Here is a 55274-nt window from a genome sequence, read left to right as displayed (position 1 = left end):
GGCGACGACGGTGGCGAGCACGGCCACGGTCAGCCAGGTGGAGAGGGTGGTGTCGACGGGCACGCCGAGGCCGACCAGCCAGGAGGCGATGTTGGCGCAGGTGGCGACGCAGATCCACCCGAGGTAGAGCCCGAACGTCGCCGACACCCAGACGTCCGCGCCGAGGCCCTGCCGGGGCAGACCGGCGGTGCGGCGCAGCACGAGGCCGAGCGAGAGGACGATGCCGATCATCACGAGCACCGACACGGCGATCCAGCCGGCGAAGACGACGAGGAGCCACAACCCGTTGAGCGCGATGGCGGCGGCGGCGGGCAGCCTCGTCACCCGTGCCCAGCGCGAGTCGGCGACGGCCGGGAGCCACTGCCACACGACATACCCGGCGAGACCGAGGTAGATCACCGACCAGATGGAGAAGGCCGGGCCCTGCGGTGCGATGAGGGTGGCGCTGTCGGAGAAGAGCCCACCGCCCTGGTTCTCCACACCGCCGCCGCCGACCAGGCCGAGGCCGATGAGGGTGCCGCCGACCCACAGGAGGGCGGCCAGGGTCACGACGATCTGCTGGGTGCGGGTGCTCACCGGTCGGCCTTCCTGCGGAGCAGGGCGGTGGCCACGGCGGCAGCAGCGGCGCTGGCCACCGTGCCCCAGGCGAGGTCGAGCCCGACGACGTCGGCCGGGAAGCCCTCGATGACGGCCAGGCTGGTGAGGTCGTAGGCGGCATAGGCCACCAGACCCAGCGCCCCGCCCTGGAGGGCGGCGCGGGCGATGCTGCCCGAGGCCACCCCCGGGGCGGTCGCGAAGTGGGTGAGCCCCACGGTGTAGATGCCGTAGAAGGCGGCCGCCGCGGGCACGTTGATCGGGTCGGCCATGAGCGAGCCGAAGCTGTCGGCGTACTCCTCCTTGGCCAGGACCCCGAGCCAGAGGGCGTCCAGCGCGCCGAAGGCCACGCCGGTGGCCGCCAGGGAGGCGAGCCACCGGCCGGGGCTCAGCCGCGCCTCGCGACGGCCGTCGCTCATGGCAGCTCGACGACGGTCGGGCCGGGGTCCTCCTGGTCACCCTTGCCGGTGACCATCTTGAGCGTGTCGACGGCGGTGCCGACGAGGGAGGAGCCGCCCCAGTACATGACGGTGTCGCCGTTGACCTTGAGCACGACGTTGTCGGGGTTCTCCGGGCCGCCCTCCATGAAGGCGTCGGCGCCCTTGGACCACAGCTGCTCGACGAGCGCGCGGTCCTCGATGATGCTGGCCGTCCCCGCGAGGGACACCCACGCCTTCATCGAGGAGTAGGCGACATTGACGTTGGGGTGGGCGCGCACGTCGCTCACCACGGCGCTGCTGCCCCGCACGAGGAAGAGCACGTCGCCGTCCTCCTCGTGGACCTGGGTCGACAGCGGCCGGCTGGTCAGCCGTCCGTCGCCGGAGCTGGAGTCGACCGTCGTGAGCATGGCGATGTCCATCCCGGACATGACCTTGTGGGCCTCCGCCACGGCCTCGGGGTCGGAGGTGACGGTCACCGGGTCGGCGGGGCTGGAGTCATGGTGCTCAGTCATGGTCGTCTGCCTTTCGGGAAGTGCCTTGTTCAAGGTTTTGCACAAGGTTTGTTCAGTCTAGGACAGCCGGGCTCCCTCATCCCGCGGAGGCGTCCCTCAGCTCGCCGCGGACCACGCTCTGACCGCCGTGGGCGGGGTCGCCGTCGAGCGCCTCGCGGGAGATGTCGACGACGGCGTAGTCCGCGAGGTCGACCCCGGCCGGGAGGCTGAACTCCGCGCTGGTGCCGGAGATCACCCCGACGGTGACCATGCCGCTGAGGTCGGGCCGCAGCAGCCAGACCTCGAGGTAGCCCTCCCCGGCGTCGGGCAGCTCGGCGACCTCGACCCGCAGCCGCTGCTCGCCGTCGACCGCGACGACCTGGGCCGTGCCCTCGACCGGCTCACCCGCGTCGGGGAGCTCGGCGAGGGTGCCGTCGGCCACGACGACCTCGCTGGCGCCCGGGCCGGCGCCGAGCACCTGGGTGCCGAGCCACGCCACGAGCGCGCCGACCGCCGCGGCGGCGAGCAGCGGCCAGCGGGCCGGGCGGCGCCCACCGTCGGCGCCACGCCGGCCCGCGAGGTCATCACGTCGTGGGGTGCCCACGGCACCCTGGGCGGGCTCGTCCTCGGTCAGCTCGGCACGCACTGCCTCCCAGACGCCGGGCGGAGGGCCGGCGGAGACGTCGCCGGCCCGACGCAGGAGACCCTCGACGCGATCGGCCGGGGGGTCGCCCGCGGGCCGGTCGGCATACCGGTCAGGGTTCATCGCGCACCTCCGAGGAGTGTTCGGAGCCGAGCCAGTGTTCGGTTCGTATGGGTCTTGACCGTCCCGAGCGGGAGGTCGAGCCGCTCGGCGATCTCCCGTTGCGTGAGGTCCTCGACGTAGGCGAGCAGGATGATGCGTCGTTGGGGGTCGCCGATGCGTTCCAGCTCCTCGTAGATCGTGAGCAGGTCGGTGCTGTCGGCGGCCGTCCAGGCCTGGGCGTCCGAGACCTCGGGCGCCGCGTCGGCGACTGGCACCTGGCGCTGCCGGGAGCGCAGCTCATCGACGATCCGGCGGCGGGTGATCCCGACCAGCCACGCGCCGAGCGGTCCCGCCGAGGGGTCGTAGGTGTCGCGCCCCCGCCACGCGGAGACGAACACCACCTGGGTGACGTCGTCCGCGCCATCGGCCCCCACCGCGCGACGGGCCAGCCCGTGCACGAGGCCGGACCAGCGGCGGTAGGCCCGCTCGAGGGCGTCGCGCTCACCACGGACCCACGCGGTGGCGATGTCGTCGTCGTCATCACCGGCGCCGGTCATGCCGCAAGCCTAGGCGACGTGCGCCCGGCCAGCCTGGGGTGACTAGGGTCTGCGGTATGCCCGTCGCCGTCGCCCCACGCCTCGACACCCTGCTCACGCCGCTGGCCGGCGGACCGCTCCCGGTCCACCTGATCGCCTGGGACGGGTCCACCGCCGGCGCCGACCCCGCGACCGCCCCGACCGTGCGGATCACCAGCCCGCAGGCCCTGCGGCGCCTGCTGTGGTCGCCCGGTGAGCTCGGGGCCGCGCAGGCCTTCGTCACCGGGGAGGTCGTCGTCGACGGCGACCTCGGGGAAGCCCTCACGCAGGTCCGCGACGAGCTGCTGCGCCGCGCGCCGCAGCCCAGCGCCGCCGAGCGCGCCAAGGCCGTCGCCGGGGTGGGCCTGCTCGCCAAGGACCTCGGGCTCCTCGGCGCGCGCCCGGCGCCGCCCGCCTCCCAGGCCGTGGTCACCGGGCGGCTGCACAGCCTGGGCCGCGACCGGGCGGCGATCAGCCACCACTACGACCTGTCCAACGACTTCTACGAGCTCATCCTCGATGACCAGATGGCCTACTCCTGCGCCTACGTCACCGCCGAGGGAGCCGATCTGGTCCACGGCCGGGAGGACGCGGCCTACACCCTGGAGCAGGCGCAGTTCGACAAGCTCGACCTCGTCTGCCGCAAGCTCGGCCTGCACACCCGCCCCGACCAGCGCTTCGTCGACGTCGGGTGCGGCTGGGGGTCGCTCACGCTGCACGCCGCCCGGGAGCACGGGGCGCGGGTCACCGCGGTGACGATCAGCCGCGAGCAGCAGGCCTTCGTGCAGGCGCGCGCGCAGGAGCAGGGGGTGGCCGACCGGGTCGACGTGCGGCTGCAGGACTACCGCGAGGTGCCGGAGTCCGGCTTCGACGCGGTCGCCTCCCTCGAGATGGGTGAGCACGTCGGCGACAAGAACTACGCGACGTATGCCGCGACCCTGCACCGTCTCGCCGCGCCCGGTGCGCACGTGCTGGTACAGCAGATGAGCCGGCCGGGCAAGAACCCGGGCGGCGGGCCCTTCATCGAGTCCTTCATCGCCCCCGACATGTCGATGCGGCCGGTCGGCGCGACGATCCAGCTCCTCGAGCGGGCCGGCCTGGAGCTGCGGGGGGTGCAGGCGCTGCGCGAGCACTACGCCTGGACCATCCGCTCCTGGGAGGAGCGCCTGCGCCAGCGGCGCGCCGAGGTGGTCGAGATGGTGGGCGAGGAGGTCACCCGGGTGTGGGAGCTCTACCTCGCCGGTGGCGCCTGGACCTTCGCCGCTGGCCGGATGGGCGTCGACCAGCTGCTGCTCCGCCGGCCGGACTGAGGCTGCGGGCGCGGTGCACGGCACCTCGTCGGCGCGGGCGCCGTCAACGGGCAGGCGTCGCCGTGATGACGAGGTTGTCGGAGTAGCTCCCGGCGCGCTCGGACCACTCACCGGTGCAGGTGATGAGCTGCAGGCGCGCAGGACCATCACGGTCGAAGACGTCATCGACGGGGAGCTCCTTCTTCTCGGTGGTGCGGCGCGCCGTCACGGTGTAGTCGAGCTCCGTGCCGTCGGCCCGCACCACGGTGATCGGGGTGCCCTCGCGCGCCCCGTCGAGCGCCAGGAAGGCACCCGGTCCCTCCCGGTCGTCGACGTGCCCGGCGATGACGGCCGAGCCGTCCTCGCCCGGCTGCGGACCGAAGCGGTACCACCCGGCGCGGTCGGCGTCCTCCGGGATCTCCATGAGGCCGTCACCGGTCACCCCGACGGCGTCGAGCGGGACGTCGAGGCCGAGGGTGGGCGCCAGCAGGCGCACCGGGACCCCGCCCGGGTCCGGGGCCACCGCCGCGACGGAGGCGTCCCTCACCCCCGGCGTCTCGACCCGGACCCGGGTGCGGTCGGCCGCGCGATCGGTCTCCTCGCGATCGGCTCCTTCGCGGTCGGCGGCCTCGCGATCGGGGTCCGCACGGGTGACGACCCCGCCCAGGGGCGCCGCGGTGGTGACAGGGCCCACCGCGGCGCCGGGCACCGCCGATCCCCCTTCGGTCGACGGCGTCGCAGGGGCGGACGACCCGAAGTCGGCGGCCGCCGGCAGCGGTCCACGCTGCAGGCCCCACAGGGCGAGCGCCACCACCACCAGCGAGCTGAGCAGGACCGCCGCCGCGGCCGGTGAGAACCGGCCGCGGCGGGGCTGGGTCCGAGGCAAGGCTCAGGCGACCTCGCGACGGACCAGGCGGCTGCCGGCGAGCACCGCGCCAGCAGCGCCGGCCATGAGGAGCACGGTCAGCGCTCCGGTCGAGGAGGAGAGCCCGCCCTGACCGGAGGGGACGCCGCCCGGGTCGCCGTGCAGGCCCTCGATCGTCTGCACCGCGAGGTCGAGGGTGCCGTCCTCGGCCGAGCCCCAGGCATACACGATGGTGTTGGTGCCCTCGGCGAGGTCCAGGTCGGCCGGGCCGATCGCGACGTCCTCGGTGCCCGCGAGCACCACGTCGGCCGACACCATCGCGGCCTCGAGGTCGAGGACCTCCTCGTTCGGGTTGGTGAGGCCCTCGATGACCGGGCTGCCCCCGGCGCGGACGTCGACCGCGGGCGCCGCGGCGGCGTGGCGGACGGTGAGCCGGGCCTGGCCGGCCTCGAGCATCGAGGTGTCGTTGACGAAGGCCGAGAGCATCGGCGTGCCGTCCTCGGCGAGGTGCGCGGCGAGGGTGAGGTTGGCCCCCGCAGGGACCGCGAGGCCCTCCGCGGAGATCGCCGGCTCGGCGGACTCGGGGTCGTCGCCGTCGGCATACACCTCGATGTCGTAGCTGCCCTCGGCCAGCATCAGCGGGTCCGTGAGCGTGCCGGGCTCGAAGTCGGGGACCGTCTCCTCGCCGTTGACGTAGACGTCGACCGTCAGGCCGGGTACGGCGTGCAGGACCGACACGGTGGACTCGTGGCCGTCGGCCAGGGCCGGGGTGGCGAGCGCCGCCGTGCCGACGCCGGCGAGCAGCGCGGCCGTGGTGGTGGCAGTGAACTTCCGCATGAGGGGTGCTCCTTCATCGCAGCTGGGGCGGACCTGTTCCGCCCTCACCCACCACTACGTCCAGGACCCCGGTGCGGATTCACCCTTTGTCCACAGTTTGTGGGAAAGGTGTGGACGTCACTGGTCAGCAGCGGTTGCGCGCCCGCCTCGAGCGGGTGCATAGTGGGAAAACCTTGGACACACATTAGACGTGGGTCCGTCGAGACGAAGGGTTCACCATGAGCGAGCAGCACGGTCACGAGCAGGGCCAGATGACCGGGACGGGCGGCGACACCGTCTCCTGGACCGACCTCGGCAAGGAGATGTGGAACTACCTCACGGGCCAGGGTGCGGCGATCAACTACACCTTCCAGGACCTCGCGGTCCAGGTGCCGCGCGACACCGGCGCCGACGCGCCGCGAGCGACCTGGAAGCTGGACGGCACGCTGCGGATCACCACCGAGGACCGCGCCCACGGCGCCTCCTGACGTGGTCGTCGGCGCATGACTGCACAGCTCCGCGTCGAGGCGGACCTCCGGCTGACGGTCGACGTCCCGGCCACCGACGACGGCCCGGCCGGCCGGTGGTCGGCCCGCATCCAGGGGGCCGGACAGGACATCGAGGTCGTGCTCGACCGCCTCGACGGTCTGCCCGTCGGCCTGGGGCGTCGGGCGGCCACCGATCTCGCCTCCGACCTCGCGGAGGCGGCGGCGGAGGCCGGCCTCACGTTGTCCGTCGTCGGCCCCCGCGGCCCGATCCTCTCCCTGGGCTCGGTGCGGGCCGGTCTCCTCGACCGCGCCGTGACCGGCTCACGGCACGTCGCGATCCGTGACCGCCGCGCCGCCCTGCAGCTGCTGCGGGGGAGCCGGCGCTCCGGCCCCTCGGTGGCCGATCTCACGCCGCCCGGCACCCCCTGGCCGCCCGCACCCACCCTCGCGCCGGTGCTGCGCCGGCGCGTGCGCACGACCCACGACCCCGCCGGCGGCGGTCGTCCTCGCCTCGTCTACTACCTCCCGCCCGGGCCGGAGCAGGGCGCGCCGCGCGAGACGGCCTACCTGCGCCGGGGCACGACGACGATCGGCTCCGCACCGGACAGCGATGTGCGCATCCCCGGCCTGCGACCGCAGCACGCGGAGATCCGGCGCGACCCCGCCACCGACGAGTACCTCCTGCACGCGCTCGGCCCTGAGCCGGCCACCGTCGCTGGCGAGCAGGCCACCGAGGGCCGGGTGCTGCGCACCGGCGCCACCCTCGCCTGCGGCACGCAGACCTTCGTCTACGTCCGGGACGAGTATGCCGACCACGGGCGCCCCTTCGGCGGCCGCGAGGGCGGGGAGTTCAGCCGGCAGCGCCCGCAGCGGCGGCCGCGCTACGACGCCTGAGGCCGGTGGCGGCCATGGCGTGAGGCCGACGGCGGCGGCGCCTGCTCGGGCCGTCGGCCACGGCTCAGGCCAGGAAGCCGCGCAGCAGGGCCGCCGTGCCCTCGAGGTGCTCGCGCATGGCCTCCTGCGCAGCGGCGGGCCGCCCGGCGAGGACCGCCACCACCACCGCCTCGTGCTGGTCGGAGGAGTGCACGAGGTTGGGCGGGATGAGCGGGATCTGGTCGAGCATGGCGTTGACCCGGTCGCGGACGTCGGCGACGACCCCGGCGAGGGAGGGTGAGCCGCCGAGCTCGGCGAGGGTGAGGTGGAAGCGGGCGTCGAAGGGGCGGTACTGCTCCACCCCGGCCGCCGCGCACTCGGTCGCGGCCGCGACGAGCCGCTGCTGCTCGGGACCGGCGAGCTCTCGCCGCGCCACGAGACCCGCGGCCGCGGGCTCGACGATCATCCGGAGGGTGAGCAGGTCCTCGACCTCGGCCGCATCGAGCGCGCCCTGCCCCGCGCGCGCCGGCGGCGCCGGGGAGACGTGGGTGCCGCCATACCGGCCCCGGCTCACCGTGACGTAGCCCGCCTCCTGGAGCTCGGCGAGCACCTCGCGCAGCGTCGTGCGCGACACCCGCAGCGACTCGGCCAGCTCACGCTCGGCGGGCAGCTTGGCGCCGGGCGGGAAGGTCCCCAGCCGCAGCAGGCGGAGCAGGTGCTCCATCGTCTCCTCGAAGACGTTGCCGCTGCGCACCGGACGGACGTGCGGCGTCTCGGCGGGCTGCATACCCCCAACCTAGGCGTCCGACCCCTTGACGAGGCGCCTCCACCCCCGCCAGACTCGACCTGCACGCCAATGGACCAACGATGATCCATTGATCTCGAGGAAGGTTCCCCATGCCCAAGCGCAGGGTCGACTACCAGGACGTCGCCGACGACTACCACCAGCACCGGCAGCTCAAGAAGGGCGCCGCCGGGTGGGTCCTCCTCGCCGGGCTCGGGGTCAGCTACGTCATCTCCGGCGACTTCGCCGGGTGGAACTTCGGCATCGACGAGGGCGGCTGGGGAGGTCTGCTCATCGCCACCGTGCTCATGGCCGTGATGTACACCTGCATGGTCCTCGGCCTGGCCGAGATGTCCTCGACGCTGCCGACCGCCGGCGCCGGGTACGGCTTCGCGCGACGGGCGCTCGGACCGCTGGGCGGCTACGCCACCGGTGTCGCCGTCCTCATCGAGTATGCCGTCGCCCCCGCCGCGATCGCCGTCTTCATCGGTGGCTACGTCGAGGCGTTGGGGCTCTTCGGCCTGACCAACTCCTGGCCGGTCTATCTCATCGCCTACCTCGTCTTCATCGGGTTGCACATCTGGGGCGTCGGGGAGGCGCTGAAGATCATGTTCGGGATCACCGCGATCGCCGTGATCGCCCTGGTCGCCACGGTGGTGGGACTCCTGCCGCACTTCCGGGTCGACAACCTCTTCGACATCGCGCCCACCGACGCCGTCGGCGCCAGCGAGTTCCTGCCCTACGGCTTCGCCGGGATGCTGGCGGCCCTGGTCTACGGCATCTGGTTCTTCCTCGCCGTGGAGGGTGTGCCGCTGGCCGCCGAGGAGACCGCCGACCCCAAGCGCGACATGCCCCGCGGCATCATCGTCGCGATGGGCGTCCTGCTCGTCTTCGCCGCCCTCATGCTGCTGCTGGTGCCGGGTTCGGCCGGTGCCGAGACCGTCCGGACCTCGGACAACCCCCTGCCGCTGGCCCTGCGCACCGCGCTCGGCGAGGACTCGTGGGTCGCCGGCTTCGTCAACTACGCCGGCCTCGCCGGGCTGGTCGCGAGCTTCTTCTCGATCATCTACGCCTACTCACGCCAGCTCTTCGCGCTCTCCCGCGCGGGCTACCTGCCCCGGGCACTGTCGTTGACCGGCTCCCGCAAGACCCCCTGGGTAGCTCTTCTGGTGCCCGGCACCATCGGTTTCCTGCTGGCGGCGATCACCCAGGACGGGGCACTCCTCATCAACATCGCCGTCTTCGGCGCGACCGTCTCCTACGTCCTGCTCAACCTCTCGCACATCGTCCTGCGTCGTCGCGAGCCGGACCTGGAGCGCGGCTACCGCACCCCCGGTGGTGTCGTCACCACCGGTATCGCCCTCACGCTCAGCGTGATCGCCGTCATCGCCACCTTCTTCGTGGACACCACCGCGGCCGGCATCACCGCAGCCGTCTTCCTGGCCTTCGTGGCCTACTTCTGGTTCTACAGTCGCCACCACCTGGTCTCGACCGCGCCAGAAGAAGAGTTCGCCCAGCTCACCGAGGCAGAAGGAGGCCTGCGATGACCCACCCCCGCAGCGACCGCATGCTCACCGTCGACCAGCTCCGGGGCGGGGTGGCGGACGGCTCGATCGAGACCGTCGTCGTCGCCTTCACCGACATGCAGGGTCGCCTCCAGGGCAAGTACCTCCACGCGCCCTACTTCGTCGAGCACGCCCTCGGCCACGGCGTCGAGGGCTGCAACTACCTTCTCGCCGTGGACACCGAGATGAACACCGTCGACGGCTACGCCATCTCCTCCTGGGAGGCCGGCTACGGCGACATGGAGTTCACCCTCGACACCGACACCATCCGGTGGGTGCCGTGGCTGGAGCGCACGGTGATGATCCAGTGCGACCTCGCCCTCACCGACGGCTCCCCGGTGCCCATGTCGCCGCGCTCGATGCTCACCTCCCAGGTCGAGCGCGCCGCCGAGCACGGCTGGTCGGCGGTCGCCGGCACCGAGCTGGAGTTCGTCGTCTACACCGACTCCTACGAGGAGGCCTGGGCCAAGGGGTATACCGGTCTCACCCCCGCGAACCAGTACAACATCGACTACTCCATCGTCGGGTCCGGCCGGGTCGAGCCGCTGCTGCGCCGGATCCGCGGCGACATGTGGACGGCGGGGATGACGGTCGAGTCGGCCAAGGGCGAGTGCAACCTCGGCCAGCACGAGATCGGCTTCCTCTTCGACGACGTCGTCACGACGTGCGACAACCACAGCGTCTACAAGACCGGCGCCAAGATGATCGCCGCGCAGCTGGGCCAGTCGCTGACCTTCATGGCCAAGCCCAACGAGCGGGAGGGCAACTCCTGCCACATCCACCTCTCGCTGCGCGGGCTGGACGGCTCCACCGTCTTCTGGGAGGACGACGGGCGCAGCGCGCTCTACGAGCACTTCATCGCCGGCGTGCTCGCGACCATGCGCGAGTTCACCCTCTTCTACGCCCCCAACATCAACTCCTACAAGCGCTTCGCCCAGGGCTCCTTCGCCCCGACCGCGGTCGCCTGGGGGCAGGACAACCGCACCTGCTCGGTGCGGACCGTCGGCGAGGGCTCCTCGGCGCGGATGGAGAACCGCGTGCCCGGCGGCGACTGCAACCCCTACCTCGCGGTGGCGGCGATGATGGCCGGCGGGCTGCACGGCATCGAGAACGAGCTCGAGCTGGAGCCGATGATGACCGGCAACGCCTACGAGTCCGACGCTCCGCTCGTCCCGCACACCCTGCGGGAGGCCCGCGACCTCTTCGCCGCCTCGGAGGTGGCGCGCGAGGCCTTCGGGCAGGACGTCGTGGACCACTACGTCAACATGGCCGACGTCGAGATCACCGCCTTCGACGCCGCGGTCACCGACTGGGAGCTGCGCAGAGGATTCGAACGTCTGTGAGCAGGCCACGGATCGGGTTGACCACCTACTACAAGGAGGCCGCATGGGGGGTGTGGCGCCGCGAGGCGGCGATCGTCCCGGCGGTCTACGTCGACGCCGTGGCCTCGGCCGGAGGGACGCCGCTGCTCCTGCCCCCCGTCGGCCTGGACCCAGAGGTGCTCGAGGTGCTCGACGGCCTCGTCCTCATCGGCGGCGCCGACGTGGAGGCCGCGCAGTATGCCGCCGCCCCCCACCCGAGCACGGCCGCGGAGCCGGTCCGGGACGCCCCCGAGCTGGCGCTGGCCCGTGGCGCCCTGGAGCGGGGCGTGCCGCTGCTCGCGATCTGCCGCGGCGTGCAGGTGCTCAACGTCGCCCTCGGCGGCACCCTCGACCAGCACCTGCCGGACCGACTGGGCCACACGGCATACCAGCCGAGCCCGGGGGTGTTCGGGGAGGTGACCTTCCGCACCGAGCCCGGCTCACGGGTCGCCGCGGTCCTGGGTGAGGAGGCGGCGTCGCCGTGCTACCACCACCAGTGCGTGGACCGGGTCGCCGACGGCCTGGTCGTCACGGCGCGCTCGGCGGACGGCGTCGTGCAGGCCCTGGAACCCGCGGGAGAGGACACCTGGGCCATCGGCGTGCAGTTCCACCCCGAGGAGAACCCCGCCGACCGCCGCCTCTTCGCGGCTCTGGTCGCGCAGGCCACCACGAGAACCGAGCGAGAGGAGAGCAGCACCACATGAGCACGACCGATGTCATCAACCCGGCCACCGAGGACGTCATCACGACCCTGGAGCTGGCCGACGAGGCCGAGGCCGACCGCGCGATCGAGGCCGCCGCGCGGGCCTTCGGGACCTGGCGCCGGGTGAGCCCGGCCGACCGGGCCCGGCTGCTGCGCAGGTTCGCCGCCGCCGTCGACGAGCACCTCGAGGAGCTCGCCGCGCTGGAGGTGCGCAACGCCGGGCACACGATCGGCAACGCGCGGTGGGAGGCGGGCAACGTCCGCGACGTCCTCACCTACTTCTCCGGCGCCCCCGAGCGGCCCGGCGGCGAGACGATCCCCGTCGAGGGCGGGGTCGCGATGACCTTCGCCGAGCCGCTGGGCGTCGTCGGCGTCATCGTGCCGTGGAACTTCCCGATGCCGATCGCCGGCTGGGCGATCGGCCCCGCGCTCGCGGCGGGCAACACCGTCGTGCTCAAGCCGGCCGAGCTGACGCCGCTGACCGCGCTGCGCCTGGCCGAGCTGGCGCTCGAGGCGGGGATCCCGGAGGGCGTGCTCCAGGTGGTGCCGGGGCGCGGGTCCGTGGTCGGCGAGCGCTTCGTCACCCACCCGCTCGTGCGCAAGGTCGTCTTCACCGGGTCCACGGCCGTCGGCAAGCGGGTCATGGCCGGGTGCGCCGAGCAGGTCAAGAGGGTGACGCTGGAGCTCGGCGGCAAGAACGCCAGCATCGTCTTCGCCGACGCCGACCTCGACGCCGCCGCGGCCGCCGCGCCCGGCGGGTCCTTCGACAACGCCGGCCAGGACTGCTGCGCGCGGTCCCGGTTGCTCGTGCAGGCCGACGTGCTCGACGACTTCCTGACCCGGCTGGAGCCGGCCGTGCGGGGCTTCGTCTGCGGCGACCCGGCGCAGGAGGGGACGGGGATGGGTCCGCTCATCTCCGCGGGGCAGCGCGAGAGCGTCCGCGGCTACCTCGACGGCGCCGACGTGCTCATCGAGGGCAGCGCCCCGACCGGTCCCGGCTTCTGGCAGGCCCCGACCGTGCTGCGCTCGCGCAGCGAGACCGACCCAGCCTTCACCGAGGAGATCTTCGGCCCGGTCATCTCGGTGCTGCCGTTCCGCGACGAGGCCGACGCGCTGCGGATCGCCAACGACACGGCATACGGGCTGAGCGGGTCGATCTGGACCCGTGACGTCGGCCGCGCCCTGCGCGTCTCGCGCGGCCTGGAGGCCGGCAACCTGTCGGTCAACAGCCACAGCTCGGTGCGCTACAACACGCCGTTCGGCGGGTTCGGGCAGTCGGGGCTGGGCCGGGAGCTCGGCCCGCACGCACTGGACGCCTTCACCGAGACCAAGACCGTCTACATCGCCACCGGCGAGTGAGCACAGGGAGTGAACCCATGAGCAGCACGATCGACCTGACCCAGCGCCTGGCCGGGAGGGTGGCCGTCGTCACCGGCGGAGCGAGCGGGATCGGCCTGGCCAGCGCCCGTCGGCTCGCCGCGGAGGGGGCGCGGGTCGTCCTCGCCGACATCTGCGGAGAGGAGGTGGGCGGCCCGCTGGCGCAGGAGCTGGGTGGGCTCTTCGTCCAGACCGACGTCACCGACGCCGAGCAGGTGCAGCGCCTCTTCGCGACCGCCAAGGAGACCTACGGTTCGGTCGACATCGCCTTCAACAACGCCGGCATCTCCCCGCCCGAGGACGACTCGATCCTCACGACGGGGCTGGAGGCGTGGCGTCGGGTGCAGGAGGTCAACCTCACGAGCGTCTACCTGTGCTGCAAGGCGGCGCTGCCGCACATGGTCGAGCAGGGGCGCGGGTCGATCATCAACACCGCGTCCTTCGTCGCCGTCATGGGTGCGGCGACCTCGCAGATCTCCTACTCCGCCTCCAAGGGCGGGGTGCTGTCGATGACCCGCGAGCTCGGGGTGCAGTTCGCCCGCCAGGGCATCCGGGTCAACGCCCTGTGCCCCGGGCCGGTCAACACGCCCCTGCTGCAGGAGCTGTTCGCCTCGGACCCCGAGCGGGCCCAGCGCCGGCTGGTGCACGTGCCCATGGGCCGCTTCGGTGAGCCGGAGGAGATGGCTGCGGCCGTGGCCTTCCTCGCCAGCGACGACAGCTCGTTCATGACGGCCTCGGAGTTCCTCGTCGACGGTGGGATCAGCTCGGCCTACGTCACCCCGCTGGCCGACTGAGCGCGAGAGCCGGGGTGGCGGCGCCTACGCTCACCTCATGGCCGAGGGTCACGCCGTCCACGGGATGGCCGCGCGGGTGCGCCAGCTGGTCGGCCAGACGGGGCGGTCCTCCGGTCCGGTGACCGAGGTCTTCGACCCGGCCGTCGTCGACGGGTCCGCCGTGGCGGGAGCCGAGGCGCACGGCAAGCACCTGCTCGTCCACCTGGGCGAGTCCCGGTGGTCGGGGCACTTCCACCTCGGTATGCACGGTCGCGTCTCGGTGCGTCGTCACCGGCGGGCCCTGGGCGAGGACGGGCTGCCCCGCACCGACCCACCGGTGCCGGAGGGGTTGGCCTGGAGGTTCCTCACCGGGGCGTTCCTGCTCGAGGTGACTCGACCGACGGTCTGCGAGCTGCTGGACGCCGAGGGGCTGGCCGCGCTGCATGCCCGGCTCGGTCCCGACCCGCTGCGCGACGACGCCGACCCCGAGGTGGCGGTCTCGCGCCTGCACCGCTCACGACGGGCGTTGGGGGTGCTGCTGCTCGACCAGGGCGTGGTCTCCGGCATCGGCAACGTCTACCGCGCCGAGCTGCTGTGGCGGGCCAGGATCGACCCGCACTCGCCCGGCCGCGCCGTCCCGCCGGAGGCGCTGCAGACCCTGTGGCAGGACGCGATCGACCTCATGACGGTCGGGCTCGGGGCGGGCTGGATCGTCACCGACCCCGGGCAGCTCACCGACGCGCGCGACCTGCTCACCCGCGGCGAGCCGGTCCCCCGCTGGCCCAAGCGCTACGCCGTCTACCTGCGCCGCGGCCGACCCTGCCCGCGCTGCGGCGAGACGGTCCGTGCCGAGCGGATGGGGTTGCAGACGGCCTACTGGTGCCCCGGCTGCCAGGTGCTGCACTCCTGAGCGGGATGCGGTCGCTCCGCGGGCCGGTGCCGCGTCAGGGGGCGCGGACGACGAGGGTGTCGGCGAAGCCGTCGACCGGCTCGGCGTCGGGGCTGCTGACGAAGGCGTAGTCACCCTCGGCCTCGGGGGCCGAGAAGGTGATGAAGGTCCGGGCGGGGACCTCGACGTCGAAGTCGGCGTCGCCGCGGGCCTCGCCAGCAGCGTCGTCCGCGCCGAGCGCGGTGATGGTCGCGGCGTCGTCGCTGCTGTTGTAGACCGTCACCACCTGCCCCGGCCGGACGGTCGCGGCGACGTGGAAGCGCTCGTCGTCGATGAGGATGGCCACCGACAGGTCGCCGTGATCGTGCCCGCTCATGTCCTCGACCAGCGGCTCGTCGCCGGCGTCGGGCTCGTCCGCCTCGCCGCCCCGCTCCTCCGCCGCGGACGACGGGCCGTCCTCGGGTGTCTCCTGCTCCCCGCCCGCGTCGGCTGCCGCCCCCACGCTGCTCGTCGTCGTGCCGCTCGACTGCGGGGAGGGCGCCGCCGAGGCACCGAGCGCGACGGACACGGTGATCGTCAGGGCCATGAGCGCCACCTCGACGACACCGAGTCGCACGAAGGTCCACGGCCTCCCTGCCTCCAGTGCGGGGAGCGTGGCGCGGCGGTGCTGCCAGCCGATGAGTCCGAGAGCGGTCAGCAGGACGGTCTTGACGGCCAGCAGTTGTGCCCATCCCTCACCCAGCCAGGACCAGGACGGCACCCCCGCGACCAGCAGGGCGGCGATGACCCCGGAGATGAGCAGCAGCGCGAGGCACGTCAACGCCACCGCGCTGAACCGGCGGACCGCGTGGACGCTCTCGACGCGGCCACGGCCATACATCAGCAGGGCGGCGAGCCCCCCGACCCACAGGCTGGCGGTGACGACGTGCACCGAGAGGGCGACCACCGCGGGCACGTGGTTGCCCGCCGCCGCGGAGTGGCCGGCGAGGACCCCCGGGATGGTGACGGCCCCCAGGGCGGCGACCAGCAGCAGGCCGGCCGCCGCCCGGAGGGCGGTGGGCCGCCGGGTCAGCAGGGCGCTGCCGACGGTGACGACGACGAGCAGCAGGCCCACCCAGAGCGCGGACCGGCCGGCCGGCAGCTCAGTGAGCACACCCAGGACGGACTGGGTGGACAGGCGTCCGACCGGGACGCCGTAGATCGTGCTGGCGGTGAGCACGAGAGCCACGACCTCGGCCACCACCCACCCGGCGGCGGTCCACGTGGTGGCGTGCAGCGCCCGCAGTGCCCCTGCCGAGGGCGCGGCGCCTCGCGACGGAGCGAGGACCGCGGCGAAGAGGAGCTGGCCGATCGTGAGGACGGCCAGCACCCGGGTGGACAGCTCGGCCACCGGGAGTCCCCACCCGGTGACCGGTCCGGCATCGGGCAGCCCCGCGGGAGCGGGGCTCGGCGCTCCTCCCCCGACGACGAGCGCGAGGACGAGGACGCCGACGAGGAGGGCGCCGGCGACGGCACCCACGCGACGACGGGGGAAGGCGGGTCCGGTCAGCGGAGCCCGGGCGGGGCGGACCGGCGGCTCGGTCGGTGCGGCGTCCCCCTCGTCGACCACGCGGGCGGACCCGCGCGAGGTGTTCTCCACCTCCCCGACGGTACGCGCGGCGTGCCCGTCCGGGTCGTGGGCTCGGGGCGGGGTCGTCCCCTCGAGGGTCGATCGGCTCACGGCTCAGGCCTCGCGGGCGTAGACGATGATGTTGTCGTCGTAGTGGCCGGTGTCGTCGTCGAAGGTGCCGGCGCAGGTGATGAGGCGCAGCTCGGGGCCGGGGGTGTTGCCGTAGACGGCCAGGGTGGGGAAGGCGTCCTTGGGGAACTGCTGGAGGTCGTAGATCTCGAAGGTCGCGGTGGTGCCGTCGGCACGGTCGACCTCGACGGTGTCACCGACCTGCAGGAGGGCGAGGTCGAAGAAGACGGAGGGACCGGCGGCGCCGCTGACGTGGCCGAGGACGACGGCCGGGCCGGGCTCGCCGGGCCGGGGGGAGCCGTCGTACCACGCGGCGGAGTCGTAGTCCTCACCCTCGGGGACCTCCAGTGCGCCCTGGTCGTCGAGGCCGAGGTGGAGCAGTTCGGAGGTCACCCCGATCGCGGGGATCGACACCGACACCGGCTCGCCCACGGGCGGAGCCTGCTCGGGCTCCTCGGGGTCCTGGCGGTCCAGGCCGGAGTCCTGCACGGCAGGTTCGCGGGAGTCCTGCACGGCTGGGACGTCGGTGTCCACGGTGGCAGGCATCGGGAGGGTGCGGGGCGACGCGGTGTCGTCGCCGGACGTGCTGGCGCGTGGGACATCGGCCAGCGAGGGGGGTCGCGCGGGTTCGGGGCCGGCGACGCCGACCGCGACCGCGGTGCCGCCACCGAGCATGAGGCCGATCGCGGCCAGGGTCGGCAACAGCGGACGGTGACGTCGGGCGGCGCGGTGGGTACCGCGCTGCCCGACGTCACCGGTCTTCATGAGGAGAGCCTGGTGTCAGCTCTGCTCGGCGGTGCGGCGACGGGCCAGGACCAGCGCGCCTCCGACCAGGGCAGCGCCACCAGCAGCAGCGAGCGCGATGTTCTGACCACCATCGGTGGCCGCACCGGTCTCGACGCCACCACCGGGCATCTCATCCATCTGGGAGACCTCGACGACACCACACAGGGCCGGGTCGGTCGCCTCACCAGGCAGCGAGGGGTCCAGATCGGACGCGCCACGCTCGCCCTCGTCGTAGGCGCCGCTGCCGTCGTGGTCCACACCGTGGACGACGACGACGGCCTCACCATCGGCGAGCGCGTCAGCGGTCTCCTGGTCGACCTCGACGCCACCACGGGAGTAGCTCACGTCGTCACCGACACCGAAACGGTCGACCGCCAGGCCGGAGTCCGGGGTGGTGTCACCCTCGGTGGTCAGCGAGACCTTGATGCCACCGTAGGACGGGGCGCCCTCGGTCGTGGTCAGGAAGCCATCGCCATCGGCGTCGTCCTCAGCGGTCGGGCACATGTTGGCCGCGTCGCCGGCGTAGTGGATGTGCGCGGCGTGCGGGGCGTCAGCCAGCAGACCCTGGTAGGCCAGGGTGAAGTCCAGCGTCGTGCCATCCAGCGTGATCATCGCCGAGCCCGAGCCCGGAGCGTCGTTGACAGGCACCGGCTGAAGGTCAGCCATGCCCTCGGTGTGACCAGCAGCCAGCGCAGGGCCAGCAGCCATCAGCAGCACCGCTGCACCGGCGGCGGGAGCGGCCAAAAACTTTCGGGAGATCTTCATCGAGACATCATCCTTCTGATCGGACCCGCAGCACGCAACCGTTGCGCACCGACAGGCAATGTCGACCCTGTGGGTACCAGGGCTCGCAACTGCTATTCGGGACCGACCTCGTGAACGGATTGGAGGTCGACGAATCTTTTTCGGACTTTTCCGTCCGACCGTGGCGACGCCGCAGCCACGGCGGGCACGACGCATACTGGTGCCCCGGCTGATGAGGGTGACTCACCGCGTCCGCGACGACCACGAGGAAGGTGGGCACCGATGCCCCGTGACGCAGCGGCCCTCGCCGCCGGGTATGCCGAGGGCTCGCTCTCCCCGGTCGATGTCGTCGCCGAGATCCAGCAGGTCATCGAGGCGCGGGAGCCCGAGCTCAACGCCCTCGCCGTCCGCGACGACGTCGAGGACACCCTGCGACAGGCGCAGGCCGCTGCGCAGCGGTGGGCGACGGGTCGGCCGCTCGGACCGCTGGACGGCGTCCCCGTCACGCTCAAGGAGAACCTCGCCCGCGCGGGCGTCCTCATGACGGCAGGGTGCGCCGGCGCGACGCCGGTGGTGCCGGACGTCGACTCACCCGTCGCCCGCCGGTGCCGCGAGGCCGGGCTGATCGTGCTCGGCTCCACCGTCATGCCGGACTGGGGCATGCTCTCCTCCGGCGTCTCCAGCCAGCACGGCATCACCCGCTCCCCGCTCGACCCGACCTGGACGACCGGCGGGTCCAGCTCGGGGGCCGGAGCCGCGGCGGCCGGGGGCTACGGCCCGCTGCACGTCGGCACCGACATCGGCGGCTCGATCAGGCTGCCGGGCACCTGGCTCGGCCTCGCGACCCTCAAACCCAGCGCCGGGCGCATCCCCCTGCACGCGCCATACCTCGGCCGCGCCGCCGGACCGATGGCCCGCACCGCGCGTGACTGCGCCCTGCTCATGGCGGTGCTCTCCGGCCCCGACCCGGTCGACTGGACCTCGCTGCCGCGGGAGGAGATCGACTGGAGCGACGCCCGACCGCACGTCCGCGGGCTGCGGGTCGCCCTGTGGACCGAGGCGGGGTATGGCGTCGAGGCCGACCCCGAGGTCGTCGCCGCGGTCGAGGCGGCGGCCGGACGACTGGCCGACGCCGGCGCACAGGTCGAGCCCGTGCGTCCCTGGCTGACCCAGGACCTGCTCGAGGGGGTCAACAGGTTCTGGCAGGCGCGGTCCTGGGCGGACTTCAGCCGGCTCACGCCGGACGCGCAGGGGCGGGTGCTGCCCTTCATCGCCGACTGGGTGAGCGGCGCCCGCGACCTCACCGGGACCGAGGTGATGGACGCCTACCACTGCTTCGCCGAGGTGCAGGCCCGCACGTGCGCCGCCTGGGCCGCGGCGGGCGACCCCGACCTGCTCCTCTCCCCCGTCGCCCCGGGCGTGGCCTTCCCCGCCGAGCAGCCCATGCCCTATCCCGACGACGGGCGGGGCATGTGGCACATCAACTACACGATGCCGTGGAACATGACCGGCCAGCCGGCCGGCACGGCGGCCGTGGGACTCACGGTGGAGGGCAAGCCCCTCGGCGTGCAGGTCGTCGGGCGGTCCTTCGACGACCTCGGCGTGCTGCGCGGGATGTCCGCGCTGCACCAGCCACCCCTCGGCTGACCGACGCGACCCACCTCCCGGGGCCCCGGGCGGCCCCCTCAGGGGTGTGCGGCGCGCCAGTGCTCGACGACGACGCCGGAGGGGATCGGCTCGACGGCCTCCGCGCTCAACCAGCAGGGCCCCGGCGGGGCACCCTGGAGTCGGGTGAGGCCGCTGCTACGGGTGACCTGCGCCTGCACGCCGCTCGCCGAGTCGTCCGTCCACGTCTCGCAGCACAGCTCCGGCGCGTCCACGTGGGCCGGCCACGGACCCCAGGGGAGCCGCCTGACCCAGACCGGCCGCTGCAGCAGCACCTCGGCCCTGGCCCGTGCGACGACCTCGGCCGGTGGCCGCCCGAGGTGGACCCGGGGGTCGTGCACCGCATGCTCCGCGGTCTCGTCCGCCCCCGTCAGCCACACCCCCACGTCGCCCTGCCGCAGCACCGACTCCACCGCGAGCACGACCTGCCCGTGCGTCCAGCCCCGGACGTCGAGGCGCACGACGACGTCCGGCTGAGGGTAGGTCCAGCCGCGGCCGCGCACCAGCGGGTGGGGAAGCAGCCGGGCGAGGCGGGCGGTCTCGGCGTTCTTGACCCCGCTCAGGCCGGCGGCTGTGCCGTCCACGCGGCCCGCGACGTCCGGACCGTCGTGCCAGGCCACCGCGTCCGGCACGTGCTGCATGGCCGCCCCCGCCAGCCAGCACCGCCACGCAAACTCCCAGTCCTCCCCGCCGTAGCCGGTCAGGTCGCCCTCGAACCCGCCCACGGTGTCGAGCACCGCACGGGACACGCCGAGCACGGCCCCGATGACGAAGCGGAAGGACGTGTCATCGGCGACCTGCAGGTCCTGCGTCTGCGCATACCCCTCGGCCAGCCACGCGGGCGCCGGAAGCTCCGTGGTCGGGGGCCAGCGCCCCTCACCGCGCAGGTCGGCGTGCCGACGCCGCCCGACCGCGAGGGTGGGCCGGACCCGGCACGCCTGCTGCAGGGCGGCGACGTAGCCGTCCTCGGGCACGGTGTCCCCGTCGAGCAGGATCACCACCCGCCCCGTCGTCACCCTGAGGCCGAGGTTGCGGGCCGCCGCGAGCCGGAAGCCCTCGTCCGGCTGGCGCAGCACCCGGATCCGCCCGAGCGCCCCGTGAGGGGCGGCCGGCAGCCTGGGCGGCCGCGGCGAGCCGTCATCGGCCACCACCAGCTCCAGACCACCCAGGACCCCTCTCTGGGCCCCGAGGCGATCGACGAGCAGGTCGAGCATCTCCTGGTCGCGGTAGTACGGCACCACCACCGAGACCGCGGGCTCCCGGGCCAGTTCCGAGACCAGCCGTCCCGCCTCCCCCCAGGTGGGTCCGAGACGGACGTCGGGGGGCAGCCAGGTCGGGTCCGTGCCCTCCGCCGAGCACGCCCGGACCAGGGCGTCGGCGAGCGCCGGGGCGAGCCGGTCGGCAGAGACCGGCTGCACGGCCCCGGGCAGCCGGGCGTCGAGCTCACGGGCGTAGCGCGAGTCCAGCAGCAGCGGCCGTCGTCCCGCGGCCAGCCAGGTCGCCACCGAGCCGGAGGCGGACACGTGCCGGTGCGCCGCGACAGGCACCGTCGCCGTGGCGAGCAGACCGGGCAGCCGCTCGTCCGGGACGTAGCCGGTGCTGTGCCAGCGCACCCCCCTGTCCCGGGCACGCACCGCCAGCTCCTCCAGGAGGTCCTCATGCCCCTGGGACGCGCCCCCGAGGTTGACGACCTCGATCGTCCGGCCCTCCAGTCGCGGGTCCTGGGCCGCCAGCGCCGCGGCGTCGACCACCTCCTCGAGCCCCTTGCCGGGGTAGACGAACCCCAGGGTGACGATGGTGAGGGCCTGCGACCGGGTCACCGGCGAGGGAGGCCTCGGCGCGGCGTCGGTGTCGGGCTCGACCGGCAGCGGCGCCACCACGGTGCGGCCGAGCACGGCGCGGGCCGCGTCCGGGCGGGCCCAGCGCAGCGCCGCCGCGAGGAGCAGCCGCTCGTGCGCGCTCGCCACCACGACCGTGTCCGCCGAGGCGGCCAGGGAGGCATAGAGCTGGCTGCGTGCCCGCCGGTGGCGGCCGTCCGACCGCTGCGGCAGGTCGTGCAGGACCACCAGCACCCGGGCAGCCCCCCGCAGCACCCGGTGCCACACCTGCATCCCCTGGGCCGGCGAGGACGCCAGCAACCGGTCGGTCACCTGCGCGACAACCACCCGCCCGGCGACGGCGTCGTCGGGGAGCTCGTCCAGCCGGTCGCACCGCAGGAGCTCGGCCTCTCCCAGGTGCGGGTGGACACCGAGCGCGTGCCGCACGACGCCGTGCTCCACCGGCCCGGGCACGAGGTGGACCAGCGGCAGGGTCACGCTCGCCAACCCCACCGCCGCAGCAGGTCCTCCCTCTTCTCCATCCCCACCTCGACGACCCGAGGATGGCGTGCGTAGAACTCCTGATGCGCCGCCCCCACCTCGTCGTCGGAGAGCGCCTCGCCGTCGACCAGCCACCCCTCGCGAGGCTCCCCCGGCAGGTCGAGCGCCTCGAGGACGCTACGCGACAGGGGGGTGGCCACGGAGGCGAGCAGCACGCGGCCCGGGTCCTGGACGGCCTCCCCCGAGCCGGGGCGGACCCCCTCGAGCACCCGACGGGCCAGCGCCAGCAGCACCTCGTTGCCAGGATGGTCGACCGTCCTGCCCGCACCGGCACCGCTGGCGCGCACGACGTCGCTGATGCGCAGGCTCTGCTGCGCCCGCTCCCGGCGCTCGAGCTCGGCCAGGGAGGCGGCGGCGACCTCGCGCACGAGCTCGGCCGGCGCCTCCCACGGGCCGTCCCACCCGGCGGCGCGGCCCAGCCGCCGCACGTCGTGGTAGGGCACCACCGGCGGGTCCTCGATCTCCGGGTGGCGCACCAGTACCTGCTCCGGGTAGAGCCCGCTGAAGAAGTAGTTGGGTGCGCGCACCACGCGCGCCTGCGGTCGCAGCCGCGTCGCGACCTGGGAGGTGCCGAGCGGCATACCCCGGTAGTCGTCGGCCACCGACTGGGCGACGAGGACGTCCACCCACGCCAGCAGGCGGTCCAGGTGGGGCAGGTCCGCCTCGTCCAGCTCGTGCACCGGCGGCATCCGCACGCTGTCGAGGACACCGGCGGTGTCGAGTGCGACCCTGAGGGCCTCGGCCTGGCAGTTGCCGAAGACCGCGAGCCGCGGGCGCCCGGTGGCAGGGAGCTCCTCCAGCCCGTAGAAGCCGCCGTAGTGGCGGCGCCGTCCGTCCTCGCTCACGGTGGGCTCCCTCCGTCGATCCGTCGTCCGTCGATGACACCGGCATACACCTGGGCGTGCCGTCGCGCCAGCTCGGCCCGTTGGGCGGCCCGCGCCTGCGCACCCGGGCGGGCGGGGGGTCCGGCTGCGCAGAGCGCGAGAAGGTCGACGAGCCGGGACGGGAGGGGCGCCTGGTGCGGAGGCCCCCAGGCGATCACCATCCCTGCACCCTGCTCCTCGAGGTGGCCGACGTCCGGTGAGAGCACCCAGGTGCCCAGGTCACGACACGCCTCGACCCAGCCGGAGTGCGTCGCCCAAGCATAGGGCAGCACCGACACGTCCACCGCCTGCAGGGCGGCCCACAGCTGCACGTTGTCCAGGCGCGGACCCACCAGCACCTCCACCCCGGGCGGCGGGTCGTCGAGCAGCCGACGCAGCAGCCGGGCGAGCGCCTCGTCGTGGCGGGTGAAGTCCGGGTCCAGCACCTCGGGGTGCGCCCGGATCTCCAGCACGGCGGGCCGCCCGGTCCGGGCCGCCAGGTGCGGCACCGCCTCGAGCAGCGCCGGCAGGACACGCATCGGCGTCACGTTGGTGCGCAGGCTCTTGAGGTGCATCCCGATGCGCAGCTCCTCGTGGACCGGGCGGGGCCGGTCGAGCAGGTCCATGGGGACGACGTGCGGGTGCGGCAGGACGAGGGGCCGCCGGCCGTGCTCCCGCTCGACGCGCTGTGCCGCACCCTCGCTGAGGGTGAGCAGGCCGTCGGCGCGCTCGACGAGCAGGGCCAGCTGCTCCCGATGGTGCCTCTGGTCGTGCAGGTGGGGATGGTCGACGTCGTGGACGGTGTGGACCAGCGGAAGACCCAGGTCGGCGAGCGCATCCAGCCAGGCGCGCAGCTCGGGGAGGCTGCGCCCCTCCACCCCGAAGTGCACGTGCAGGACGTCCTGCTCGTGGGCGTGCTCGCGCACCCACGCCTCCTCCAGCGCAGGATGTGGCCACCACTGACCCGGAGGCGCACCCGGCACCGGCGGGTCGGGGAGCACGGCCACAGCAGGCGCGGAGGCGGTCGACGGCAGCGCGTGGACGTGCTCGACGTAGGGATGGGCTGCAGGGACGTGCCGCACCCGCACGCCGCTCACCGGCTCAGGGACCATCGTCTGGACCCGTCCCCCCTCGACGCGGGGCTGGCCCACCGCGCGCCGGGGTGGGCGACGACCACGACCTGCACAGCACGAACCTCCAGGCATCCGGTGGGGCGGGGTGACGTGGGTGTATGCCTGCACCAGCAGGCTCGCCCAGCGCAGCTCAGTCTGGACCCTAGGTCGAGACGCACGGCTGCGCCGCCTGGACTGTCACCTGGCGACGGCACGTCCCTGACCGGGTCGTGATCGGGGTGGCCGGCCACGATGTGACGCGCGCCGTCACCGGTCCTAGGCTGAGTGGCATGTCCCAGTCGGTCGAGGTCGTCGTTGTCGGAGCCGGGCTCGCGGGGCTCACCTGTGCCCGCACCCTGCAGGACCACGGGGTGGGGGTGCGCGTGCTCGAGGCGGCTGACGCGGTCGGCGGACGCATCCGCACCGACGAGGTCGACGGATTCCTGCTCGACCGCGGATTCCAGCTGCTCAACCCGGCCTATCCGATGGTCCGCTCCGACGTCGACCTCGACGCGCTGGCGCTGCAGCCCTTCCGCGCGGGCCTGGCCTGCCGCAGCGACCGGTCGGACTCCCTGCTCGTCATGGCCGACCCCCGCCGCGAGCCCCAGCTCATCGGGCAGACGATGCGCTCGGGCAAGCTGCACCCCGCGGCGCTGGGCTCGCTGGCCCGGTGGGCCGCGCCCGCCCTGCGCGCCGACTGGGCCCTGCACGGTGACCGGGAGGACGTCTCGCGCCGCGAGTCCATGGACCGGGCCAACTTCCACGGGCCCCTGCGCCGGGTCGTCGACACCTTCCTGGCCGGGGTGCTCCTCGAGGACGACGGCAGCACCTCCACCGCCTTCACCCACCTGCTCACCCGGATGTTCGCCACCGGCCGACCGGGCCTGCCCGAGCGCGGCATGCAGGCCTTGCCGGAGCAGCTGGCGGAGACACTGCATACCCCTGTCGAGCTCGGCACCGAGGTCGTCTCCGTCAGCGGCGGCCGGGTGCGCACGGCCGGCGGCGAGGACATCGGCGCCGACCTCGTCGTCGTCGCCACGGGAGCCGAGGCGGCGACGGCCCTGACCGGACGCCCGAGTGCCGGGGGCAAGGGCGTGACGACGCACTGGTACGCCGTCGAGCAGGCCCCCACCGACCTGTCGCTGCTCGTCATCGACCAGCGCGAGAAGGCCGGCCCGGTCATCAACACGGCGGTCATGAGCAATGCCGCGCCGTCCTACGCCCCGGCCGGTCGCCACCTCGTGCAGGCCAGCAGCCTGCTGCGCCCCGGCCAGGAGCCGGTCGCCGACGACGTGGTCGCCACCCAGCTCGCGGGGATCTACGGCGTCCCCACCGACGGCTGGCAGCTCCTGCGCCGCGACGACATCAGGTATGCCCTGCCCGCCCAGCCCGCTCCCCTGCACGACCGGGAGGCCCTGGAGGTCGAGCCCGGCCTCATCCTCGCCGGCGACCACGTCGACACCGGGTCGATCCAGGGGGCGATAGTCTCCGGCCGCCGCGCCGCCGAGGGCTTCCTGCGGCGCCGCGGGGACCGGGCGGCACCCCTCGCCGCCGAGGCCTGAGCACCGGCTGGGCTGGACTGGTCGGGGCTGGGGAGCCCGCCAGCGCCCTCTGCGTGGTGGCTACGCGTCGCCCTGACGACCCACCCCCACCACACACCCCTGCCAGAGATCGCCCAACCCACCCCCGGGGGCGTCTCCGTGGTGGCTACGCGTCGCCCTGACGACCCACCCCCACCACACACCCCACCAGGGATCGCCTCACCCACCACAGTCAGCCGCCCCACGCGCCCGGGTCAGCCGGCCTTTCTCAGGCGGGGGTCACGTCGGACCGCGCAGGCCGGGCTGCAGGGCGTCGGGGAGCCGGTCCAGCCGCGGGCGAGGAGGGCTGCGGCGACATCGGCCGCGAGCTGGCAGGGCCGTTCCACCACCTCGAACCACCCCGCCCTCAGGATGATGTCACCGCGGCCGGCGGCCTCCCGGTCACGCCCGCGGTCCAGGTGGGCGCGGTCCCGGTGGAAGATCTCCCCGTCGATCTCGACCCCCAGCCCACGCTCGGCGTCCCGGAAGTCCAGGCGGCGCGATCGGCCACGCTCGCCCCCGTCCAGTGCGGCCTGACGCTGCATCCGCGGAAGTCCGTGCGCGCGCTCGACGTCACGGGCATACCTCACCTCGGCCACACTCTCCAGCCCCTCGTCGGCCGCGGTCAGCACCTGCTCGAGCAGCAGGCGGCGCGGGTGCCGCGGGTGATGGGCGAGCTCCTCGCGCAGCTGCCCGACCGTGACCCGGCGGCCCGCGACCGCGCGGGTCAGCCGGGCGATGATCGCGTCCGCGTCCATCATGGCGGCCACATCGAGCAGCGTCTGCGGCAGTGCCGTCACCGGTATGCCGTAGCGCCGGGCCGTCGTCAGCCGACGTCGCCGCCGTGCGCGCACCCCCGGCAGGGCGCGGGTGCGGTGGGTCCCCGCCGGCTCGGCGAGCGTGATGACCGGGGGCTGGCGATCAGTCAGACCCCAGAGGTGCAGCGCGCACTCGAGGCTGACGACCGCGCCGGGGCCGCGCGCCCTCGTCGCCGCCTCGAGCCGCTCGCGATAGGTGAGGGGCCCACCGTGCGTGACGAACACCCCGTCGAAGACCCGCTGCCAGGAACCCCGGGCCAGGAGGTGCCGGAGCCGCGAGATCGTCACTCCGCCCGCGAGGGCTTCCGTGCGCGTCGTCACCGGGGACATGCAGGCAGTGTGCCCACTCACGGCCGTCCCTCGCGGGAACTGTCCACAGGGGCCGTCGGCCGGGCTCACTGTGGTGGCTCTGGGTCGTCAGGGCGACCCACAGCCACCACGGTGAGGGCTATGCCGACCACGTGCTCCCGGCGTGGGCTGGCTGCCTGCCAACCGCTGAGCGCACGTGGGCCGTCACCGCGACACGTGCTCTCAGCGGACCGGCCTCACACCCGCGCACCGAGAGGTATGCCGTGCCCGCAGGGCAGGAGCGGGTCGCCCAGCCCGGGTTGGTCCGGGTGGTGGGTGCGCACCTGCTCCATGGACCGCGGCAGGTCGAAGGGCAGCCGGCCCCGGGCCTCGCCCTGCAGCGCCCTGACCAGCGCCGGCCCGCCGGAGCCGTAGCTCGCGACGACCGCGTCGACCGCCTCCAGCACCGGCCCGAGGACGGCGGGCCGGTCGAGGGTGACGTCGACCACGACCGGGCAGTGCTCCCGGATCCGGGCCAGCCGCACCGGCAGCCCGGGCGGGAAGTCCAGCGACCCCTGGTGGAACCACGCCTCCAGGAAGAGGTCGGAGCGCGGCTCGTGAGGGGCGGCGAGGCGGATGACGGCGAGATCGGCGTCCTCGGGCCGCTCCACGACCTCGCCCAGCGGCGCGGCATCCGCCGCCGAGAGCCCCTCGACGTAGACCCTGCGACGCCCGCCCGCCAGCGGCAGCAGCCCACCGTCGTCGGCGAGCACCGTGACCGAGGCGGCCTGCGCGGCCAGGCCGGACGCGACGACCGACTCCACGCCCACCCTCCGGTCGGCGAGGTCCTCGTCGACGAAGGGGTCGTCGAAGAGGCCGAGCTGCATCTTCACCAGGAGCAGCCGCCGCGCGGACACGTCGATCCGCTCCTCGGTGACCCGCCCGGACGCCACAAGCTCGGCCAGCACCTCGACGCACTCCTCGCCGCCGAACTGGTCGCACCCCGCCTCGAGCAGCAGCTCCATCCGGCCGGCGGCGTCGAGGTGCTCGACGCCCCAGGCCCGCGCCGGGAGCACCTGGTCGCCGACGTGGTTGTCGTTGACCAGCTCCCAGTCGGTGAGGACGACACCGTCGTAGCCGAGCTCGTCGCGCAGCAGGCCGGTGACGATCCGCCGGTTGAAGCCGAAGCCGACCTCGGGCACGTCCTCGCCGTCCAGCTCGAGCCCGATCGGTATGCCGTAGTAGGGCATCATCGCCGCCACGTCGGCCTCGATGGCCGGCAGGAAGGGGGCGAGGTGGTCGGCGAAGCGCCCTCCGGGGTAGACCTGCTCCTTGCCGTACGGGAAGTGCGCGTCCTCGCCGTCCGCCTGCGGCCCGCCGCCGGGGAAGTGCTTGGCCGTGCACGCGACACTGCCCGGCCCGAGCGGGCCCCGCTGGAGTCCCTCGAGGAAGGCCAGCCCCAGCTCGGTCACCACCTGCGGGTCCTGCCCGAAGGTATGCAGCTGCCGTGCCCAGCGCGGTTCCGTCGCCAGGTCCAGCGTCGGGTGCAGCGCCGCGCGGATGCCGACGGCGACGTACTCCGAGCGGACCGCCTCGGCATACTCCCGACACAGCTCGACGTCGCGCAGCGCGCCGATGCCCAGCGGCTCGGGCCACTGGGAGAAGGAGCCGGCCGAGAAGCTCGCGCCGGCGTTCTCGCTGAAGCCGTGCCGGGGGTCGGTCGAGATGGTGACAGGTATGCCGTGCGGCGTCTGCTCCGCCACCCGCTGGACCGCGTTGTGCCAGCGGGCGGCCTCGCCGGCCGACCCGAGCTGGTGGACGTTGAAGTGGTTGACGCGCTTGTCGACCACGACGTGTCGGGTGCCGGTCTTGCTGATCGCCCCCGGCCCGTCGAGCACGCTGCCACCCGGCCCGGACTCGATGACGGTGTGGAAGAGCAGCCCGATCTTCTCGTCGAGGTGCAGCCGGCCGAGCAGGTCGTCGACCCGCTCGGCCGCCGGCCGACGCGGGTCCTCGAAGGGGTCGAGGACGCCGTTGCGGTTGAGGTCGCGGTAGCGCACCCCGTCTGGTCCGGTGGAGAAGCCGATCTCGCTCATGCGCTGGCGCCGAACTCCTCCATGGCGAGCACCGGGCGCAGGGTGCGCTCGACCTCGCCGGTGCTGAAGTAGCGCTGCAGCAACCCACCGCCGAGCACGTTGCCGAGGGCCCCGAGGATCATCGCCTGGTCCAGGGACAGGTAGCGCGTCGCGACCTGGCCGGTCGAGGTGTTGACCGCGTCGTAGAACCCGCCCGGGCCGTAGGAGGCGAAGTCGGCCTCGATGGCGACGAGGTTGTCGTAGGACTGCGCCGGGGCGTGCATCATCGCGAGGAAGGCGGCGTGCGGGGTGACGACCCCCTGGCCGTAGTCCGGCTCCGGCTGCCCGTGCACCCGGTCGGTGCGCTCGACGTCGGAGAAGTAGCCCTCCGGGTTGAGCCCGAGGGCGTCGACGCCCCACTCGGCATAGCCGCCCGCCGGGTGGCTCGCGGGCGAGAAGCCCCAGTAGTCGTACTCCTCCAGCCCGTGGGCCCGCTGCACCGCGACGTGGTTGGGGTGGTTGCGGCCCCAGGCGTCCGGCGCCCAGGTCTCCTCGGGCACGAAGACGTTGGGCATGAGCTCCTCGAACATCGAGCCGCCCCAGCCGGGCACGGTGCGGTGGCCGAGGTAGTCGTGCGCGCCCTCGAAGACGTCGACGCCGAGGTAGGTGCGCCACTGCCCCACCGGGGGCATCTCCGGCCAGGTCCACTCCGGCGGGAAGGTCCGCCACGCCTGGAAGTAGGCCTCCGGCGGCACCTGGCCCTTGATGATGCCGAGGTAGGTCGTGATCCGGGTCTCGGAGACGATCGTGTCGTAGTGGTGGTCGGCGGTGTACCAGACCGGCTCACCGGCGCCGATGAGGTCGCGGGCCTCGGTGCGCGGCGGGGCGGTGAGGCGCGTGGGCTCCTCGAGGTAGAACCCGCCGTAGTTGAGGTAGGGCTTGGAGAAGGTCGGGTCGGCGAAGACGTCGAAGCGCATCCGGTCGAAGAGCTGACCCGCCAGGCGCGCGTTGGCGCGGTCGGCGTTGCGCACGACGAGCAAAGCGGCCCCGAGCCAGGACGCGTCGACGCTGGAGACGAAGGGCACGACCGGGTCGCCGCTCTCGGGCCAGTCGTAGATCACCGAGCCGTCGCGCGGGTCGTACCAGTTGAAGTACATCCCGCTCGCGGTGTGGTGCTCCATCCCCTGCAGCGTGCGCAGGGTCCGGCGAATCCGGCGCGTCGCCTCGCCGGGTGTGATGATGCCGAGGTCGCGGGCCACGACGGCCGACCAGAGGTAGCCGCCGATGTTGGTGGGCGAGGTGTAGACCCCCGCCGTCGCCAGGTCACCGGTGATGTTGTCGGAGACGAGCCCGGTGTCCTCGGGGGTCATGGCGACCATCGAGGCCCAGGTGTCCCGGGTCCAGCGCCAGAGGGTGTCGGCGTCGGTGCCCACCGGCGCCGGGCCCGGTCGGCCGGGTCCGCGGGGTGCCGCGAGGGCGCCGGTCGGCAGGCCGAGGGCGAGGCCTCCCGCGAGGCCGCCGGCCAGCACGGTGCGGCGGGCGAGGGGGGTATGACGTGCGTCGAACGGGTGCATGGGTGCTCCTTCTGGGGTGGTCGGGCTACTTGATCCCGGTGGTGGCAATCCCTTGGATGAACCGCCGCTGGAAGATGAGGAAGACGGCCAGGACCGGCAGGACGACGATCGTCGCTCCGGCCATGAGCAGGCCGTACTGCTGCTCGTTCTGCCCGGTGGAGTAGAGCGCGAGCGCCACCGGGAGGGTGTAGGTGTCGTTGGTCTGCGCCACGACCAGCGGCCACAGGAAGTTGTTCCAGCTGCCGAGGAAGGTGAGGATCCCCAGCGTCGCCAGGGCAGGGGTGAGCAGCGGCAGGATCACCTGGAAGAAGATGCGGAACTCGCCCGCGCCGTCGATCCGGGCGGCCTCGACGAGGTCCTTGGGGAGCCCGAGGACGAACTGCCGCATGAGGAAGACCCCGAACGGCCCGACGAGGAAGGGCAGGAACAACCCCGGGAGGGTGTCGACCAGACCGAGGTTGGCGACGAGGACGAAGAGCGGCACGAAGGTCACGACGCCGGGGATCATCAGGGTGCCGAGGATGAGGGCGAAGACGAACTTCTTGCCGCGGAAGCGCAGCATCGCCAGGGCATACCCGACCATCGAGCAGAAGAGCAGGTTGCCGGCCGTGACGACGACCGCGACGATCGTGGAGTTGGTGAAGTAGGTGCCGAAGGACAGCCTGCTGAAGAGCTGGCGGAAGTTGTCGAGGGTGGGGTTCTGCGGCCACCACGTCGGGGGGATCTGGCGCAGCTCGGCGTTGGTCTTGAAGGACCCCAGCACCATCCAGATGAAGGGGGTGATGACCACGAGGAGAGCCACCGTGAGGACGAGGTAGAGCCACCAGCGCGAGCGCATACCGACCGAGGTCATCGCTCAGTCCTCCTTGTCCGAGAGGAAGCGGAACTGCACGGCGGTGACGATCGCGATGACGAGGAAGATGAGGTAGCTCAGGGCCGCGGCATACCCGTAGTTGCCGTAGCTGAACTGCTGGTAGGTGTACATCGACGCCGAGATGGTGCTGTTGAGCGGGCCACCCTGGGTCATGACGAAGGGCTCCTCGAAGAACTGCAGGTAGCCGATCGCCGTCGTGACCGAGACGAAGAGGATGGTCGGGCGCAGGATCGGCACGGTGACGTTGCGGAAGCGCTGCCAGGCGTTGGCGCCGTCGATCGCGGCGGCCTCGTGCAGCTGCTGCGGCACCGACTGGAGCCCGGCGAGGAAGATGATCATCGCCGTCCCGAAGTTGCGCCAGGTCGCCATCGCGATGAGCGAGGGCATCGCCCACGTCGTCGACCCCAGCCAGTTGGGCCCGTCGATGCCGACCCAGGACAGCACGGTGTTGACCAGGCCGCTGTCCGGGTGCAGCAGGAAGCGCCAGACGACGGCCACGGCGACGATCGAGGTGATGACCGGCGTGTAGAACCCGAGCCGGTAGACCGCGCGGAAGCGGGTGATGCCGGTGTTGAGCGCGACCGCGGCGGCGAGCGCCACGGTCATCGTCAGCGGGACGCCGATGAGCACGAAGTATGCGGTGTTGAGCGCCGCCTGCCGGAAGACCGGGTCACCGAAGGCCTTGGCGTACTGCTCGACGGCGACGAAGTTGACCTGGAAGGGCGTGCGCAGGTCGCGGTTGGTGATGTCGGTGACGGAGAAGAAGACCGACTGGATCACCGGCCAGGCGGTGAAGACGGCGAAGAGCAGCAGGAAGGGCAGCGTCAGCAGCCATCCGGCCCGTTCCTCGCGCGCCGCACCAGGGGCGCGCGAGGAACGGGACCGCGTGGCGTCACGGGTGCCCTGGGGGTCGCGGCGGCGCGACCCGGTCACGAGACTCATGGGAGCTTACTGCCCGGTGCCGATCGAGTCGGCCTGCTGCTGGGCGGCCTGGAGGGCCTCCTCGCCGGAGAGGCCCTGCTTGGCGACCTTCTCCATCTCGGCGTCGAAGGCGGCCGCGACCTGCTCCCAGGTGGGGAAGGACGGCGGGGCCTGCGCGGTGGTGAGCTCCTCGCCGAACTTCGCGAGCTTGGCGTCCTCGGTCAGCGCCGGGTCCTCCCAGGCGGACTGCACGGACGGGAGCGCGCTGGTCATGTCGTACCACTCCACCTGCGTCTCGGGCTGGGTCAGCCAGTCGACGAGCGCCCAGGCGGCGTCGCGGTTCTCGGTGTCGGCGAAGACGCCGAGGTTGGAACCGCCGATGAAGGAGCTGGACTCGCCGCCGTCCGCGGCGGGGACGGGAGCCACGTCATACATCTCGCCGAAGCTGTCCTCGCCCGCCTCGGCGGCGAAGTCCTCGACGATGCTCATCATCCAGGGACCGGAGATGAACATCGGGACGCTGCCGTCGGTGAAGGTCGCCTCGGTCTGGCCCTCCGGGGGGTTGGCGTCGGCGATCTCGTCGGTGAAGAAGCTGCCGAAGTAGTCGACGGCGGCGACGGTCTCGGGGGTGTCGAGGGTGTAGGCGTCCTCGGTGGCGATCTCGGCGCCGCCGGACCAGGCGAAGGGCACGACGGTCTGCCACGAGCCGGTCTGGCCCGGCTGCAGGCTGATGCCCCAGTCGACACCGTCCTGCTCCTGCAGGGCGGCGGCCATCTCCTTGAAGCCGGCCTGGTCGGTCGGGACCTCCTCGAAGCCGGCCGCGGCGGCGATGTCGGAGCGGTAGTAGACCATGCGGGTCTCGACGTACCACGGGACGCCGTAGGACGTGCCCTCCACCTCGGTGGTGCCCTGGGCGCCCTCGAAGAACTTCGTCGTGTCGATCGACCCGGGCGTCGGGTCCAGCGCGTCCATGCCCGCGAACTCGCCCATCCACGTGGTGCCGATCATGGCGACGTCCGGGGTGGTGCCGGCGCTGATGGAGTTGACGAACTTGTCGTGCGCGGAGTCCCACGGCACCGGGGTGACGTTGACGGTGACCTCGGGGTATGCCTCCTCGAAGCCCGCGACGAGGTCCGGGAGGGCCTCGCCCTCGGCGCCCATGGCCCAGACGTCGAGCTCGCCGGACAGGCCCTCGGTCGAGACCGCCTCCCCGGTCTGCGGGGCGGCCTCACCGGCCGAGCCGCCGTCGTCGCGACCGCAGCCGGTCAGGGCGAGGGCGGTGGTGGTCGTCAGGGCGACCAGCAGGGTGGAACGTCGCATGGAGACTCCTTTGTCGTCGTAAGCGCTTACATGCCTGAGCCAGAAGATACACGCTCCACCGCAGGGGCACAAGGGGTCAGGAACAGCCGCAGGACTGCCGGATGACCGGCCGCGTGGGGAGGACGTGCTGCTCGGGGGCCGAGTCACGGTCCTCCAGCAGGGCCCGCATCCGCACCGCGACCTCCCGGCCGAGCTCACGGACCGGCTGGCTCACCGTGGTCAGGCCCGGCGTGACGTAGCGCGCAGCCATGACGTCGTCCCAGCCGGTCACGCTCATCTGCTCGGGCACCCTGACCCCGGCCGCGAGGAGCCCGCGCATCACCGACAGGGCGAGCTCGTCGTTGGCGCAGACCACCCCGTCCGCCTCCGGGCCGCCGTCGACGAGCAGGGACACCACCCGGGGGCCGCCGTCCTCGCGGAAGGTCGCGGGCACCGGCTCGGCCGCCGCGAGACCGGCCGCCTCGTGCGCGGCGACGAAACCGGCATACCTCTCCTGCACGTCGTCGGCGAACTCCGGTGACCCCACGAAGCGCAGCGCCCGCCGCCCGTGGACCTCGATGAGGTGGGTGGTCAGCGCCTGGGCACTCCGGAGGTTCTCGGTGCTGAAGCTCTCGACCGACTCCTCGTGGCTGTTGGCCAGCCCCAGCACGGGCAGCTTGGCCCGCACCGCGGCGACGGTGCCGGGCGACACGGGCACCGCACCCATGAGCACCATGCCGTCCACCCGGCCGGCCAGTCGGCGCACGAGCAGGTCGACGTCGTCCTTGCCCTCGGTGAGGAGCACGACGACGCTCGCGCCCCCCTCGGCCGCCCCCTGCTCATACCCCGTGAGCAGGTCGGCGTAGTAGGGCCCGCCCAGCTCCGGGAGCACCAGGCCGTGCGCCTCGTGCGACTTGACCGCGAGCGAGCGTGCGGCGCCGTCCGGCACGTAGCCCAGCTCGTCGACGACGGCCAGCACCTTGTCGCGGGTGGCGGCGCGCACCTCCCCGGGACGCCGCAGCACCCGCGAGACCGTCGCGATGGAGACCCCTGCGCGATCGGCGACGGAGTAGATCGTCGGGCGTCTCCCCGTGCCCTGCACCATCGACAACCCTTTCACCACCGATCCACGAGCCTTCTGCAGGCTACCGCTCAGCGCTCGACCCTCCACTCAGGGCGTCGCCGGGGCCGGTCCGTCCGCACGAGTGTCGGGCTGGTGAGGCGTGGCCGGTAGAGTGCTCCGGCGGTCGAGCATGAGGGAGGCGCTGGGTGACGGTCCGTATCGATCCGGACGGTGTGATCGCGATGAGTGGTGCCACGCTGGGCGTGGGCACCAGCCTGTCGACGATCGGCGGGGACATCACGACGCAGGTCGAGAAGGTGGACCAGTGGCTGTCGGCCGCGGCGCCGGACGCCCGACGTCGGACGAGCACGCTCGCCGAGACGTTGTCGATGCTGGCCGGTGCCGCCAAGGACCACGCGATCCACTACGTCGACCACGAGAAGCCGATCCAGGAGCTGCGCGAGGCCGGCTACTGGCTCCCCGACTTCGGCAACCTCCTGCCGGACGAGGACCGCACGGTCACCGAGAACATCGAGCAGATCGCCCGGAGCGACGAGTTCGGTGCCCTCCCCCTCGGTGTCGGGCAGGGGCTGCTGGACAGGTACCGCAACTTCCGCCTCTACGTGCCCAAGGTCGACACCGTCACCGCCGCCGGGGCCCTGGACGAGCTCACGTCCCTCCTGGGGAGCGCCGACGACGTGCACGAGGGCACCAACCTGGTGCGCCGCCCGAGCGGGATCCTCGTCCCCCAGGGCAGCTCGGCAGACCCGAGGCTGCCCCGCATCAGCACCCTCACCGACGAGGCCACCTACCGGCCGGGCCCCAACGTCACCACCAGCCCGGACCTCGGCCGTCCCCCCACGTGGGCGCGCACCGGTGGCCGTCTCCTCGGTGGTGCGGGCGTCGCCCTCACCGTGTGGGACTCGGCGGCGAGCCAGTGGGAGCACGACCAGCAGTACCACCCCGAGTACAGCACCGGTCAGCGCGTCGCCTCGGCGGGCTACAACGTCGCGACCGAAGGCGGCGGGGCGATCGCCGGCGGGCTCGTCGGGGCCCACTACGGCGCCATCGCGGGCAGCTTCATCCCCATCCCCGTCGTCGGCACCGTGGGCGGTGCCCTCATCGGTGGCGCGATCGGCGCCTTCATCGGCTCCAAGGCGGGCAAGGCCGCGGGCACCGCCATCAAGGAGGCCGGCAGCGCGATCGCCGACGGGGCCAAAGAGGTGTGGGGGTCGCTCTTCGGATGACCTCCCCCGACAGCGCACTCGTCTTCTCCCCGATCCTGCTCGCCCTCGGCCTGGCGATGATCGTCGTGGGCCTCATCGCCTGGTCCGGGCGGATCCGCGCCATCATGCTCCGCTCGTGGCCGAGCAGGACCCTGCACCTGGCGCCGCTGTACCTCGGGATCGCCCTCGTCCTCACGACCCTGTCGCCGCTGGTCGGCCCGGTCGTCGGGATGGTCATGCTCGTCGTGGCGCTGGTCTCTTTCGCCCTCGGCGTGCTGGCGGTCTGGTGGCTGCCGCGCCCGCTCACCCCCCGCTGGCTGCGGGACGCCCCGTCGTGGAAGGACCCGCATGAGCACTCCTGACCTCATCGTCGAGCTCGACCCGCCCCCCGGCTGGGGCCCGATCGAGCAGGAGCCGGACGACGAGGGGACCGTCCTGCTCGCGCTGGCACCGACCGACTGGGCGGCCGACCTCGGCGTGCGCCCCAACCTCGTCATCGGCCTGGGTCCGGAGTCGGAGGAGAGCATCGGCGCCCTCGCGACGCAGACGGCGGCGACGCTCATCGCCCTCGAGCAGGGGCATCGCCTCGTCTCGTGGGACCTGTGGCGCGACGAGGGCGGTCGCCGGCTGCTGTCGACCTGGCCCTCGGGCGACGCCCTGATCTGCACCACCACGTGGATGCGCGTGGAGGAGTGCCGACCGCTGTCGGTCACCGCCACCGTGGACGCCGACCGCTACCTGCGGGTCATGCCGTTGATCGGCGCCGCCGTCGACGGTCTGCGCGTCCGCCCGACCCGGGAGGAGGACGGCCGTGGCTGAGCCCCGCACCGACCCGTTCTGGAGCGGCCAGGGGGAGGATCTCGAGGACCTCTCCCGGCTGCACGAGGCCCAGCCGTGGACCCCGGAGGGTATGCCGCTCTCCCGCTCGGCGTTCACGACGTTCGCCGCCGCGGAGGCCGGCCTCCTGCGCGGCCCCCGGGTGAGCGACGAGGCGGCGGTGGAGGAGCTGCACCACGCCGGCCTCGTCGACGGCTCCGGCCGACTCACCGAGGACGGGCGGTCGACGCATACCCTCCTGCGGTCGGCGGACCGCCGGATCCGGGTCGAGAGCGCGGCGGCAGGCGTGCCGGGCACCTACGAGGCGGCCCGGGTGCGCGGCAGCGTCGTCGTCTGGGCGACGGACTCCCCGCAGACGTGGGCCGGCACCGAGCCGGTCGGCAAGGACCGGTTGGCCTCGGCGACGACGGGCACGCTCATGTGGCTGCCCACGATGCACCTGGCGGCCGACCTGGCGGCGTGGCTGCAGGTCGGGCCGGCGTGGCCGATGGCCCTCTCCCCGGACCGCCTCCCCCGCGAGCTGGTGGCGCAACGGACCGACGACGCGACGGCCCCACCACCCTCCGGGGCCGACGAGCACCTGCGCGAGATCTGGGGCCAGCCGTGGTTCACCTGGACCCTCACCTCGGACACCGAGCACCGGGTCGCCGGCGTCCACGCCGGTCGGCACGGCCACCTGCGGCTCACCGACGAGGGCGACGAGGTGGTCCTCTCCCCGCTCCCGTCCGAGCCGCTGTTCGCCATCCTCGTGGGGATGAGCCTGCTGTGACGACGCCGGAGCAGAAGCGGGAGCGTGCGCGTCAGCTGCGCGAGGTCGCACGCACGATCAGCGACAAGGCCGAGCTGCTGGACGACGACATCGACACCCTGCTGGAGCGCTACCCCGAGAACCCCGACGGCGTCTGGTGGGGCCCGAGCGCCGCGGAGTTCTACGACGGGGTCCGCGACGTCCGACGCGACGTGCGCACCCTGCGCACCGACGTGCTCGACTACGCCCAGGACTGCCGGGACCGCGCCCAGGACCTGGAGGACCAGGCCGACACCCAGGAGGCCACCGAGGCGGGCGAGGGCTGAGCCCTCCCGCCGACCTCAGTCACCACGTAGCTCCCGCTTGAGGATCTTGCCGGTCGCGCCCTTGGGCAGCTCCTCGATGAGGGTCACGGTGCGCGGGTACTTGTAGGGCGCGACCTGGTCCTTGACGTGCTGGATCAGCTCCTCCTCCGTGGCGCGGGCGTCGGGGGCGAGCACGACGTGGGCCGCGACCTCCTCGCCGAGCTCCTCGTGCGGCACCCCGACGACCGCGGCCTCGGCGACCGCCGGGTGCTCGTAGAGCAGCTCCTCGATCTCCCGCGGGTAGATGTTGAGCCCGCCGCGGATGATCATGTCCTTCTTGCGGTCGACGATGAAGTAGTAGCCGTCCTCGTCGCGCCGCGCGAGGTCCCCGGAGTGGAACCAGCCGTCGTCGTCGATCGCCTCGGCGGTCGCGTCCGGGCGCTGCCAGTAGCCCTTCATGATGTTCTCGCCGCGGATGCAGATCTCACCGATCTGCGGGTCGTCCGCCGTGCTGGAGCCGACCTCGGCGCCGTCGGGCCCGGCCAGCTTCAGCTCCACCCCACGGATCGGTATGCCGATCGAGCCGGCCTTACGCTCGACGTCCGGGTGGTTAAAGGAGGCGACGGGGGAGGTCTCGGAGAGGCCGTACCCCTCGAGGATGGTCGCCCCGAAGGTGTCCTCGAACGTCTTCATCAGCTCCAGCGGCAGGCTGGCCCCGCCCGACACGGCGGTGCGCAGCGTCGACAGGTCCGGCGCCTGCTCGGCGGCGCGCGCGGCGGCCAGCATCGCGCCATACATCGTCGGCACCCCCTCGAAGACGGTGACCTTGTCGCGCTCGATGACCTGCAGCGCCTTGGCCGGGTCGAAGCGCGGGATCATCGTCAGCGCGGCGCCGGTCGCGAAGGCGGTGTTCATGCCGCACGTCATGCCGAAGACGTGGAAGAGCGGCAGGCAGCCCATGACGACGTCGGAGGAGTCGAGGTGCAGCAGGGTCTCGGTCGTCGCGAGCTGGTTGGTCTGCAGGTTGTCGCAGGTCAGCTCGGCGCCCTTGGGTCGGCCCGTGGTGCCGGAGGTGTAGAGGATGACGGCCGTGTCGTCGGCGGCGCGCTCCACGATCTCCTCCACCGGGTCGGTCGCCTCCGCACCGTGGACGTAGGCGCTCAGCCCCTCCGGGCCCACCGTGAGCAGCTGGGTGCCGGTCGCCTCCGCAGCGGCGACCGCGTCGTCGCCGGGCATCGCGGCGAGCAGCGAGGCGCCGGAGTCCTCGAGGTAGAACTGGATCTCGCGCTTCTTGAACAGCGGGTTCATCGGGACCACGACGGCCCCGAGCCGCAGCGTCGCGTAGTAGAGGACAGGGAAGGCGGGGACGTTGGGGAGCATGAGCGCCACCCGGTCGCCCTCGCCGATCCCCTGCGCACGCAGCCACCCGGCCAGCTGACGTGCGGACTGCTCGACGTCGGCATACGTCAGCACCATGTCGTCGAGGATCACCGCCCGCGCGTCGGGGTGATCCTGCGCCGTGGTGGCGAGGTTGTGGGCAAGGTTGGCGCTGGCTCGGGTCATCGTCGACCTCCTGTGGGCGGATGGGCTCTGATCGTCCCAAACGCGCGGCCGCGTGTCCTGTCGGCAGCCGGCCACGGCACGGACGACGAGCGCGCGTGGCCCCGATCGACCTACCATGCGGGGCAGGGAGGGTTGATGCCACGGATCGACATCACCGCGACGCGGGAGGCCGCGCGGGCGCTGGGCGTGGGCGGCGACGCTCTTGACGGTGCCTCGGACGACGTGGCCGTGGCGGGACTGGCCGGGCCACTGGCCGGCTCCTTGACCGCCGCCACCCTCGCCGACCTCCAGGCCGTCGGTCGTCAGCGCCTGGTGGACGCCGGGCGGGAGCTCGCGACGCTGGAGGAGGGCATGGTGACGCTCGCCGACCACACCGCCGAGGCCACCGGCGAGCGATGAGCCTGGAGATCCCCGACTGGATGGTCGCCGACGCCGAGCCGCTGCGGACGGCCGCCCGGGGGCTGCGCGACGCCGCCGACGTCGTGGACGACGAGCGGGCGGGCCTGCGCCGCACGCTCGGTCAGGCGGCCTCCGCCCTGGGCTGGGAGGGTCAGATCACCGACCGCGCCGACGACGCTGCCGACCCGACTCAGGACGGACTACGGATCCTGCAGGAGGACCTCCGCGCGGCGGGCGGCGCTCTCGACGCCCTGGCGCGGGCGCTGGCCGACCACGGCCCGACGTTGCGCGACATCCAGCGGGACTGGGACGCGCTGCACGCCGACCGGCCGTTCACAGAGGTCCGCGGCGATGTCGGCGAGCAGGTGAGCGTCATCGACTGGGAGGAGGTGCGGCGTCAGGAGGACACCCTGCGCGGGCGCACCGACCATCCGAAGGAGATGCTGCGCACCGCAGACCGGGGGTGCCGCGACACCATGGCCCAGGTCCGGTCCTCCCTGGCCGGCCTGGAGCCCGGCTCGTCCACCGCGAGCTTCACCCGCTCGCAGGCACCGGAGGGGACGTGGCGGATCTTCCGCGACCACGGCCTGGTCAACAGCCGGGCCGATGAGATCCTGCTGGCTCGCATCGCGGGGGCGGAGGACCCGAACGCCGTGCGCGCCCTGCTGGACGAGCTCGACCCGCAGCGGCTCGCCGGGTTCCTTCAGCGCAACCCGCACGTCATGGCGGCCCTCGCGACCGACTACGCGCCGCACAACGCCGACGACCCGGTGCTGTCCGGGCTGTGGAGCCGGATCGGGGAGCTCGAGGACGGCCAGGTCACCGACCCCCGGGCGATCGCGGGGATCCGCGACTACTGGGCCGGGCTGACCCCGGAGGCGCAACGCCGGCTGCGCCTGCTCTACCCCACGCTCATCGGCGGCCTGGACGGCATACCGGTGGAGCACCGGGCGGCAGCCAACCAGCTGCTCATCGAGAGCGCCATCGATCTGGAGCAGCGCCGACTGGCGCTGCTCGAGGCCCTGCCCGACAACGCGACCACGCGCGAGGACGTGCTCGACAGCCTCCCGGGGTGGTATCCGGACTGGCTGGGCGAGCAGCTCGTCGACGGTCTCATGGGCGACGGCGCGCAGACGATGCTGCACGACTTCCGGCTGCGTGACCAGGAGCTGGAGAGGTCACGGGATCGACTGGAGTTCTACGAAGAGCTGGTCACGCCCGACCCCGAGCTGCGTTTCTCCGACGTCACGGACGAGGCCGGACTCGTGCTGTCCGCCGACCGGCGGGCGATCCTGCTCTTCGATCCGCGAGGGGACGGCCGGTATGCCGAGTGGCACGGCGAGTTCGACAGCGAGAACGTCGGGATCTTCGTGCCGGGGACGACCACGGACATGGCCAGCATCGCGAAGTACCCCGACAACATGGAGTCGGTCGCGCGACAAGGGACGAGCACGATCACCTGGATGGGCATTGACCTGCCCGACTCGGTGGCCTCCGACGCGACGCAGACGCGCTACTCCGAGGAGGGTGGTCAGGCGCTGCTGCGCTTCGTGGAGGGGCTGGGCATGCCCGAGCGGGCGGTCACGGCGGCCGGCCACTCGGCGGGGGGTGGCATCGTCGGCTTCGCCGACGTCTACGGCATCGACGTCGACCGCACCCTCCTCATCGCGCCCTCGGGATCGGGACTGGGGCTTCATCGGCCACTACCGCCGCCCCTGGACCCGTGGGGCGCAGCCCACCACCCCGGAGTCCTATCCGACGCAGACCTGGGACGGGGAGGACCGCCACGTCCAACGGTTCACCATGACGGCCCCCGGCGACACCATCCGCCTCGCGCAGGAGTCGGAGAACGTCCGGTGGTGGGTCGGCCTGCCGGAGGACTGGGGGCACGGCAACGACCCGCTCGACACCGACCAGTTCACCCGTCTGGAGACGGGTCGGTGGCTCGAGCCCTCTTCCAGGGATCCGCTACCGGACGGCGTCGAGGTCGGTGACCGGCTCGAAGGAGCGGACTCGCACGGGTGGGTGGTCACTCCCCCCACAGACTCGTGGACCAACCTCGTCGGGGTGATCACCGGGGGTGAGGTCATCCCCTACCGCGAGGATGGCGACTGGTTCGCCCCGGACAACGTCTACGACGACCCCGGCTACCCTGGCACCGACCCCGTGCCCATCGACGATCTGGAGTCTCCGTGGGAGCAGAGCCAGCCCGAGATCATGGCACCGGGGCCCCTCGGCGGGAGCTTCGGCAGCGGCGGATCGACGTGAGGCGGGCAGGCACCGGGCTGGCCCTCCTGGCCACCGTGCTCACGGGATGTGCGGCCGATCGTGGCGATGGCCCCTCCACCTCCTCCCCGGCCTCCACGACGGAAGGAACCACCATGAGCGGCACCGCCGAAGACGCCGCGCGCGCACAGCAGCCCCAGGTGCGAGCGATCCTGGAGACCCTGTGGGACCAGTTCGACCTGCCGGACAAGCCTGACCTGGAGGAGCAGATGGCGCCCGGCAGTCTCCGCGCATGCCTCTTCACCACGGCCTCCGACAGCACGTCATGGGCCGAGACAGCACGTCTGCGCGTCGCCGAGGACAAAGATCCGGAGCTCGAGGCTCAGCAGGCTCAGCTCGCCCGCGACTGGTTGCAGCAGAATGGGTGGGAGGAGCTCGACAACCCCGCACCCGAGGGAGACCTGGTGAGCTACCACCAGAACGCCGAGGGGTTCAGGGTCACCATCACCCCCTGGGGAGACGCCCGTGTGCAGGTGGACGTGCAGTCGCCCTGTGTCGCGGACGAAGGTTAGCCCGTCACCGCAGAAGCCATCTGCGGCGCTCGGTGGCGGTGAGAGCGACCATCTGCGGCGCTCGGTGGCGGTGAGAGCGACCATCTGCGGCGCTCGGTGGGGGTGACAGCGACCATCTGCGACGCTCGGTGGGGGTGAGAGCGACCATCTGCGACGCCCGGTGGGGGTGAGAGCGACCATCTGCGGCGCTCGGTCGGGATGGGGAGGGGGATGGGGGTGAGGGTGGGGATGGGGGTGAGGGTCAGGGTGGGGGTCAGGGTGAGGGTGGTAGGAAGGGTCAGCGCAGGGAGTCGAGGGTGTCCGCCTCGTCGGCGCCCTTGTCGTCGCGGTAGCGCAGGACCCGGGCGAAGCGCAGGGCGAGGCCGCCGGGATAGCGCCGCGAGGTCTGCACCGCGTCGTAGGCGATCTCGACCACCTGCTCGGGGCGCACGTGCACCACGTGCCCTTCGCGGGAGGTCTCCAGCGCGAGGAACCGCTCGGTCTGCCAGCGCAGGGTCTCATCGGTCATCCCCTTGAAGGTCTTGCCGACCATCACCAGCTCCCCGTCGGTCCCGAGCGCCGCCAGGTGGATGTTGGACAGCCACCCCTGGCGCCGCCCGCTGCCCCACTCCACCCCGGTGACGACGAGATCGGCCGTGCGGCGGGGCTTGACCTTGACCCAGCCGGCGCCCCGGCGCCCCGCGGCGTAGGGCGCCTGCGGGTCCTTGACGACGACGCCCTCGTGCCCGCGCGCCACGACGTCGTCGAAGAACTCCTGCGCCCGCGTCGGGTCGGCCGTGGACAGACGCTCCACCACGAGATCGGGCGCCAGGTCGGCGAGCGCCGCCCACCGCTGCTGCGCCGGGTGATCGACGAGGTCGGCGCCGTCGAGGTGCAGCAGGTCGAAGAGGTAGGTCGTCACCGGGGTCGTGCGCGCCAGCTCCGCCGGGTCGGTGCGCGAGGCCGTCCGGGCACCGGTGACCTGGAAAGGACGCGGTCGGCCGTCGTCGTCGAGCACGATGACCTCGCCGTCGAGGACCGCCGTCCGCGCGGGCAGGGCCGCGACCGCCTCCACCACCTCGGGCAGCCGGTCGGTGATCTCCTCCAGGCTCCGGGTGAAGAGCCGGACCGGCGGGGTCGCCTCACGGTCGAGGTGGGCCTGGAGCCGGATGCCGTCGAGCTTGAGGTCCAACGCCACCTCGGCCTGGCCGCTGACCGCCGACGCGACGTCGGGCTCGGAGCCCGCGAGCATCGGCCGCAGCGGGCGACCGACCTCGAGGCGGACCTCCTCCAGCGCCGCCGCCCCTCCGGTCAGCGCGGCCCGGGCGACCGGTCCGGGGAAGCCGGCGAGCATGACGGCCCGCCGCACCAGGGGCTCCGGCACGTCGGCCGCGCGGGCGATGGCCGGCAGGAGCACCCCGTCGCCGGCTCCCTGGCGCAGCTCACCGGTCAGCAGCCCGACGAGCCAGTCCTGCTCCTGAGCCGTCGCGCGGGAGAGCAGGTCGCGCAGCGCACCCGTGCGGGCGGCGGTCGAGCCGGCCCCGATGAGCTCCTTGAGGTCGGTGAGCGCCGCGTCGACCTCGAGCACCGACAGCGACGCGGCAGCCGCGGGCGCCGGGCGGTCGCGCAGGCTGCGCCACCCGACACCGACGGTGCGTTGGGGCAGGGTGCCGGCGAGGTAGTCGGCGACCACCTCGACCTCACGCGGCAGCGCCTCCCCACCGGCGACCTCGGTGAGCGTCTGCGCGAGCAGGGATGTCTTGTCGGTGCGCGACCGGGTCGCGGCGACCGCGGCGGACGTCCCGGTGACCTGGGCCAGCTGCATACCCGCCAGTGTGACGCACGACACCGACAGACCTCCTGATCATCGGCCTCGGAGCCCTCGTGAGACTTGACCAAGTCCTTACCTTCGGTATACCCCGTCTTTGCCGACCCCGGGTTAGCGTGGAGATGTCGTTCGGAGGCGCTCGCAACGGCGTCTGCTGATCGGCCAGGCACGTCAGACACGACGTGGATGGGATGCGGGCACACCCCCCTGCGCGCCCGTTCTCGTCCACGTCCCCGGGGAGGGGCTGGCTGCCTGACGAGAAGGGCGCGTCGGCTGTCACGGGACCGACGCGCCCTTCCTCATGCCCCCCACCGTCTGCTCACGGATGCGCGGTCACGAGGCGCACCCGCCGCTCGGGCTCCGCCTGGCTCAGTCGGTCGACGTCAGCCGGGTCGACGACGCCGACGACGGGATAACCACCGGTCACCGGGTGGTCGGCCCCGAAGACGACCGGCTGGCCGTCGGCCGGCACCTGGATGGCGCCCCGCACCATCGGCTCGCTCGCGAGCTCCCGGTCGCGGTAGGCCCGCGCCCGCCCGAGCGCCGGCCCGGTGAGCCGGGTGCCCACCCGGTCGCTGCGCTCGCTGACCGTCCACTCCGCGGTCGTGAGCGCGGTCGGGTCCGCCAGCCAGTCGGCCCGCGGCCCGGGGGTGACGTACATCACCAGGGCTCCGGTCGGCGCCCGAGGGGGCGGCACCTGGTCGAGCAGCGGCGCCTCCTGCGGGGGTCGTCCCACCGGGAGCACGTCGCCGGGACGCAGCGGCTCAGGCCCCAGACCGGCGAGCGTGTCACGGCTGCGCGAGCCGAGGACCGCGGGCACGTCCAGCCCTCCCCGCACCGCGAGGTAGCTGCGCACCCCCGACGTGGGCAGGCCGATCTGCAGGCGCTGCCCGTCCCCGAGCCGGACGGGCGCACCCCACGCGACCGCCCGCCCGTCGACGGAGACGGGCGCCGCGGCGCCGGTGAGGGCGACGGTCACCGCGCCCCGCGCCTGCAGCGTGCACCCCCCGAGCAGCACCTCGAGACCCGCGAGCGACTCGCGCTGGGCCAGGACGCGGGCCCCCAGCCGGTGAGCCCCGCGGTCCGCGGCGCCGGAGCGGCCGACCCCGAGCGCGGCCAGGCCGGGGCGGCCGAGGTCCTGCACGAGCACCAGGGGGCCGACGTCGAGCACCTCCAGGGCGGCCATCAGAGCGCCTCGAAGCGCACGAGCGTGCCGGGCTGCAGGAGGGCCGGAGGGTCCCGGTCGAGGTCCCACAGGGTGACCTCGGTGCGGCCGATGAGCTGCCAGCCGCCCGGCGAGGGGCGGGGGTAGATCCCACCGAACTCGCCCGCCAGCCCCACCGACCCCGCGGGCACCCGGGTGCGCGGGGTCTCGCGGCGGGGCACGTGCAGCCGGGGGTCGCCGCCGACGAGGTAGGCGAAGCCGGGAGCGAAACCGATGAAGCCCACCCGCCAGGCCGACCCCGTATGCGCCTCCACCACCTCCTGCTCGTCCAGCCCGATGAGCCGCGCCACGTCGGCGAGGTCGGCACCGTCGTAGGTGACGGGGAGGGTCACCACCGGCGTGTCCGGCGCACCCCGCCCCACCCCGGGCTCCTGACCTCCTGGGTGCCCGGCGGTCGCGACGTCGAGCGAGGCGGCCAGCGTGACCACCCCGGCCCGGACCGCGGGGACGTCCCTGGGCTCGGCGACGCGCAGCAGCAGGGTGCGCGCGGCCGGCACGACCTCGGCGAGGCTCCGCACCCACGTGGGCGCGTCCTGCCGCCCGCCCTGCTCGTGCAGGGCGTCCGCGAGGGCCAGCACCTCCCCCGTCCCCGCCACCTCCACGAGCACGGCCTCCCGACCCATCGGCAGCAGCGTGACCTCCACCGCGCTCACCCGGCGAAGGCGGCGAGCTCGACCCCGTCGTCCTCCAGGGCCGAGCGCACCGCCCGGGCCATCGCGACCGCCCCCGGGGAGTCGCCGTGCGTGCAGATCGAGGCGACCTGCACGGCCACGTCGGAGCCGTCGACCGCCTCCACCAGCCCGTCCCGCACGAGCCGGACCATCCGGGCGGCGACCGCCTGCGGGTCGTGCAGCACGGCGCCGTCCTCCAAACGCGGCACGAGGGTGCCGTCCGGCAGGTAGCCGCGGTCGGCGAAGGCCTCGGCCACGACCTGCACCTCGCCCTCCTGCGCCAGCCCCGACACCAGCGATCCCGCCTGGTGCAGGAGCGGGAGGGACACGTCATACCTGCTCATCGCGCGCAGCAGCGCCCGCGCCTGGCCCTCGTGGCGACCGACCGCGTGGTAGAGCGCCCCGTGCGGCTTGAGGTAGGCGACCCGGGTCCCGGCGACGCGGCACATCGCCTCGAGCGCGCCGAGCTGGTAGAGCACGTCGGCCTCGAGGTCCGCCGGATCGACATCGACGAAGCGCCGACCGAAGCCCGCGAGGTCGCGGTAGGCCACCTGCGCGCCGATGACGACCCCCCGCGCGGCGGCGGCCGCGACCGTGCGCTCCAGCGTACGGGCGTCGCCCGCGTGGAAGCCGCACGCGACGTTGGCGCTGGTCACGAGGTCGAGCATCACGTCGTCGTCACCGAGCGTCCACGTCCCGAAGGACTCCCCGAGGTCGGCGTTGAGGTCGATGCGCATGCCGCCAGCCTAGGACGGTGCCGCTCCACCGGGCCCGACGCGGCCGCTGCCGGGGGTTATCCCCCCACCGGTCCGGGGGCGCGCAGCCTGCCGTCGGGCTGCGCCGGTGACTACGTTGGGTGCCATGACCAGTCACCCCATGCCGACCCAGGGGCACCGCGACCTCGACCCGGGGCGGATGCCGCGCCTGGTCGGTGGCCCGCGCGACGAGGTCGAGGACGACACCCCCGACCTGCACCGGCACCCCGGACCGCGCACCGGGCCCGGCCCGAGGGGCGCGGTGGCCAGGCGTCTGCTCGAGCACTGGTGGACCGTGTGCTACCTCGTGACCAGCATCTTCACCGCCATCGCGGCCCTGGTGCTGGCGGGCGTCGCGATCGGCGGCGCCTTCGCGATGCTCGGCGTCGGCGTGGGCGTGCTGCTGCTCGTGCCCGCGATCTGGGGCGCCTACGGCCTGTCCGTGCTGGAGCGGCACCGCATCGCGGCCTTCCTCGGCATCGAGATCGGCGAGCGCGGTCCCTCCACCGCACCCACCTGGCGGCGGTGGCTGGGGCTGGACGAGAAGCGGCTGCGGGCCCTCGGCTGGGTTGGCCTGCACGGCCTGTGGGGCCTCATCGCGAGCGTGCTCACCGTGGCGCTGCTCGTCCAGGGGCTGATCCTGCTCACCCTGCCCCTGTGGGCCGCGTTCACCGGCGGGGTGACCGTCTTCGGGGCGCTGCGGGTCGAGTCCGTCGGAGGTATGACGCTCGCCTGGCTGATCGGGGTCGTCCTCGTCGTGGGGATGCCGTGGATCGCGCGTGGTCTGGCGAGCGTGGACGTGGTGCTCGCGCGGTGGTTGCTGGGCGAGGACACCCAGGCGCAGCTGCAGCAGATGAGCGAGCGCGTCGACACGCTCACGACGACGCGGGAGGACACCCTCGACTCGGTGGAGGCCGAGCGGCGCCGCATCGAGCGCGACCTGCACGACGGTCCGCAGCAGCGTCTGGTGTCGGTGGCCATGACCCTGGGTCTGGCCCGCGACGCCCTCGACCGTGACCCCGACAGCCCCGAGGCCGCCCTGCGGGTCCGCGAGCTCCTCGACGAGGCGCACTCCTCCAGCAAGGAGGCGATCATCGAGATGCGGCAGGTCGCCCGCGGCATCGTGCCGCCCATCCTCACCGACCGAGGCCTCGACGCGGCGGTGTCGGCCCTCGCCGCCCGCAGCCCGGTGCCCGTCACGGTGACCAGCCGGCTGCCGCAGGGCCGCCTCGACCCCACGACCGAGGCGATCGCCTACTTCTCCGTCTCCGAGGCCCTCACCAACGTCGCCAAGCACTCCGGGGCCACGCGCGCCGGCGTCGAGCTGGGCACCGCCCGAGGCCTGACCGGTGACCTGCTCGCGATCACCGTCACCGACGACGGCAGCGGCGGGGCGGTCGTCGGCGGCGGCAGCGGCCTCACCGGGCTGCGCCAGCGGGTCGGCGCGGTCGACGGTCATTTGCACGTCCACTCCCCGGTCGGCACGGGCACCACCGTCGCCATCACCCTGCCCCTGCGCCCGAGGACCACCCGATGAGCACCCCCGACACCGAGATCCAGACCCCGCTGCGGGTCGTCCTCGCCGAGGACTCGGTCCTCCTGCGCGACGGGATCGTGCGGCTGCTCGGCGCCACCGGTTTCGAGGTCGTCGACGCCTGCCCGGACGCCCAGACCTTCCTCACCTCGGTGCGCGAGCACCGGCCCGACCTCGTCGTCGTCGACGTGCGGATGCCGCCGACCTTCACGGCCGAGGGACTGCAGGCCGCCCTGGAGGTGCGGGCCGAGCTGCCGGAGGTCGCGGTCGTCGTGCTCAGCCAGTACGTCGAGGAGCGTTACGCCACCGAGCTGCTCGCCGGGCGCCCGCGCGGGGTGGGCTACCTCCTCAAGGACCGGGTCGCCGACACGAGCGACTTCGTCACCGCCCTGCGCACCGTCGCCGCCGGGGGGACCGCCCTGGACCCCGAGGTGATCTCCCAGCTCATGTCCCGGGCGCGCAACGTCGACCCGCTGGAGCGCCTCACCCCGCGCGAGCGCGACGTCATGCGACTCATGGCGCAGGGCCGCACCAACAGCGCGATCAGCCGCGAGCTGTTCATCGGCGAGGGGGCGGTGGAGAAGAACGTCTCCTCGATCTTCACCAAGCTCGACCTGCCCCCGACCGACGACGACCACCGTCGCGTGCTCGCCGTCCTCCAGTGGCTCGAGCACGGGGCCGACGGGTGAGCGCCCCCGCCCCGGGCCGCCCCCGGGCGTCCGCGCGCGAGGTGCGGTCCCGACCGGCATACCCCGCACTGCGGGCGGTCGGCGCCGTCGTCACCGCGCTGCTCGTCGGCGGCGCCGTCCTCAGCACCGCGCCGGCGATGATGACGCAGGAAGGGGTCGACACCGCACCGCTGCCCGACTCCATGACCCGGTTGGTCGTCGAGGCACCCCGCGGCGACGTCGAGATCCACGAGGTACCCGAGGGTGGGGAGCCCCGGATCGAGACGACCGCGCGGTGGACGCTCAACCGTCCTGAGGTCACCACCCGCGAGGAGGGGGCGACCGTCCACGTCGAGGCCCCCTGCGACGGCAGCAACCTCGGTGTCTGCTCGCAGGACCTCAGCCTCTGGGTGCCCGCGGGCACCGCGCTCGTGATCGACGGGACCTTCGGCGATGTCGACATCACCACCACCGGCACGGTCGAGGTCGACGTCACCGCCGGTGACATCACCCTCGCGGGTGCCCCGCCCCGGGCCGTGATCCGCAGCACCCTGGGTCAGGTCGACGTCGAGCACACCGGCCCGGAGCCGCCCGAGCTGCTGCGGGTGCGCACGACCCTCGGCGACGTCGGCCTCGAGGTCCCGGAGGGGCGGGGGTATGCCGTGACCGCCGAGGCCAGCCAGGGTGACAGCCCGCGGGTGCGGGTCGACGACGTGCCCGGCTCCGAGCACGTCATCGATGTCGAGACGACGCTCGGCTCGATCGAGATCCTGCCCGCGGTGACCCTCTGAGGCCCGCCCACCGGTGCCGCTGAGGGGCCCTCGACCGCACCGCTGGGGCAGATGTGACGCCTGGGGCTGCTGAGATCGGGTAGGTTGGGGACGCCCCTTGCCGTGCCGTCAACGGAGACTGCCATGAACTCGCTCGTCCTCGCCCTCATCGGGGTGACCATGATCCTGGCCGGGTATGCGCTCTACTCGCGCTTCCTCGCCAGCAAGATCTACGCCCTCGACGACTCCCGCCCCACCCCGGCCCACGAGCTCGAGGACGGCGTCGACTACGTCCCGACCAACAAGTACGTCCTGTGGGGCCACCACTTCACCTCGGTCGCCGGAGCCGCGCCCATCGTCGGCCCGGCCATCGCCGTCATCTGGGGCTGGCTGCCGGCCTTCCTCTGGGTGACCATCGGCACGGTCTTCTTCGCCGGGATGCACGACCTCGGGGCGCTGTGGGCCTCGGTCCGCAACAAGGGACAGTCCATGGGGGCGCTGTCCGGCCGCTACATCGGGGCCCGCGGGCGCAACCTCTTCCTCGTCGTGATCTTCCTGCTGCTGCTCATGGTCAACGCCGCCTTCGCGGTCGTCATCGCGGGCCTGCTCGTGAGCACGCCCACCGCCGTCATCCCCACCTGGGGCGCGCTGCTCGTGGCGCTCGGCGTGGGCCAGGCGATCTACCGCCTGCGCTGGAGCCTGCCGGTGGTCTCGATCGTCGGTGTCGTGGCGCTCTACGCCCTCATCTGGGTCGGTGACCAGGTGCCGCTGGCGCTGCCGGAGACGGTCGCCGGGCTGCCGGCCAACGCGATCTGGATCATCCTGCTCTTCGTGTACGCCGGCATCGCCTCGATGCTGCCGGTCTGGGTGCTGCTCCAGCCCCGCGACTACATCAACGGCCTGCAGCTGTTCATCGCCCTGGGCATCCTCTACGGCTCGGTGCTGCTGGCCCGCCCGGAGATCGTCGCGCCCGCCGTCAACGGCAACGTCCCCGAGGGCACGCCCGGGATCGTGCCGCTGCTCTTCGTCACCATCGCCTGCGGCGCCATCTCCGGATTCCACGGCATGGTCAGCTCGGGCACGAGCTCCAAGCAGCTGGACAAGGAGAGCGACGCCCGCTTCGTCGGCTACTTCGGCGCCGTCGGCGAGGGGCTGCTCGCCCTGGGCGCGATCATCGCCGCGACCGCCGGCTTCCAGACGCTCGCCGCGTGGGAAGAGGTCTACTCGGCCTTCGGCCAGGGCAACGTCGGGGCCTTCGTCTCCGGTGGTGGAGCCATCGTCCAGAGCGGTCTGGGGCTCCCCGAGTCGCTGGCGGCCACCATCCTGGCCACCACCGCGATCCTCTTCGCGGCGACCACGATGGACACCGGTGTCCGCCTGCAGCGCTTCGTCGTCCAGGAGATCGGTGAGATCGGCGGGGTGCGGCTCGGCAAGGGCGTCTCGACGCTCATCGCCGTCGGCGTGGCCCTCGCCCTGACCTTCGGCGCCGGCGTCGACGGCTCGGGCGGCATGCTCATCTGGCCGCTCTTCGGCACGACCAACCAGCTGCTCGCCGCTCTGACCCTGTCGATCGTCGCGATCATGCTCCTGCGCCGTGGCCGCACCGCCCTCCCGGCGCTCATCCCGCTCGCCTTCGTCGGCGTCATGACGCTGTATGCCCTCTTCATCCAGCTCGGGACCTTCTGGTCGGAGGGCAACTGGCTGCTGCTCGTCCTCGACATCGTCATCCTCGTCGCGTCGCTGTGGGTGATGGTCGAGGCGCTGGGCGCCATGCGCAAGGCCAAGGACTACCAGGGCGACGACGACGCCGAGCTCGAGCAGCTCTCCGCGTCCGAGATCGCCGGGCAGTCGGCCCGTGGCGACTCCGCACCGGACCGCAGGGACGGCTGAGCGCAGGCGCCCGCCGCGGCCCACGGCATACCCTGGACCGATGACGACCGACGCGCCGCACCCCCGGCCGACCGCCCGCCTCCGGGCGGCGGCGGGGGTGCTGCGCGACGTCTTCGCCGGCCCGTATGCCCGCACCTTCGCCCGCGCGCAGCAGGACGAGGACGACCTCTTCATGGTCATCGTCATGGCCGAGGCGCTCGGGGTGCCCAACCCGGCGAGCTACTACACCGTCGAGCTGCTGCCCGTCGTCTACGACCAGGTGCACGACTGGCACCGGCGGATGGGGCTGGACCGCAGCCCGCTGGACCACTTCTCGTGCTGCTGAGGGACCGATGACCGACCTGACCACCCTCGCCCAGGAGCGCGAGGTGCTCTTCGTCGGCGGCAAGGGCGGGGTCGGCAAGACCGCCGTCGCCTCCGCGCTCGGCCTGCGCCTCGCGCGGGGCGGACGCCGGGTGCTCGTCGTCTCGACCGACCCGGCGCACAACCTCGGGCACCTGTGGGACCGGCACGTCGGCGACGAGGTCGTCGAGCTCGCCCCGCTCCTGCGCGGCCTGGAGATCGACCCCGCCCGCACCACCGACGAGCACCTGCGCGCCGTCCGGGAGACGATGCACCGGCTCATGCCCGAGCACCTGCAGGGCGAGATCACCACCCACCTCGAGCTCGCCCGGGACGCCCCCGGCACCCACGAGGCCGCCGTCCTGGAGCGCATCGCCGAGGTCATCGAGGGCCGCCACCCCGACGAGCTGGTCATCTTCGACACCGCGCCCTCGGGCCACACCTCGCGGCTGGTCGCCCTGCCCGAGCTCATGCAGGCCTGGACCGACGGCCTGCTGCGCCGCCAGGACCGCTCGGCCCGCTTCGGCGCCGCCCTGCGCGGGCTGCAGGGAGGCGGTGCGCGCGACGCCGGCGAGCGCGCCGCCGCCGACATCCTCGGCAGCTCCCGGGGCGGCGGGGCGGCCGCACCGACCGACCGGCGCTCGCGCCGCGACGCCGAGATCCGCCAGATCCTGGATCGGCGCCAGGCCCGCTTCGCCGACCTGCGGGCGGTCCTGCAGGACCCCGCGCGCAGCGCCTTCGTCATCGTGCTCGCGGCCGAGCGGCTGCCGGTGCTGGAGAGCGTGGAGCTGCACGAGCGGCTCACCCGCGCGGGGATGGGCGTCGGCGCCCTTGTCGTCAACAAGCGCTCGCCCGCCGATGCCGGAGACCTGCTCGCGGCTCGTCGGGTGCTCGAGGACGGCTACGTCGCCCAGCTCCGCGACGCGCTCCCCGACCTGCCGGTGACCCAGGTCCCGCTGCTGCCCGACGAGGTGCTGGGGGCCGACGGCCTCACCCGGCTCGCGGCATACCTCTGAACCCCGCACGCACCCTCCCCCGCGCGGCGCACCTCCCGCACCCCCCGCACGGTTCTCGAGCCTGAGCGCACGAGGACGCCCCCGGGACCAGGTGGTCCCGGGGGCGTCCTCGTGTCAGTCCGTCAGGTCGGTGACCTCACGGGTAGACGACCTCCTCCAGGGCCTCCTGGACCGAGAGGTTGACGGCGCCGTAGCCACCGACGATGTGGACCATCTGCGCGCGCAGCGCGGTCATCGCCTCGACCGTGTCGCTCGGCAGCCGGTCCGGCCGGGTGAGCAGGACGGCCATGTTGTTGTTCGCCGCCACCGGGGCCGCCGCAAGGGCGTCCGGGAACTCCACACCGGTCGCGAGGAACGCGCCCGGGGCGGGGGTCGGGAAGAACTCCGTGGCCACCGCTGCGGCGGTGCCGTACCTGTTGGTGCCGCCCAGGCGGACGACCTCACCGGCGTCGGCGCCGGCGGCCGTGGCCACCTCGGCCGAGACCGCACCCTCGCCACCGATGACGTAGACCGTCTCGGGCGACAGGCGCTCCAGCTCGGCAGCCGTCGCGCTCGGCAGCAGGTCCGACCGGGTCAGGAGGACCGAGGAGTCCTCCATCCCGGCGGCTGCGGCGGCCGCGAGGGCGTCCGGGTAGTCCTTGCCGCTGGCCAGGAAGACGATGTCGGAGTCCGCCTCCTGTGCCTGGCTGACACCCACGGCCGTCTCGTACCGGTTGGCACCGGCGAGCCGCTCGACGTCGGCATACTCGCCGAGCGCCGTGGCGACGTCACCGCTCACCGCTCCCTCGCCACCGAGGACGATGATGGAGTCCGGGCCGAGCTGCTGCAGCGCCATCCGCGTCGCCGCCGGGAGCATGTCCGGGCGGGTCAGCAGGACCGGGGCCTCGTCGGAGCCCGCGAGGGCACCGCCCGCGAGGGCGTCCGGGAAGGCCAGGCCGCTGGCGACGTAGACCGTGTCCACACCGTCGGGGAACTCCTCGACGGCCAGCTCGGAGGCGGTGGAGTAGCGATCCTGACCGAGGACGCGGTCCACGGTCGGACGGTCCTCGTTGCCGTAGTCCGAGCCCTTGAAGGCGACCCCGAAGACGGGGCTCTCCCAGGTCTCGGTCTGCGCCTCGCGCTCGTCGTTCCAGGCCTTGGCCTTGGTGACGACGACCTCCATGATGTAGTCGCCGTCCGGGACACGGACCTTGGCGCCGTTGTCGTCGATCATCATGCCGTCCCACGGGTAGGCCGAGAAGCCGTTGCGGGTCGAGGACCGGGCGAGGTAGTCGACCTCGGCCACGGTGCCCATGGACTCACCCTTGGTGCCGTCCTCGTTGGCCGCGAAGACCTCCCACTCCATCCGGCGAGCCTGGTGCTCGAAGTGGATGAGGAACTGCGGGGCGTCGTCCTGCTCCATGGTGAAGACGGGGTCCTCACCGGCCAGGTCGTAGGTCCCGGCAGGGTCGACGCACTCGTAACCGAGCCAGAGCTCGCAGCTGGCGACCCGACCCAGCGCCGGGAGCTCGAGGATGACGTTGCCCTCGGCGTCGACCATGTCGGCCAGCACCTCGGTCTCCTGCAGGTCGGCCGCGTGACCGCCGTAGGCGACCGAGTAGGTGTCGGCCTCCTCGCCCTCACCGGTGGTGAAGCTGACGTAGCCACCGAAGATCGGGTCCATGCGACCCTCGATCGTCGGTGAGGTGATGGTCATCGGCACCTCGACGCTGGCGCCGGCCGGGACGACGACCGTCGGGGCGACCTCGACCACGGCGTTCGCCCCGGCCGCGTAGACCCAGTCGTTCGCGGTGCCGGAGGTGGCCACCGCCGGCACGTGCTCGGTGGTGTAGACCTGCTCGGTGTCGCTGGTGTTGGTCAGCGTCACCGTCTGGGTGCTGGTCTCGCCGCCGAGCTGCTGGCCCAGCTGGACCAGACCGGGCTCGATCGTCGCCTCGGCGAGGATCGAGTCGTCGATCTGGATCATGCCGGCACCCTGACGGTGCACGAGCTCCAGCCCCTCAAGGGAGGCGACGTTCACGGGCAGCTGCATCGAGCTGTTCATCAGCTTGAGCTTGATCTCCTCCACGCCCAGGTCCGGGTCGGCCTCGAGCATGAGGGCCGCGGCCCCCGCGACGTGCGGGGCGGCCATCGAGGTGCCCGAGAGCGTGGCGTAGGGCTGGATCTCCAGCGGGTAGGTGGCGTAGATCTGCCCACCCGGCGCCGAGAGGTCCGGCTTGAAGGTCGTGTCGGCCATCGTCCCGATCGAGCTGAACGAGCTGATCAGGCCGCCGGTCGGGTTGGGGACCGACGCCTCCTCACCGGTCCAGGTGAT

General features: G+C 73.2%; 53 protein-coding genes (2 of these 53 cut by a window edge). 26 read left to right on the top strand and 27 right to left on the bottom strand.

Annotation, left to right across the window (positions count from 1 at the left end; all coding sequences use genetic code 11):
• The 5 genes from FA582_RS00760 to FA582_RS00740 all read right to left on the bottom strand — a co-directional run.
• A protein-coding gene (locus tag FA582_RS00760) for a tryptophan-rich sensory protein (protein WP_010145978.1) crosses the window boundary here: on the bottom strand, window positions 1-576 show its 5' portion. The gene continues 225 nt to the left of window position 1, outside the view; only the first 576 of its 801 coding nucleotides appear in the window; the start codon lies at window positions 574-576; the stop codon falls past the left edge of the window.
• A complete protein-coding gene (locus FA582_RS00755; protein WP_010145979.1) occupies window positions 573-1013 on the bottom strand; it encodes a DUF2177 family protein in 441 nt (146 codons plus the stop codon). The genes FA582_RS00760 and FA582_RS00755 overlap by 4 nt, the downstream gene beginning before the upstream one ends.
• Window positions 1010-1546 carry a pyridoxamine 5'-phosphate oxidase family protein gene (locus FA582_RS00750; protein WP_010145980.1) on the bottom strand — a complete coding sequence of 179 codons (537 nt, stop codon included), beginning with the start codon at window positions 1544-1546 and terminating at the stop codon, window positions 1010-1012. The genes FA582_RS00755 and FA582_RS00750 overlap by 4 nt, the downstream gene beginning before the upstream one ends.
• 76 nt (window positions 1547-1622) lie before the next feature.
• A complete protein-coding gene (locus tag FA582_RS00745; protein ID WP_010145981.1) occupies window positions 1623-2291 on the bottom strand; it encodes an anti-sigma factor in 669 nt (222 codons plus the stop codon).
• Window positions 2288-2827, bottom strand: a complete 540-nt coding sequence (locus FA582_RS00740; RefSeq protein WP_010145982.1) for an RNA polymerase sigma factor — start codon at window positions 2825-2827, stop codon at window positions 2288-2290. Before FA582_RS00740 ends, FA582_RS00745 begins: the two co-directional genes overlap by 4 nt.
• Before the next feature lie 56 nt (window positions 2828-2883).
• Here FA582_RS00740 and FA582_RS00735 point away from each other — a divergent pair, with 56 nt between their 5' ends.
• Complete coding sequence (locus FA582_RS00735) at window positions 2884-4155, top strand: class I SAM-dependent methyltransferase (protein WP_010145983.1); 1272 nt, start codon at window positions 2884-2886, stop codon at window positions 4153-4155.
• A gap of 43 nt (window positions 4156-4198) precedes the next feature.
• On the opposite strand, the gene FA582_RS16270 is transcribed toward FA582_RS00735, so the two are convergent.
• Complete coding sequence (locus tag FA582_RS16270) at window positions 4199-5020, bottom strand: class F sortase (RefSeq protein ID WP_010145984.1); 822 nt, start codon at window positions 5018-5020, stop codon at window positions 4199-4201.
• Between the two features lie 3 nt (window positions 5021-5023).
• On the bottom strand, window positions 5024-5836 hold the full coding sequence (locus tag FA582_RS00720; protein ID WP_010145986.1) for a DUF4397 domain-containing protein: 813 nt from the start codon (window positions 5834-5836) through the stop codon (window positions 5024-5026).
• A 218-nt stretch (window positions 5837-6054) separates the two neighbouring features.
• Between FA582_RS00720 and FA582_RS00715 the strand changes: the two genes are divergently transcribed.
• Together FA582_RS00715 and FA582_RS00710 are read left to right on the top strand one after the other, a co-directional pair.
• A complete protein-coding gene (locus tag FA582_RS00715; protein WP_010145987.1) occupies window positions 6055-6303 on the top strand; it encodes a hypothetical protein in 249 nt (82 codons plus the stop codon).
• Between the two features lie 15 nt (window positions 6304-6318).
• Entirely contained in the window at window positions 6319-7197 is an 879-nt protein-coding gene (locus FA582_RS00710; protein WP_010145988.1) for an FHA domain-containing protein, read from the top strand.
• A gap of 64 nt (window positions 7198-7261) precedes the next feature.
• Here the strand turns inward: FA582_RS00710 and FA582_RS00705 are convergent, their stop codons facing one another.
• A complete protein-coding gene (locus tag FA582_RS00705) occupies window positions 7262-7963 on the bottom strand; it encodes a FadR/GntR family transcriptional regulator (RefSeq protein ID WP_010145989.1) in 702 nt (233 codons plus the stop codon).
• A 110-nt stretch (window positions 7964-8073) separates the two neighbouring features.
• Here FA582_RS00705 and eat point away from each other — a divergent pair, with 110 nt between their 5' ends.
• From eat to FA582_RS00675, 6 genes are read left to right on the top strand one after another with little or no spacing between them, the layout of a single operon-like run.
• The gene (gene eat / locus FA582_RS00700) at window positions 8074-9507 is read left to right on the top strand and encodes an ethanolamine permease (RefSeq protein ID WP_010145990.1); all 1434 of its coding nucleotides are present in this window, start codon (window positions 8074-8076) and stop codon (window positions 9505-9507) included.
• On the top strand, window positions 9504-10868 hold the full coding sequence (locus tag FA582_RS00695; protein WP_010145991.1) for a glutamine synthetase family protein: 1365 nt from the start codon (window positions 9504-9506) through the stop codon (window positions 10866-10868). The genes eat and FA582_RS00695 overlap by 4 nt, the downstream gene beginning before the upstream one ends.
• A gap of 17 nt (window positions 10869-10885) precedes the next feature.
• Window positions 10886-11590 (top strand): gamma-glutamyl-gamma-aminobutyrate hydrolase family protein, encoded by a 705-nt coding sequence (locus FA582_RS00690; RefSeq protein WP_237707454.1) that lies wholly within the window; start codon window positions 10886-10888, stop codon window positions 11588-11590.
• Window positions 11587-12948, top strand: a complete 1362-nt coding sequence (locus FA582_RS00685) for an aldehyde dehydrogenase family protein (RefSeq protein ID WP_010145994.1) — start codon at window positions 11587-11589, stop codon at window positions 12946-12948. Before FA582_RS00690 ends, FA582_RS00685 begins: the two co-directional genes overlap by 4 nt.
• Before the next feature lie 17 nt (window positions 12949-12965).
• Window positions 12966-13760, top strand: a complete 795-nt coding sequence (locus FA582_RS00680; RefSeq protein WP_010145995.1) for a 3-oxoacyl-ACP reductase — start codon at window positions 12966-12968, stop codon at window positions 13758-13760.
• Between the two features lie 37 nt (window positions 13761-13797).
• A complete protein-coding gene (locus FA582_RS00675; RefSeq protein WP_010145996.1) occupies window positions 13798-14649 on the top strand; it encodes an Fpg/Nei family DNA glycosylase in 852 nt (283 codons plus the stop codon).
• Between the two features lie 34 nt (window positions 14650-14683).
• On the opposite strand, the gene FA582_RS00670 is transcribed toward FA582_RS00675, so the two are convergent.
• The 3 genes from FA582_RS00670 to FA582_RS00660 are packed head-to-tail and all read right to left on the bottom strand — an operon-like array spanning window position 14684 to window position 17917.
• Window positions 14684-16348 carry a CopD family protein gene (locus tag FA582_RS00670; protein WP_010145997.1) on the bottom strand — a complete coding sequence of 555 codons (1665 nt, stop codon included), beginning with the start codon at window positions 16346-16348 and terminating at the stop codon, window positions 14684-14686.
• 3 nt (window positions 16349-16351) lie between these two features.
• The gene (locus FA582_RS16845) at window positions 16352-17131 is read right to left on the bottom strand and encodes a class F sortase (protein WP_147899704.1); all 780 of its coding nucleotides are present in this window, start codon (window positions 17129-17131) and stop codon (window positions 16352-16354) included.
• Between the two features lie 15 nt (window positions 17132-17146).
• On the bottom strand, window positions 17147-17917 hold the full coding sequence (locus FA582_RS00660) for a CHRD domain-containing protein (protein ID WP_010149243.1): 771 nt from the start codon (window positions 17915-17917) through the stop codon (window positions 17147-17149).
• A 261-nt stretch (window positions 17918-18178) separates the two neighbouring features.
• Here FA582_RS00660 and FA582_RS00655 point away from each other — a divergent pair, with 261 nt between their 5' ends.
• Complete coding sequence (locus FA582_RS00655; RefSeq protein WP_010149244.1) at window positions 18179-19543, top strand: amidase; 1365 nt, start codon at window positions 18179-18181, stop codon at window positions 19541-19543.
• Window positions 19544-19581: 38 nt separating this feature from the next.
• On the opposite strand, the gene FA582_RS00650 is transcribed toward FA582_RS00655, so the two are convergent.
• From FA582_RS00650 to FA582_RS00635, 3 genes are read right to left on the bottom strand one after another with little or no spacing between them, the layout of a single operon-like run.
• Window positions 19582-21876 carry a glycosyltransferase gene (locus tag FA582_RS00650; protein WP_051125247.1) on the bottom strand — a complete coding sequence of 765 codons (2295 nt, stop codon included), beginning with the start codon at window positions 21874-21876 and terminating at the stop codon, window positions 19582-19584.
• On the bottom strand, window positions 21873-22784 hold the full coding sequence (locus FA582_RS00645) for a WcbI family polysaccharide biosynthesis putative acetyltransferase (RefSeq protein ID WP_010149246.1): 912 nt from the start codon (window positions 22782-22784) through the stop codon (window positions 21873-21875). Before FA582_RS00645 ends, FA582_RS00650 begins: the two co-directional genes overlap by 4 nt.
• On the bottom strand, window positions 22781-23914 hold the full coding sequence (locus tag FA582_RS00635; RefSeq protein WP_010149247.1) for a glycosyltransferase family protein: 1134 nt from the start codon (window positions 23912-23914) through the stop codon (window positions 22781-22783). The genes FA582_RS00645 and FA582_RS00635 overlap by 4 nt, the downstream gene beginning before the upstream one ends.
• Before the next feature lie 290 nt (window positions 23915-24204).
• Between FA582_RS00635 and FA582_RS00630 the strand changes: the two genes are divergently transcribed.
• Window positions 24205-25476, top strand: coding sequence for an NAD(P)/FAD-dependent oxidoreductase (locus tag FA582_RS00630; RefSeq protein ID WP_010149248.1), 1272 nt, complete (start codon window positions 24205-24207; stop codon window positions 25474-25476).
• 233 nt (window positions 25477-25709) lie between these two features.
• Here the strand turns inward: FA582_RS00630 and FA582_RS00625 are convergent, their stop codons facing one another.
• The 7 genes from FA582_RS00625 to FA582_RS00595 all read right to left on the bottom strand — a co-directional run bounded on the left by FA582_RS00625 (window position 25710) and on the right by FA582_RS00595 (window position 34448).
• Window positions 25710-26642: a hypothetical protein gene (locus FA582_RS00625; RefSeq protein ID WP_141567767.1), complete on the bottom strand. Its 933-nt coding sequence runs from the start codon at window positions 26640-26642 to the stop codon at window positions 25710-25712.
• Between the two features lie 215 nt (window positions 26643-26857).
• Window positions 26858-28696 carry a glycoside hydrolase family 3 protein gene (locus tag FA582_RS00620; RefSeq protein WP_010149251.1) on the bottom strand — a complete coding sequence of 613 codons (1839 nt, stop codon included), beginning with the start codon at window positions 28694-28696 and terminating at the stop codon, window positions 26858-26860.
• A complete protein-coding gene (locus FA582_RS00615; RefSeq protein WP_010149252.1) occupies window positions 28693-30249 on the bottom strand; it encodes a glucoamylase family protein in 1557 nt (518 codons plus the stop codon). Before FA582_RS00615 ends, FA582_RS00620 begins: the two co-directional genes overlap by 4 nt.
• Window positions 30250-30274: 25 nt before the next feature.
• Window positions 30275-31102: a carbohydrate ABC transporter permease gene (locus tag FA582_RS00610; RefSeq protein WP_010149253.1), complete on the bottom strand. Its 828-nt coding sequence runs from the start codon at window positions 31100-31102 to the stop codon at window positions 30275-30277.
• Between the two features lie 3 nt (window positions 31103-31105).
• Window positions 31106-32065 carry a carbohydrate ABC transporter permease gene (locus tag FA582_RS00605; RefSeq protein ID WP_010149254.1) on the bottom strand — a complete coding sequence of 320 codons (960 nt, stop codon included), beginning with the start codon at window positions 32063-32065 and terminating at the stop codon, window positions 31106-31108.
• A gap of 6 nt (window positions 32066-32071) precedes the next feature.
• Complete coding sequence (locus tag FA582_RS00600; protein WP_010149255.1) at window positions 32072-33364, bottom strand: extracellular solute-binding protein; 1293 nt, start codon at window positions 33362-33364, stop codon at window positions 32072-32074.
• 76 nt (window positions 33365-33440) lie between these two features.
• Window positions 33441-34448 (bottom strand): LacI family DNA-binding transcriptional regulator, encoded by a 1008-nt coding sequence (locus tag FA582_RS00595; RefSeq protein ID WP_010149256.1) that lies wholly within the window; start codon window positions 34446-34448, stop codon window positions 33441-33443.
• A 200-nt stretch (window positions 34449-34648) separates the two neighbouring features.
• Between FA582_RS00595 and FA582_RS00590 the strand changes: the two genes are divergently transcribed.
• The 5 genes from FA582_RS00590 to FA582_RS00570 are packed head-to-tail and all read left to right on the top strand — an operon-like array spanning window position 34649 to window position 37543.
• Window positions 34649-35653 (top strand): hypothetical protein, encoded by a 1005-nt coding sequence (locus tag FA582_RS00590; RefSeq protein WP_141567768.1) that lies wholly within the window; start codon window positions 34649-34651, stop codon window positions 35651-35653.
• A complete protein-coding gene (locus FA582_RS00585; RefSeq protein WP_010149258.1) occupies window positions 35650-35994 on the top strand; it encodes a hypothetical protein in 345 nt (114 codons plus the stop codon). Before FA582_RS00590 ends, FA582_RS00585 begins: the two co-directional genes overlap by 4 nt.
• A complete protein-coding gene (locus FA582_RS00580; RefSeq protein ID WP_010149260.1) occupies window positions 35981-36451 on the top strand; it encodes a hypothetical protein in 471 nt (156 codons plus the stop codon). Before FA582_RS00585 ends, FA582_RS00580 begins: the two co-directional genes overlap by 14 nt.
• Window positions 36444-37238, top strand: coding sequence for a hypothetical protein (locus tag FA582_RS00575; RefSeq protein ID WP_010149261.1), 795 nt, complete (start codon window positions 36444-36446; stop codon window positions 37236-37238). The genes FA582_RS00580 and FA582_RS00575 overlap by 8 nt, the downstream gene beginning before the upstream one ends.
• The gene (locus FA582_RS00570; protein WP_010149262.1) at window positions 37235-37543 is read left to right on the top strand and encodes a hypothetical protein; all 309 of its coding nucleotides are present in this window, start codon (window positions 37235-37237) and stop codon (window positions 37541-37543) included. The genes FA582_RS00575 and FA582_RS00570 overlap by 4 nt, the downstream gene beginning before the upstream one ends.
• 15 nt (window positions 37544-37558) lie before the next feature.
• Here the strand turns inward: FA582_RS00570 and FA582_RS00565 are convergent, their stop codons facing one another.
• A complete protein-coding gene (locus FA582_RS00565; RefSeq protein ID WP_010149263.1) occupies window positions 37559-39085 on the bottom strand; it encodes a long-chain-fatty-acid--CoA ligase in 1527 nt (508 codons plus the stop codon).
• Window positions 39086-39220: 135 nt separating this feature from the next.
• Here FA582_RS00565 and FA582_RS00560 point away from each other — a divergent pair, with 135 nt between their 5' ends.
• The 4 genes from FA582_RS00560 to FA582_RS00545 all read left to right on the top strand — a co-directional run bounded on the left by FA582_RS00560 (window position 39221) and on the right by FA582_RS00545 (window position 42282).
• On the top strand, window positions 39221-39484 hold the full coding sequence (locus FA582_RS00560; protein WP_010149264.1) for a hypothetical protein: 264 nt from the start codon (window positions 39221-39223) through the stop codon (window positions 39482-39484).
• Complete coding sequence (locus FA582_RS00555; protein WP_010149265.1) at window positions 39481-41478, top strand: alpha/beta hydrolase; 1998 nt, start codon at window positions 39481-39483, stop codon at window positions 41476-41478. Before FA582_RS00560 ends, FA582_RS00555 begins: the two co-directional genes overlap by 4 nt.
• 31 nt (window positions 41479-41509) lie before the next feature.
• Entirely contained in the window at window positions 41510-41752 is a 243-nt protein-coding gene (locus FA582_RS00550; RefSeq protein ID WP_010149266.1) for a hypothetical protein, read from the top strand.
• 113 nt (window positions 41753-41865) lie between these two features.
• Complete coding sequence (locus tag FA582_RS00545) at window positions 41866-42282, top strand: hypothetical protein (protein WP_010149268.1); 417 nt, start codon at window positions 41866-41868, stop codon at window positions 42280-42282.
• Window positions 42283-42559: 277 nt separating this feature from the next.
• Here FA582_RS00545 and FA582_RS00540 read toward each other — a convergent pair whose 3' ends face one another.
• The 4 genes from FA582_RS00540 to FA582_RS00525 form a co-directional block, all read right to left on the bottom strand.
• The gene (locus FA582_RS00540) at window positions 42560-44086 is read right to left on the bottom strand and encodes an ATP-dependent DNA ligase (RefSeq protein ID WP_010148425.1); all 1527 of its coding nucleotides are present in this window, start codon (window positions 44084-44086) and stop codon (window positions 42560-42562) included.
• Between the two features lie 322 nt (window positions 44087-44408).
• Window positions 44409-45275: a 5-oxoprolinase subunit C family protein gene (locus tag FA582_RS00535; protein ID WP_010148424.1), complete on the bottom strand. Its 867-nt coding sequence runs from the start codon at window positions 45273-45275 to the stop codon at window positions 44409-44411.
• Window positions 45275-45958: a 5-oxoprolinase subunit B family protein gene (locus FA582_RS00530; RefSeq protein WP_010148423.1), complete on the bottom strand. Its 684-nt coding sequence runs from the start codon at window positions 45956-45958 to the stop codon at window positions 45275-45277. Before FA582_RS00530 ends, FA582_RS00535 begins: the two co-directional genes overlap by 1 nt.
• A gap of 5 nt (window positions 45959-45963) precedes the next feature.
• On the bottom strand, window positions 45964-46722 hold the full coding sequence (locus FA582_RS00525) for a LamB/YcsF family protein (protein ID WP_010148422.1): 759 nt from the start codon (window positions 46720-46722) through the stop codon (window positions 45964-45966).
• Window positions 46723-46846: 124 nt separating this feature from the next.
• On the opposite strand from FA582_RS00525, the gene FA582_RS00520 reads away from it, so the two are divergent.
• From FA582_RS00520 to FA582_RS00495, 6 genes are all read left to right on the top strand, one after another.
• Window positions 46847-48277 (top strand): sensor histidine kinase, encoded by a 1431-nt coding sequence (locus tag FA582_RS00520; protein WP_010148421.1) that lies wholly within the window; start codon window positions 46847-46849, stop codon window positions 48275-48277.
• Entirely contained in the window at window positions 48274-48963 is a 690-nt protein-coding gene (locus FA582_RS00515; protein WP_010148420.1) for a response regulator, read from the top strand. The genes FA582_RS00520 and FA582_RS00515 overlap by 4 nt, the downstream gene beginning before the upstream one ends.
• Complete coding sequence (locus tag FA582_RS00510) at window positions 48960-49733, top strand: DUF4097 family beta strand repeat-containing protein (protein ID WP_010148418.1); 774 nt, start codon at window positions 48960-48962, stop codon at window positions 49731-49733. Before FA582_RS00515 ends, FA582_RS00510 begins: the two co-directional genes overlap by 4 nt.
• 123 nt (window positions 49734-49856) lie before the next feature.
• Window positions 49857-51602, top strand: a complete 1746-nt coding sequence (locus FA582_RS00505; protein WP_010148416.1) for a carbon starvation CstA family protein — start codon at window positions 49857-49859, stop codon at window positions 51600-51602.
• 40 nt (window positions 51603-51642) lie between these two features.
• Window positions 51643-51927, top strand: a complete 285-nt coding sequence (locus tag FA582_RS00500; protein WP_010148415.1) for a cory-CC-star protein — start codon at window positions 51643-51645, stop codon at window positions 51925-51927.
• A gap of 7 nt (window positions 51928-51934) precedes the next feature.
• Entirely contained in the window at window positions 51935-52960 is a 1026-nt protein-coding gene (locus tag FA582_RS00495; RefSeq protein ID WP_010148414.1) for an ArsA family ATPase, read from the top strand.
• 136 nt (window positions 52961-53096) lie between these two features.
• Here FA582_RS00495 and FA582_RS17345 read toward each other — a convergent pair whose 3' ends face one another.
• A protein-coding gene (locus FA582_RS17345; protein ID WP_010148413.1) for a cell wall-binding repeat-containing protein crosses the window boundary here: on the bottom strand, window positions 53097-55274 show its 3' portion. The gene runs 1509 nt beyond the window's last position; only the last 2178 of its 3687 coding nucleotides appear in the window; the start codon falls outside the window, past its right edge; it ends in the stop codon at window positions 53097-53099.

It is taken from the genome of Serinicoccus profundi (assembly GCF_008001015.1).
Taxonomy (GTDB): domain Bacteria; phylum Actinomycetota; class Actinomycetes; order Actinomycetales; family Dermatophilaceae; genus Ornithinicoccus; species Ornithinicoccus profundi.
The sequence above is the reverse complement of the archived record's forward strand: the minus strand, read 5'-3'. Positions and strand labels throughout refer to the sequence as shown.

What these genes read in the sequence shown, in the direction of transcription:
- FA582_RS00755 (WP_010145979.1), bottom strand. Translation starts at nt 1,013, where the DNA reads ATGAGCGACGGCCGTCGCGAGGCGCGGCTGAGCCCCGGCCGGTGGCTC.
- FA582_RS00750 (WP_010145980.1), bottom strand. Translation starts at nt 1,546, where the DNA reads ATGACTGAGCACCATGACTCCAGCCCCGCCGACCCGGTGACCGTCACC.
- FA582_RS00745 (WP_010145981.1), bottom strand. Translation starts at nt 2,291, where the DNA reads ATGAACCCTGACCGGTATGCCGACCGGCCCGCGGGCGACCCCCCGGCC.
- FA582_RS00740 (WP_010145982.1), bottom strand. Translation starts at nt 2,827, where the DNA reads ATGACCGGCGCCGGTGATGACGACGACGACATCGCCACCGCGTGGGTC.
- FA582_RS00735 (WP_010145983.1), top strand. Translation starts at nt 2,884, where the DNA reads ATGCCCGTCGCCGTCGCCCCACGCCTCGACACCCTGCTCACGCCGCTG.
- FA582_RS00720 (WP_010145986.1), bottom strand. Translation starts at nt 5,836, where the DNA reads ATGCGGAAGTTCACTGCCACCACCACGGCCGCGCTGCTCGCCGGCGTC.
- FA582_RS00715 (WP_010145987.1), top strand. Translation starts at nt 6,055, where the DNA reads ATGAGCGAGCAGCACGGTCACGAGCAGGGCCAGATGACCGGGACGGGC.
- FA582_RS00710 (WP_010145988.1), top strand. Translation starts at nt 6,319, where the DNA reads ATGACTGCACAGCTCCGCGTCGAGGCGGACCTCCGGCTGACGGTCGAC.
- FA582_RS00705 (WP_010145989.1), bottom strand. Translation starts at nt 7,963, where the DNA reads ATGCAGCCCGCCGAGACGCCGCACGTCCGTCCGGTGCGCAGCGGCAAC.
- eat (WP_010145990.1), top strand. Translation starts at nt 8,074, where the DNA reads ATGCCCAAGCGCAGGGTCGACTACCAGGACGTCGCCGACGACTACCAC.
- FA582_RS00695 (WP_010145991.1), top strand. Translation starts at nt 9,504, where the DNA reads ATGACCCACCCCCGCAGCGACCGCATGCTCACCGTCGACCAGCTCCGG.
- FA582_RS00685 (WP_010145994.1), top strand. Translation starts at nt 11,587, where the DNA reads ATGAGCACGACCGATGTCATCAACCCGGCCACCGAGGACGTCATCACG.
- FA582_RS00680 (WP_010145995.1), top strand. Translation starts at nt 12,966, where the DNA reads ATGAGCAGCACGATCGACCTGACCCAGCGCCTGGCCGGGAGGGTGGCC.
- FA582_RS00675 (WP_010145996.1), top strand. Translation starts at nt 13,798, where the DNA reads ATGGCCGAGGGTCACGCCGTCCACGGGATGGCCGCGCGGGTGCGCCAG.
- FA582_RS16845 (WP_147899704.1), bottom strand. Translation starts at nt 17,131, where the DNA reads ATGAAGACCGGTGACGTCGGGCAGCGCGGTACCCACCGCGCCGCCCGA.
- FA582_RS00660 (WP_010149243.1), bottom strand. Translation starts at nt 17,917, where the DNA reads ATGAAGATCTCCCGAAAGTTTTTGGCCGCTCCCGCCGCCGGTGCAGCG.
- FA582_RS00655 (WP_010149244.1), top strand. Translation starts at nt 18,179, where the DNA reads ATGCCCCGTGACGCAGCGGCCCTCGCCGCCGGGTATGCCGAGGGCTCG.
- FA582_RS00635 (WP_010149247.1), bottom strand. Translation starts at nt 23,914, where the DNA reads ATGGTCCCTGAGCCGGTGAGCGGCGTGCGGGTGCGGCACGTCCCTGCA.
- FA582_RS00630 (WP_010149248.1), top strand. Translation starts at nt 24,205, where the DNA reads ATGTCCCAGTCGGTCGAGGTCGTCGTTGTCGGAGCCGGGCTCGCGGGG.
- FA582_RS00625 (WP_141567767.1), bottom strand. Translation starts at nt 26,642, where the DNA reads ATGTCCCCGGTGACGACGCGCACGGAAGCCCTCGCGGGCGGAGTGACG.
- FA582_RS00620 (WP_010149251.1), bottom strand. Translation starts at nt 28,696, where the DNA reads ATGAGCGAGATCGGCTTCTCCACCGGACCAGACGGGGTGCGCTACCGC.
- FA582_RS00615 (WP_010149252.1), bottom strand. Translation starts at nt 30,249, where the DNA reads ATGCACCCGTTCGACGCACGTCATACCCCCCTCGCCCGCCGCACCGTG.
- FA582_RS00610 (WP_010149253.1), bottom strand. Translation starts at nt 31,102, where the DNA reads ATGACCTCGGTCGGTATGCGCTCGCGCTGGTGGCTCTACCTCGTCCTC.
- FA582_RS00605 (WP_010149254.1), bottom strand. Translation starts at nt 32,065, where the DNA reads ATGAGTCTCGTGACCGGGTCGCGCCGCCGCGACCCCCAGGGCACCCGT.
- FA582_RS00600 (WP_010149255.1), bottom strand. Translation starts at nt 33,364, where the DNA reads ATGCGACGTTCCACCCTGCTGGTCGCCCTGACGACCACCACCGCCCTC.
- FA582_RS00595 (WP_010149256.1), bottom strand. Translation starts at nt 34,448, where the DNA reads ATGGTGCAGGGCACGGGGAGACGCCCGACGATCTACTCCGTCGCCGAT.
- FA582_RS00590 (WP_141567768.1), top strand. Translation starts at nt 34,649, where the DNA reads ATGAGTGGTGCCACGCTGGGCGTGGGCACCAGCCTGTCGACGATCGGC.
- FA582_RS00585 (WP_010149258.1), top strand. Translation starts at nt 35,650, where the DNA reads ATGACCTCCCCCGACAGCGCACTCGTCTTCTCCCCGATCCTGCTCGCC.
- FA582_RS00580 (WP_010149260.1), top strand. Translation starts at nt 35,981, where the DNA reads ATGAGCACTCCTGACCTCATCGTCGAGCTCGACCCGCCCCCCGGCTGG.
- FA582_RS00565 (WP_010149263.1), bottom strand. Translation starts at nt 39,085, where the DNA reads ATGACCCGAGCCAGCGCCAACCTTGCCCACAACCTCGCCACCACGGCG.
- FA582_RS00560 (WP_010149264.1), top strand. Translation starts at nt 39,221, where the DNA reads ATGCCACGGATCGACATCACCGCGACGCGGGAGGCCGCGCGGGCGCTG.
- FA582_RS00555 (WP_010149265.1), top strand. Translation starts at nt 39,481, where the DNA reads ATGAGCCTGGAGATCCCCGACTGGATGGTCGCCGACGCCGAGCCGCTG.
- FA582_RS00545 (WP_010149268.1), top strand. Translation starts at nt 41,866, where the DNA reads ATGAGCGGCACCGCCGAAGACGCCGCGCGCGCACAGCAGCCCCAGGTG.
- FA582_RS00540 (WP_010148425.1), bottom strand. Translation starts at nt 44,086, where the DNA reads ATGCAGCTGGCCCAGGTCACCGGGACGTCCGCCGCGGTCGCCGCGACC.
- FA582_RS00535 (WP_010148424.1), bottom strand. Translation starts at nt 45,275, where the DNA reads ATGGCCGCCCTGGAGGTGCTCGACGTCGGCCCCCTGGTGCTCGTGCAG.
- FA582_RS00525 (WP_010148422.1), bottom strand. Translation starts at nt 46,722, where the DNA reads ATGCGCATCGACCTCAACGCCGACCTCGGGGAGTCCTTCGGGACGTGG.
- FA582_RS00520 (WP_010148421.1), top strand. Translation starts at nt 46,847, where the DNA reads ATGACCAGTCACCCCATGCCGACCCAGGGGCACCGCGACCTCGACCCG.
- FA582_RS00515 (WP_010148420.1), top strand. Translation starts at nt 48,274, where the DNA reads ATGAGCACCCCCGACACCGAGATCCAGACCCCGCTGCGGGTCGTCCTC.
- FA582_RS00505 (WP_010148416.1), top strand. Translation starts at nt 49,857, where the DNA reads ATGAACTCGCTCGTCCTCGCCCTCATCGGGGTGACCATGATCCTGGCC.
- FA582_RS00500 (WP_010148415.1), top strand. Translation starts at nt 51,643, where the DNA reads ATGACGACCGACGCGCCGCACCCCCGGCCGACCGCCCGCCTCCGGGCG.
- FA582_RS00495 (WP_010148414.1), top strand. Translation starts at nt 51,935, where the DNA reads ATGACCGACCTGACCACCCTCGCCCAGGAGCGCGAGGTGCTCTTCGTC.